General features: G+C 65.8%; 51 protein-coding genes. 13 read left to right on the forward strand and 38 right to left on the reverse strand.

All coding sequences use genetic code 11. From position 1 onward, the window contains the following. From Q0330_RS08530 to cysQ, 13 genes are all read right to left on the reverse strand, one after another. Positions 1-1,343 (reverse strand): ABC transporter ATP-binding protein (locus tag Q0330_RS08530; RefSeq protein ID WP_299477306.1); only part of this gene is annotated, 1,343 nt, incomplete at its 3' end. Next, positions 1,340-2,500, reverse strand: a complete 1,161-nt coding sequence (locus Q0330_RS08535) for a CCA tRNA nucleotidyltransferase (protein ID WP_299477309.1) — start codon at positions 2,498-2,500, stop codon at positions 1,340-1,342. The genes Q0330_RS08535 and Q0330_RS08530, both read right to left, overlap by 4 nt. After that, entirely contained in the window at positions 2,497-3,168 is a 672-nt protein-coding gene (locus Q0330_RS08540) for a CoA pyrophosphatase (RefSeq protein ID WP_299477312.1), read from the reverse strand. The genes Q0330_RS08535 and Q0330_RS08540 overlap by 4 nt, the downstream gene beginning before the upstream one ends. Continuing rightward, a complete protein-coding gene (locus tag Q0330_RS08545; RefSeq protein WP_299477315.1) occupies positions 3,165-4,181 on the reverse strand; it encodes an Hsp33 family molecular chaperone HslO in 1,017 nt (338 codons plus the stop codon). Before Q0330_RS08545 ends, Q0330_RS08540 begins: the two co-directional genes overlap by 4 nt. Positions 4,182-4,350: 169 nt before the next feature. Further along, positions 4,351-5,742, reverse strand: coding sequence for a hypothetical protein (locus tag Q0330_RS08550; RefSeq protein ID WP_299477318.1), 1,392 nt, complete (start codon positions 5,740-5,742; stop codon positions 4,351-4,353). Continuing rightward, positions 5,735-7,420 (reverse strand): beta-1,6-N-acetylglucosaminyltransferase, encoded by a 1,686-nt coding sequence (locus tag Q0330_RS08555; protein ID WP_299477321.1) that lies wholly within the window; start codon positions 7,418-7,420, stop codon positions 5,735-5,737. Before Q0330_RS08555 ends, Q0330_RS08550 begins: the two co-directional genes overlap by 8 nt. Beyond that, positions 7,417-8,403, reverse strand: a complete 987-nt coding sequence (locus tag Q0330_RS08560) for a glycosyltransferase family 2 protein (RefSeq protein WP_299477324.1) — start codon at positions 8,401-8,403, stop codon at positions 7,417-7,419. Before Q0330_RS08560 ends, Q0330_RS08555 begins: the two co-directional genes overlap by 4 nt. A 72-nt stretch (positions 8,404-8,475) precedes the next feature. Continuing rightward, a complete protein-coding gene (locus Q0330_RS08565) occupies positions 8,476-9,723 on the reverse strand; it encodes a glycosyltransferase family 1 protein (protein WP_299477327.1) in 1,248 nt (415 codons plus the stop codon). Next, complete coding sequence (gene galE / locus Q0330_RS08570) at positions 9,713-10,714, reverse strand: UDP-glucose 4-epimerase GalE (protein WP_299477331.1); 1,002 nt, start codon at positions 10,712-10,714, stop codon at positions 9,713-9,715. Before galE ends, Q0330_RS08565 begins: the two co-directional genes overlap by 11 nt. Continuing rightward, positions 10,714-11,607 carry a UTP--glucose-1-phosphate uridylyltransferase gene (locus tag Q0330_RS08575; protein ID WP_299477334.1) on the reverse strand — a complete coding sequence of 298 codons (894 nt, stop codon included), beginning with the start codon at positions 11,605-11,607 and terminating at the stop codon, positions 10,714-10,716. The genes galE and Q0330_RS08575 overlap by 1 nt, the downstream gene beginning before the upstream one ends. A gap of 61 nt (positions 11,608-11,668) precedes the next feature. Beyond that, positions 11,669-12,916, reverse strand: a complete 1,248-nt coding sequence (locus tag Q0330_RS08580; protein ID WP_299477337.1) for a glycosyltransferase family A protein — start codon at positions 12,914-12,916, stop codon at positions 11,669-11,671. Further along, positions 12,913-13,713 (reverse strand): manno-octulosonate cytidylyltransferase, encoded by an 801-nt coding sequence (locus tag Q0330_RS08585; RefSeq protein WP_299477340.1) that lies wholly within the window; start codon positions 13,711-13,713, stop codon positions 12,913-12,915. The genes Q0330_RS08580 and Q0330_RS08585 overlap by 4 nt, the downstream gene beginning before the upstream one ends. After that, the gene (gene cysQ, locus Q0330_RS08590) at positions 13,713-14,516 is read right to left on the reverse strand and encodes a 3'(2'),5'-bisphosphate nucleotidase CysQ (protein WP_299477343.1); all 804 of its coding nucleotides are present in this window, start codon (positions 14,514-14,516) and stop codon (positions 13,713-13,715) included. The genes Q0330_RS08585 and cysQ overlap by 1 nt, the downstream gene beginning before the upstream one ends. 70 nt (positions 14,517-14,586) lie before the next feature. On the opposite strand from cysQ, the gene Q0330_RS08595 reads away from it, so the two are divergent. From Q0330_RS08595 to dnaJ, 3 genes are all read left to right on the forward strand, one after another. Continuing rightward, entirely contained in the window at positions 14,587-15,465 is an 879-nt protein-coding gene (locus Q0330_RS08595; RefSeq protein WP_299477346.1) for an ABC transporter, read from the forward strand. Positions 15,466-15,647: 182 nt separating this feature from the next. Beyond that, positions 15,648-17,558, forward strand: a complete 1,911-nt coding sequence (dnaK, locus tag Q0330_RS08600; protein WP_299477349.1) for a molecular chaperone DnaK — start codon at positions 15,648-15,650, stop codon at positions 17,556-17,558. A 68-nt stretch (positions 17,559-17,626) separates the two neighbouring features. Next, a complete protein-coding gene (gene dnaJ / locus Q0330_RS08605; protein WP_299477352.1) occupies positions 17,627-18,787 on the forward strand; it encodes a molecular chaperone DnaJ in 1,161 nt (386 codons plus the stop codon). A 198-nt stretch (positions 18,788-18,985) separates the two neighbouring features. On the opposite strand, the gene Q0330_RS08610 is transcribed toward dnaJ, so the two are convergent. Both Q0330_RS08610 and Q0330_RS08615 read right to left on the reverse strand, forming a co-directional pair. Further along, complete coding sequence (locus Q0330_RS08610) at positions 18,986-19,900, reverse strand: SDR family oxidoreductase (protein ID WP_299477355.1); 915 nt, start codon at positions 19,898-19,900, stop codon at positions 18,986-18,988. A gap of 7 nt (positions 19,901-19,907) precedes the next feature. Continuing rightward, the gene (locus Q0330_RS08615; protein WP_299477358.1) at positions 19,908-20,903 is read right to left on the reverse strand and encodes an LLM class flavin-dependent oxidoreductase; all 996 of its coding nucleotides are present in this window, start codon (positions 20,901-20,903) and stop codon (positions 19,908-19,910) included. Between the two features lie 93 nt (positions 20,904-20,996). On the opposite strand from Q0330_RS08615, the gene Q0330_RS08620 reads away from it, so the two are divergent. The 3 genes from Q0330_RS08620 to Q0330_RS08630 all read left to right on the forward strand — a co-directional run bounded on the left by Q0330_RS08620 (position 20,997) and on the right by Q0330_RS08630 (position 24,041). After that, entirely contained in the window at positions 20,997-22,475 is a 1,479-nt protein-coding gene (locus Q0330_RS08620) for an AMP nucleosidase (RefSeq protein WP_299477361.1), read from the forward strand. Positions 22,476-22,663: 188 nt separating this feature from the next. Further along, the gene (locus Q0330_RS08625; RefSeq protein ID WP_299477364.1) at positions 22,664-22,960 is read left to right on the forward strand and encodes an HU family DNA-binding protein; all 297 of its coding nucleotides are present in this window, start codon (positions 22,664-22,666) and stop codon (positions 22,958-22,960) included. Positions 22,961-23,105: 145 nt separating this feature from the next. Further along, positions 23,106-24,041, forward strand: coding sequence for a DMT family transporter (locus Q0330_RS08630; protein ID WP_299477367.1), 936 nt, complete (start codon positions 23,106-23,108; stop codon positions 24,039-24,041). Here the strand turns inward: Q0330_RS08630 and Q0330_RS08635 are convergent. After that, positions 23,980-24,570, reverse strand: coding sequence for a glutathione S-transferase family protein (locus tag Q0330_RS08635; RefSeq protein WP_366518323.1), 591 nt, complete (start codon positions 24,568-24,570; stop codon positions 23,980-23,982). The two genes, Q0330_RS08630 and Q0330_RS08635, sit on opposite strands and share 62 nt — an antisense overlap. Before the next feature lie 59 nt (positions 24,571-24,629). Between Q0330_RS08635 and Q0330_RS08640 the strand changes: the two genes are divergently transcribed. Next, the gene (locus Q0330_RS08640) at positions 24,630-25,382 is read left to right on the forward strand and encodes a YafY family protein (RefSeq protein WP_299477370.1); all 753 of its coding nucleotides are present in this window, start codon (positions 24,630-24,632) and stop codon (positions 25,380-25,382) included. A gap of 6 nt (positions 25,383-25,388) precedes the next feature. Here Q0330_RS08640 and gyrB read toward each other — a convergent pair whose 3' ends face one another. Further along, positions 25,389-27,827 (reverse strand): DNA topoisomerase (ATP-hydrolyzing) subunit B, encoded by a 2,439-nt coding sequence (gene gyrB, locus Q0330_RS08645; protein ID WP_299477373.1) that lies wholly within the window; start codon positions 27,825-27,827, stop codon positions 25,389-25,391. Between the two features lie 163 nt (positions 27,828-27,990). Between gyrB and Q0330_RS08650 the strand changes: the two genes are divergently transcribed. Beyond that, positions 27,991-29,538, forward strand: a complete 1,548-nt coding sequence (locus tag Q0330_RS08650; protein WP_299477375.1) for a phospholipase D family protein — start codon at positions 27,991-27,993, stop codon at positions 29,536-29,538. Here Q0330_RS08650 and recF read toward each other — a convergent pair whose 3' ends face one another. From recF to mutM, 6 genes are all read right to left on the reverse strand, one after another. Further along, complete coding sequence (gene recF / locus Q0330_RS08655; protein ID WP_299477378.1) at positions 29,539-30,609, reverse strand: DNA replication/repair protein RecF; 1,071 nt, start codon at positions 30,607-30,609, stop codon at positions 29,539-29,541. Then, a complete protein-coding gene (dnaN, locus tag Q0330_RS08660; protein WP_299477381.1) occupies positions 30,606-31,724 on the reverse strand; it encodes a DNA polymerase III subunit beta in 1,119 nt (372 codons plus the stop codon). The genes recF and dnaN overlap by 4 nt, the downstream gene beginning before the upstream one ends. A 118-nt stretch (positions 31,725-31,842) precedes the next feature. Further along, positions 31,843-33,198 (reverse strand): chromosomal replication initiator protein DnaA, encoded by a 1,356-nt coding sequence (dnaA, locus tag Q0330_RS08665; RefSeq protein ID WP_299477386.1) that lies wholly within the window; start codon positions 33,196-33,198, stop codon positions 31,843-31,845. Between the two features lie 511 nt (positions 33,199-33,709). After that, positions 33,710-33,979, reverse strand: coding sequence for a 30S ribosomal protein S20 (rpsT, locus tag Q0330_RS08670; RefSeq protein WP_299477389.1), 270 nt, complete (start codon positions 33,977-33,979; stop codon positions 33,710-33,712). A 150-nt stretch (positions 33,980-34,129) separates the two neighbouring features. Then, positions 34,130-34,906, reverse strand: a complete 777-nt coding sequence (locus tag Q0330_RS08675) for an enoyl-CoA hydratase (protein WP_299477392.1) — start codon at positions 34,904-34,906, stop codon at positions 34,130-34,132. A 75-nt stretch (positions 34,907-34,981) separates the two neighbouring features. After that, positions 34,982-35,824 (reverse strand): bifunctional DNA-formamidopyrimidine glycosylase/DNA-(apurinic or apyrimidinic site) lyase, encoded by an 843-nt coding sequence (mutM, locus tag Q0330_RS08680; protein ID WP_299477621.1) that lies wholly within the window; start codon positions 35,822-35,824, stop codon positions 34,982-34,984. 76 nt (positions 35,825-35,900) lie between these two features. Here mutM and ubiE point away from each other — a divergent pair, with 76 nt between their 5' ends. Both ubiE and ubiB read left to right on the forward strand, forming a co-directional pair. Continuing rightward, a complete protein-coding gene (gene ubiE / locus Q0330_RS08685; protein ID WP_299477395.1) occupies positions 35,901-36,644 on the forward strand; it encodes a bifunctional demethylmenaquinone methyltransferase/2-methoxy-6-polyprenyl-1,4-benzoquinol methylase UbiE in 744 nt (247 codons plus the stop codon). A gap of 1 nt (position 36,645) precedes the next feature. Next, positions 36,646-38,181, forward strand: coding sequence for a 2-polyprenylphenol 6-hydroxylase (gene ubiB, locus Q0330_RS08690; protein ID WP_299477398.1), 1,536 nt, complete (start codon positions 36,646-36,648; stop codon positions 38,179-38,181). Here the strand turns inward: ubiB and Q0330_RS08695 are convergent. The 7 genes from Q0330_RS08695 to mutL form a co-directional block, all read right to left on the reverse strand. Next, positions 38,178-38,804, reverse strand: a complete 627-nt coding sequence (locus Q0330_RS08695; protein ID WP_299477401.1) for an SH3 domain-containing protein — start codon at positions 38,802-38,804, stop codon at positions 38,178-38,180. The two genes, ubiB and Q0330_RS08695, sit on opposite strands and share 4 nt — an antisense overlap. A 2-nt stretch (positions 38,805-38,806) precedes the next feature. Continuing rightward, on the reverse strand, positions 38,807-39,526 hold the full coding sequence (locus Q0330_RS08700; protein ID WP_299477404.1) for a VIT family protein: 720 nt from the start codon (positions 39,524-39,526) through the stop codon (positions 38,807-38,809). Positions 39,527-39,542: 16 nt separating this feature from the next. Then, a complete protein-coding gene (dxs, locus tag Q0330_RS08705; RefSeq protein ID WP_299477407.1) occupies positions 39,543-41,459 on the reverse strand; it encodes a 1-deoxy-D-xylulose-5-phosphate synthase in 1,917 nt (638 codons plus the stop codon). Between the two features lie 23 nt (positions 41,460-41,482). Next, the gene (locus Q0330_RS08710) at positions 41,483-42,346 is read right to left on the reverse strand and encodes a polyprenyl synthetase family protein (protein WP_299477410.1); all 864 of its coding nucleotides are present in this window, start codon (positions 42,344-42,346) and stop codon (positions 41,483-41,485) included. Next, a complete protein-coding gene (locus tag Q0330_RS08715) occupies positions 42,346-42,579 on the reverse strand; it encodes an exodeoxyribonuclease VII small subunit (RefSeq protein WP_299477413.1) in 234 nt (77 codons plus the stop codon). Before Q0330_RS08715 ends, Q0330_RS08710 begins: the two co-directional genes overlap by 1 nt. 130 nt (positions 42,580-42,709) lie before the next feature. Beyond that, positions 42,710-43,081, reverse strand: coding sequence for a DUF3775 domain-containing protein (locus Q0330_RS08720; RefSeq protein WP_299477416.1), 372 nt, complete (start codon positions 43,079-43,081; stop codon positions 42,710-42,712). A 44-nt stretch (positions 43,082-43,125) separates the two neighbouring features. Next, on the reverse strand, positions 43,126-44,940 hold the full coding sequence (gene mutL / locus Q0330_RS08725; protein WP_299477419.1) for a DNA mismatch repair endonuclease MutL: 1,815 nt from the start codon (positions 44,938-44,940) through the stop codon (positions 43,126-43,128). 133 nt (positions 44,941-45,073) lie between these two features. On the opposite strand from mutL, the gene Q0330_RS08730 reads away from it, so the two are divergent. Further along, positions 45,074-45,250: a hypothetical protein gene (locus Q0330_RS08730; RefSeq protein WP_299477422.1), complete on the forward strand. Its 177-nt coding sequence runs from the start codon at positions 45,074-45,076 to the stop codon at positions 45,248-45,250. Between the two features lie 59 nt (positions 45,251-45,309). Here the strand turns inward: Q0330_RS08730 and Q0330_RS08735 are convergent, their stop codons facing one another. From Q0330_RS08735 to Q0330_RS08765, 7 genes are all read right to left on the reverse strand, one after another. Continuing rightward, positions 45,310-46,617 (reverse strand): pitrilysin family protein, encoded by a 1,308-nt coding sequence (locus Q0330_RS08735; RefSeq protein ID WP_299477425.1) that lies wholly within the window; start codon positions 46,615-46,617, stop codon positions 45,310-45,312. Next, a complete protein-coding gene (locus Q0330_RS08740; RefSeq protein ID WP_299477428.1) occupies positions 46,614-48,050 on the reverse strand; it encodes a pitrilysin family protein in 1,437 nt (478 codons plus the stop codon). Before Q0330_RS08740 ends, Q0330_RS08735 begins: the two co-directional genes overlap by 4 nt. Before the next feature lie 152 nt (positions 48,051-48,202). Further along, a complete protein-coding gene (locus tag Q0330_RS08745) occupies positions 48,203-48,718 on the reverse strand; it encodes a DUF3035 domain-containing protein (RefSeq protein ID WP_299477431.1) in 516 nt (171 codons plus the stop codon). A 31-nt stretch (positions 48,719-48,749) separates the two neighbouring features. Further along, positions 48,750-49,388, reverse strand: a complete 639-nt coding sequence (lspA, locus tag Q0330_RS08750) for a signal peptidase II (protein ID WP_366518324.1) — start codon at positions 49,386-49,388, stop codon at positions 48,750-48,752. Then, a complete protein-coding gene (purH, locus tag Q0330_RS08755; protein ID WP_299477433.1) occupies positions 49,388-50,977 on the reverse strand; it encodes a bifunctional phosphoribosylaminoimidazolecarboxamide formyltransferase/IMP cyclohydrolase in 1,590 nt (529 codons plus the stop codon). Before purH ends, lspA begins: the two co-directional genes overlap by 1 nt. Before the next feature lie 35 nt (positions 50,978-51,012). Continuing rightward, positions 51,013-52,665 carry a heparinase II/III family protein gene (locus Q0330_RS08760; RefSeq protein WP_299477436.1) on the reverse strand — a complete coding sequence of 551 codons (1,653 nt, stop codon included), beginning with the start codon at positions 52,663-52,665 and terminating at the stop codon, positions 51,013-51,015. 9 nt (positions 52,666-52,674) lie between these two features. Next, positions 52,675-53,868 (reverse strand): RsmB/NOP family class I SAM-dependent RNA methyltransferase, encoded by a 1,194-nt coding sequence (locus Q0330_RS08765; RefSeq protein WP_299477626.1) that lies wholly within the window; start codon positions 53,866-53,868, stop codon positions 52,675-52,677. Positions 53,869-54,045: 177 nt separating this feature from the next. Here Q0330_RS08765 and Q0330_RS08770 point away from each other — a divergent pair, with 177 nt between their 5' ends. After that, positions 54,046-54,219, forward strand: coding sequence for a DUF1674 domain-containing protein (locus tag Q0330_RS08770; protein WP_299477439.1), 174 nt, complete (start codon positions 54,046-54,048; stop codon positions 54,217-54,219). 38 nt (positions 54,220-54,257) lie between these two features. On the opposite strand, the gene Q0330_RS08775 is transcribed toward Q0330_RS08770, so the two are convergent. Then, positions 54,258-55,037, reverse strand: coding sequence for a VOC family protein (locus Q0330_RS08775; RefSeq protein WP_299477442.1), 780 nt, complete (start codon positions 55,035-55,037; stop codon positions 54,258-54,260). A gap of 204 nt (positions 55,038-55,241) precedes the next feature. On the opposite strand from Q0330_RS08775, the gene Q0330_RS08780 reads away from it, so the two are divergent. Next, complete coding sequence (locus Q0330_RS08780) at positions 55,242-56,384, forward strand: type III PLP-dependent enzyme (RefSeq protein ID WP_299477444.1); 1,143 nt, start codon at positions 55,242-55,244, stop codon at positions 56,382-56,384. Positions 56,385-56,516 lie beyond the last annotated feature (132 nt).

Raw genomic sequence — 56,516 nt, forward strand, 5'->3', positions numbered from 1 at the left:
GCGGTTTCCTGCGTGACCATGCCGATCTGGCGGCGCAGGCTTTCCTGCGTGACCTTGCGGATATCCTGCCCGTCGATCCTGACCGCGCCCTGTTCGACATCGTAAAGCCGCAACAGCAGCGCCACCAAAGTCGACTTTCCCGCGCCCGAGGCGCCGACCAGACCGACCCTTTCACCGGGCCTGATGGTCAGGTCGATATCGTAAACACCGCCCCGGCCATCCGTGCGACCATAGGAGAAGCTGACATTGTCAAAGCGAATTTCGCCATTCACCTCATGCAGGGGCAAGGCATCCGGCGCGTCGATCAGCGACGGCGTGGGGGTGAGCGTCTCCATCCCGTCCTCGATCTCGCCGATGGATCCCCAGATGCCCATCAGCGCCATGCTCATCCAGCCTGTCATCTGCGAGAGACGCAGCGCGATTGCGCCGACGGCGGCAATATCGCCTGCGGTGGCGTTGCCCTGCTGCCATTGAAGGATCGCCATACCGATCAGAATGACCGGCAGCACGCCTGCCAGGGTCATCAGCGAAAACCGGAACCATGTCGAAACGACGCCGAAATCCACCGCACGCTCGCGAAAACCGGCCATGGCCGACAGGGCGGCGCGGTCCTCATGCTCGGCATGGGCGAAAAGCTTCACGGTCTTGATATTGGTGATCGTGTCGACGACCTGCCCCGTGACCGCCGCCCTGGCCGAGGCGCGCGCCGCCGAGCGGCTGCGGATCTTCGGCAGGAAATAGCGGATCAGCCCGCCATAACATGCCAGCCAGACGATCAGCAGCACCGCACCCCAGGCGTCGATGGACAGAAGGAACGCAGCAGAGCCGATGATCGCCGCCAGCCCGAAGGCGACGATGTTCACCATCTCGCCGGCGACATCGGTGATGGCGCGCGCGGTCTGCATCTGCTTTTGCGCCAGCCGCCCGGCGAAGTCGTTGTCGAAGAAGCTGACCGACTGGCCCATGGTCCAGCGATGCAGCCGCGACAGCACCAGAGGCAGGATATTCGGACCGATGATGACATTCGACGAGGCGGTCGAAAGCCCGAGGATCAGCGGCCTGATGACCAGAAAGAACAGAACGAAGCCAAGGATCACCGGCCAGCTGTCCTGCCAGATCGTGCCGGGACTGCCGCCGGTCACGGCGTCGATCACGGAACCCAGAAGCGTGGCCGAGACGACATCCGCCGCCCCGCTGCCCACCGAGGCAAGCGTCGCAATCGACAGGCCCCGGCCCGAGCCTTTCAGCGCCCAGCCGATGAAGCGCAGCAGCGTTTGCGGGGGTGGCCCCTCGGCCGGACGGAAGGCGTCGATCTGACGGGCGAAGACGGAATGAAGGCTCATCCTGTTGGTCCGCCTGCGTCTTTCGCGGCGGCGATCAGGACGTCACGCGAAGCCGAAAAGCCCGATCCGATCCAAAGCGCTTCCGCAGCCTTCAACCCGCGCCCGAGCGCCGGGCCTTCCAGATCGGGCATAAGGTCGGCAGCACCGACGGGCAGCGGGCTGTCTGCCCCCTTGTGAACCTGCATCGGCCAATCGGCGGGCAGGTCTTCGCCGCGCGCCAGCCGGATCAGCGCGGCGTCACGGCCGAGTTCGACCCCGTAGCGAAAGCCGGCCTCGGCCGGGGAAAGCGTGCTCGCCTTGGTCAGGGCGTCCAGATGCGTGGCCTCGGATCGCGACAGGCGCAGGGGTTTCGCGGCCCCTTCGGGCAGGATCAGCGACAGGCGGCGGCGCCAGTCCGGCGCGGCCTCGGACGCCCGTTCCGCCGCCACGAGCGCGGCGAGGTCCGCCGCATCCGCATCCGGCAGGATCAGCGCCAGCACCCCGGTTTCGGCCATCAAAGCCATGGCCGGCGAAGGGTCGGGCGCGGCCAGAAGCTTGCGCATCTCGGCCCCGATCCGCTCAGCCGAGACACGCGGCAGGCCGGATTTTTCCGCCGAGATCGCCTCGATGGTGCCGGGGGCGCTCGATTGGGCATACCAGGCGAGGAAGCGGAAGAAACGCAGGATGCGCAGGTAATCCTCGCGGATGCGGGCCGTGGGATCGCCGACGAAGCGCAGCACCCGGCGGCGCAGATCGGGCCAGCCCCCGACCGGGTCCAGCACCTCGCCCGAGGCGGTCGCGTAAAGTGCGTTCATGGTGAAATCGCGCCGCGCCGCGTCCTCCTCGATCCGGTCCGAGAAGGCGACGGTGGCATTGCGGCCATCGGTTTCGACATCGCGGCGAAAGGTGGTGATCTCGAAGGGGATGCCGCCCGAGACCACGGTGACGGTGCCATGCTCGATCCCGGTCGGGATGGATTTCAACCCCGCCGCCGCCGCCAGTTCGACGACGCGTTCGGGCCGGGCATCGGTCGCGATATCGATATCGCCGATGGGCTGGCCCAGCACCGCATTGCGCACCGCGCCACCGACGATCAGCGCCCGGTGACCGCCGCTGTCCAGCATGGCCAGAACCCGGCCCAATCCCGGATCGCCCGGAAATCCGCCCGGAATCCTCATGCCGACAGCCTTTCGGCCAGTCCCATCAGGATCCGCGCCGTGGCCCCCCAGAGGTAATAGGGTCCGTAAGGCGCGACGCGGTAGGCCCGCCAGCTGTCGCGCCAGATCCGGCCTTCCAGCCGGTAATGGGCCGGGTTGGCGACATGGGCGAAAGGCAGCGTGAAGACCTCGGCCACTTCGCCCGGCTCGGCCACCGGGGTGAAGGGGCCGCGAATGACGGCGATGACCGGGGTGACGCTGAATTGGGTGACGGTGCGATGCGGCGGCAGGGTGCCGATCAGCGTGACCTGGGCCGGATCCAGCGCGATCTCCTCGTGTGCCTCGCGCAGGGCGGCGGCGATGACATCGGCATCGGTCGGGTCGAGCTTGCCGCCGGGCAGCGCGATCTGGCCCGGATGATGGCGCATCGTCGCCGCCCGCTTGGTCAGGTAAAGCCGGCCATCATCCTCGTGAAAGGCCGCCAGAACGCCGGCATCGCGCAGCGGCAGGGCTGGCGGCACAATCTCGGGATTGGTATCGAAATCAGAGCTGGGGCCGGTTTGCGCCTGCACCGCCGCCGTCAGCCGGTCGATCAGGTTCTGACCGGACGCCCCGGCCACGCCCGAAGGGGCCGCGCGCAATGGCGGCCCCTCTGCCATGGCCGGGAAAGGTCCGGCGCGCCCTGTCATTCGGCTGCCCTGGCCTCGGTCAGCGGTGTGCCATCGGCATCATGCGTCGCCTCGAACCCCAGCGAGCGCGGGTCGAGCTCGTAATGCGCGCCGCAGAACTGGCAATCCGCCGTGACCTTGCCGTCCTCGGTGGTCATATGGCCGATATCCTTCTGCGAATAGATCGAGAGCGTGCCACGCACCTTCTCCTCGCTGCAGGAGCAGCCGAATTCGACGCGCTGCGGGTCGAAGACGCGCGGCTCTTCCTCGTGGAAAAGGCGGACCAGCAGATCGGTCGGGGCGACGCTGGGGCCGACAAGCTCCATCTGCTCGACCGTGGACAGCAGATGATTGGCGCGGGTCCAATCCTCGGATTCGACGCCTTGCAGGATATCGGCGGCCTCGACCAGCCCGGCCTCGCCGCTGCCGCCTTCGCCCTGCGCGGGTTGGGCCGGCAAGGTTTGCAGCATGATGCCGCCGGCGCGCCAGCCGGCTTTCTGGCCGGGCAGGATGGATTCGCCATAGGAGAGCGCGAAACTGCTGGGCAATTGTTCCGATTGGGCGAAATAGGTGCCGGCACAGGCCGAAAGCGAGCCGCCGGCCAGCGGGGTGATGCCCTGATAGGGCTGACTGCCCGGCCCCTGGTCGATCAGGATGGCGAAATAGCCTTCGCCGATCTGGTCGAAATGCGGGGCATCGTTCAGCCTTTCGGCATCGAAACTGGCCCAGGCGCGGATGCGGGCCGGTGCGCCCTCGGACTCGGGGGCATAGTAATCGGCGGCGACAGTGCGGATGGCACCCTTGCCGCGCACCTGCAGCGACAGCTTCCAGCGCAGCTTGATCGTCGGGCCGATCAGCGCGGTCAGCAGCGCCAGTTCGGCCACCGCAGCAGCGACCGGGGCGGGATAGTCGTGGCGGGACAGGATATGTTCCAACACGCCGTCCAGCCGCACGATCCGGCCACGAATGGCGGATCGGTCAAGCTGGAACGGCAGGACCGTATCGTCCCAGGCGATCTGGTTGATCTGGGTCATGCGTTACCTTCGGATGTTTCGGCGCCGGCTTGGCGCGTGTCAGGCACCAATATAGGGCAGTCGGCGGCGATCCCAAGGGGGCACGATTCCGGGCCGGATGAGTTGGAGTGCGAAGGCCGAGATCGGAACTGTGACCATGCGTCGTCGCGAAAGCAGACCGGCTTCGAGGTCAGGGCCGGTTGGGAAAGCCGAAATGCACATAGTCCCGCTGATAGGCGGCACGCGCGGCCTGCTGCAACTCTCGGTCATTCAGGAAATCCGGCATCGGTTCCGGTTCCGGCAATTGGGCCGGGGGCTGGCCCACCGCTGTCGCCAACCAGCCCAGATCGCGTTCCAACGTGTCTTCCCGCAGCACCATATCGGGCAACAGAAAGCGCGAGAACCCGGACAGAACCTCGGTCTGGCTGGCCCAGATCGGCAGGACCGGCAGGCTGACCTGACCATTCAGGCTGCGGCGCAGAAAATCCAGAAACTCGGCAAAAATCCTGGCTTGCTCGTCGGGACCAAGCGCGAAAAGCGCCTCGTCCGGGGGCAGCGCCACGCGATTCATGTCGCGCAATTGCTGGCGCAGCGCAGCCGGGGCACCGCCGAGCAGATGGGTGAAGGCGACCCAGGCCCGCCGCAACGGGTGACGAAGCACAGTGAAGCTGCGACGGTTCGGGTGCTTGCGCAGCCAGGCACGCAGGCTGTTCTGGGTGTGATTTCCGCCAGCCTCACCGCCCACTGCCGCAAGCCAGGCCTCTACCAGATCGCTCGGCCCTCCGCGCACGGGCATGAACAGCAGGCCGCCGCCCGCCTCGGTCGTGATGAAGCTGGGAACGGCCGGACCCCGGCGCGGCTCGAATGTCGGGATGCGCGAGAGCTGGAAAGGATCGAGCCGCGCCAGATCACCGCGCATCTCGTCGAAATTGCTGACCTTCTCCGTCATTTCGCGTGGGTTCTGAGGCACCTGATCGGAGGCGGTGCCGACCTCCTCCAGATCGGTTCTGCCCAGCCAGTGCAGCAGGCCGGTCATCACCTTGCTGTCGCGCAGATCGTCATAGTTCAGCCAGTAGGCCGCTTGCCCCGAAGTCTGAAGCTCGTGCAGCACCCGGCCCTGAAACGCCTGAATCTGCGCCAATGTCTCGCGAAACGCGGCACCATCATAGGTAATGGCAGCGGGAATCGGGGTCTCGGTCTCGTTCAGCTTCCACTGGTTGGTCTGCCAGGCAAGCTCGGTCGAGACATAGCTATCGACGGGGTTGCGGGTCAGGATGATCTTGGCGCAGCGCCGATTGGCCATGATGGCATCAAAGACGCGCGGGTCGTGATCGTGGAAATAGCGGAAGCCCGACAGGTGATCCGCGCGCGAGGTGATGGCGTCGAGAAGGCGCAGGGGATCGGCCTCTCGCTCGGCCATGGTGACGCCGCGGATCTGGTCGGTGCCGTGCCAGCCCAGCATATAGGGATTGAAGGCCTCGCCGAAGCAGGTGACACGCTTGATCGCGTTCAGCGTCGCTTCCAGCAGGTTCGAGCCGGTGCGCATTTCCGCGAAGATGACGAAGCTGTTGAAGTCAGACATTCCATTCCTGCTCAGAGCGGGTGGCCGGGAAATCCCCCATCAGGCGCGGTTTCAGCCCGGCATTGCGCAATCTTTGCAGGAAACGGCCGATCTGTTCCAGATCGCGTTGCGGTGGCGGCTCGTCATAAAGCGGCCACATGCCCGAGGCAGAGTTCAGGTCGCGGACCACGCGTTGCAGGATCGCACCGGGGCGGGCGGCGAAATCCGACAGCTCCCAGATCTCGACATTCGCCTTGACCCAGACCGAACGCAGGACGCGAAGTTGCACCAGTTCGATCCGCTGCAAGCGCGCTGCGATGCGGCGAATGTCATCGAATGGCATGTCGGAATGCATCAGCGGCACCACCCATGCGCCGGTAATCACGCGGATCCTGGCATTCGGATCGGTGACCATGAACCAGTTCAACTCCTGACTGTCGCGGGGGCTGAACTGGAAGACCTGCGGCCGCTCGGAGATGCGGATGAGACTGGTGAGAAAGCCGAAAGCATCGTAATCGCGGCTTTCGGGAAAGGGCGACAGACCGCCCGGCCCGATGGCGGGCCGGCCCGCAAATTCCGCGCCTTCGGGGGCGAAGAGATGGCCATGGACATCGGCATCCACCCGCGATTGGAGCCAGTTCTCGAAGGTTGGGAACAGGTCGGTGAAGCCTTGCAGGACGGCATAGGGTTCAGCTGTCTTGCCGTTTTCACGGTCCTTCAGCGGGAACCGGCTTTGCATATACAGCCCGGGCCGACCTAGACGGCGGCGCGCGACTGTCGCGCCGATGACCCGCTCGATCCGGGCGGGGTCGGGTTCATCGCGCCTGTGGCCTGGGCCGGCATCTTCGGGGAAGCGCGCGAACAGGTCCTTCGCGCCGGGCCAGACCTTGCGCGCGACGAAGCAACGCGAACCTGCCAGAATGTCGGCATGATCGCCATAAAGGTTATAGGGCTTCCCCTGATCGTCAAAGCTCGACAGCGTCAGCGAGCGGCTTTCGATCCGCATCGAGTGCTTGCGGCAGAGGGATTGGAAATAGCTCTCGTCAGGAATCCAGGTCCAGCGGAAGAAGCGATCGAGTTGTTCGCGCTGTGGATCATCGAAGATACGGGTCAGTGTCGCCCGCGTCAGGCACCACCATTGAGAGCCGAGATGCGGGCCGATCCCCTCGGGCATCTTGCGTTTCAAACCCAACTTCCGCTGGAGCGCGACGGTCCAATCGAACAGCCGACGGTTCTTTCGCCATGAGAACGGGAAATAGAACTGGAACCGCTCGATATTCAGGCCGCCCACGGTCCAACCCACGTCGCGGGCGCTGACGCTTTCGATGAAATCCACCTCGGGATGGCGGCCAAGATAGTCGCAAAGCTCCGGAATCGGGCGCAGCGGCAGACAACTGCCGGACGCAACGAAGACATGGCTGACATCATCGAAGCGGTCCAGCAGCGTGCGGGCCGCAGCCCGCGTCGCTTCGACCATCGAAAACATGCCCCAATCGCATTTTTGCCGGTCGACCCAAACGATATCGCCCAGATCGGCCAGCTTGTCGCGCATGGCCTGATAATCCGCTTCGGCGGTGCGCCGGTCGACATGGATCGCGACTGCGGCGCCGCCCTCGTGCCAGGTGCGCACCATGTCGGCAGCGACCTGCAATTCGTCGTGACAAAGGAAAGCGACGCCGATCCGGACCACGCCGCTCATGCCCAGTTCCCCTGCGAGATCAGGCCCAACTCCTGCAACTGCCGCCAATCCTCATAGCAGCGCGATTCTTCGGTCCAGAGGATCATGTCGTCCTCCATTCCGGCTGAATAGGCACGGTATTCCTGGCTGTCGGCGTAGTGCTCGCCCCGGACCATCTCTTCGCTCGATTTCTCGATGAAGGTGGACAGGAACTTGGCATGAAGCAGGACACCGGAAATCCTTTCGCCGCCCTCCTCGTCATAGACGATGTTCAAGGCACGCGGCAGCGCCATATGGGTCGAGGAGATATAGGCATAATGACGGCGCCACCGAACCAGCGGAATCTTGTTCAGCGCCGGCGCAAGCTTCGGATCGCGGGCAAAGAAGCTGCGCGCGCGCGGGCCGCCCTGTATCCACAGATTGCCATATTGGCCATTCTTGTGGATCATGTAATTCGCCGGATCGAACCAGCAGGCGATCTCCATCGGGTTCATGCCCGGACGATAGGGCTGATCGCCGATCCGACCTTCGGGATAGACATCCAGCAGCATCGCCGAAAACGATCTGATCCGCGAGGTATCCATCCATTGCGTCAGCGCCTTCAGGGGCCGCGTATCGCAATGCGGATAGACCAGGAATTCATCGGGATCCACCGTCAGGCACCAGTTGCCGGTGCCATAGCGGAACAGCAGCCAGTTCAGCCAATCCATGCCAAAGCGCGAGGCCTTGTAGCTGCCTTTCGCCTGCCAGAGCGACACATCCTCTTGCTGCAACAGGTATTCACGGCTGCCATCGTCCGAGCCGTTATCGACGATCAGGAAATGGTCGATGCCCATGTCGCGATAGTAACTGAGGAAAAACGGCAACCGGACCCGCTCATTCCTCAAGGTGACGAAACACAGATTCGCGTTCTTCGTGGGCTTTGCCAGCCGGACATTCACCGGCACGACCCCACGACGACGCCGGATCGCGCGGCCAAGATACCATTGCCGCGTCGCCCGCAATTTGAGGGCATTCCAACTTGACCGAATTCCCAAACGCACCAGTGACGATCAGACCTTTATTAAATCTGCATTCTATTCAGCCGCCCCGCCCCCAACCGGATGACCGAGCAACCGGATGATACGCTTGCAATGACTATCCCAGGTTGCAATCTTCGGACCAGTCATACGGATAGGTCGGCTCTGCGCAAGGGCTGCGATATGTGTGGCCCAATCTTCGACAGCCTCAGGCTGCAGATATGTCGCATAATCGCCCAGAATTTCGCGCGCGGCAGGCAGTGGCGTGCACAGAACCGGAACGCCGCGCCCCGCCGCCTCGGTCAGGGGCAGGCCGTAGCCTTCGGCATGGGAGGGCATGAGCAGGCCATGCGCACGCTCCATCAGCGCAGCGACGGCGGCATCTGGCAGGCCGGCGCGTTCGATCACCGGGCTGTCTTCGGGCAGGCGATCAAGGCGGGCGAAGACCTGTTCATTGTTCCAGCCGCGCCGGCCAAGGATGAAAAGCCGGGGCATACCGGCTTCGGGCAGTCGCCGGGCGAGGGCTTCCCACGCGTCCAGCAGCAGGGCGTGGTTCTTGCGCGGCTCGATGGTGCCGAGGCTCAGGAAGAACGGGCGAGACAGGTCGAAGTCCGTAGGGATTGCGCCGGGATCGGCGGGGGTCAGCACGGTGCCGATATGGGCGGTGACGATGGGCGCGCGATGGGTCACGCCAAGCCGCCCGCGCCAAAGCTCGATCTGCGCCGCCGTCGCGTCAGAGATGGCGACGACCTGATCGGCCAGCGACATCGCGGTCATGAAGCGGGTGCGGAACCTCTCGGACTGGCCGTCGCGGGTGTATTCGGGGTGATCGAGCGGGATGGTGTCATGGATCATCACCACCCGTCGAAATCCTTTGAGGCCGGCCAGAAGCCGGCGATCCAGATTGGCATGGCCGACATTCAGATAGGCGGCGCCTTCGGGCAGGTGTCGACGCGCGACCTCGGCCAGACCGGTGCCAGAGCGCCCGGCACTGGCGATGGCCATGCGGCGCAAGTCGGTCATGGCGCAGGCGACCGGACCGGATCGGCGGGCCAGCCTTTCGCGCCAGCCGGGCCTGGCCGGCAGACCGGCCATGTCGCCCTCGATCCAGCGCAGGATGGCAGGGCCGGCTTCGGGCGGCAGCAGAAGCTGGCCACGGCTGACCCGGCAGAGAAGCAGGTGTTCGCGGGGCGCGAGATGGGACAGCCAGGCCGCCTCGACCCGATCGATTCCGGTCAGCGGGCCGGTGCCGATGCGCGACACCAGTCGCGAGACATCGAGGAGGATCGCGGGATCAGCGCTCATACCCGCCGTTCTGATGCCAGCGCCAGGCGTCGCGGATCATCTGCGGCATGGTGGAACGTGCCGGAGTCCAGCCCAGCACAGCGCCTGCCCGGGCGCTGCCCGAGACCAGCTTGACCGCATCCCCCGCCCGGCGCGGCCCGTCCTGCATGGGCACGGCGCGGTTGGTCACACTGCCAGCAGCGGCCACGACCTCGCGCACCGAAAAGCCGGTGCCGGTGCCAAGGCAGAAGACTTCCGCCCCGCCCGTGGTCGGACCTTTCCCGGCCAAGAGCCAGTCCAGCCCCTGCACATGGGCGTCAGCCAGGTCCATGACATGAACATAGTCGCGGATGCAGGTGCCGTCTTCGGTCGGGTAATCGGTGCCGTGGATGGTCAGCGCCGCGCGCTTGCCGTCGATGGCGTCGAGGATCAGCGGCACCAGATGCGTCTCGGGCTGGTGGAATTCGCCCACCTCGCCATCGGGATCGGCGCCGGCAACGTTGAAATAGCGGAAGATCACGCTGTTCAGCCCGTCCGAGGCACCGAAATCCTTCAGCATGTCCTCGATGGCGCGCTTACTGGCGCCATAAGCGTTGAGCGGCATCTGATCGCTGTCTTCGTCCAGCACCACCCCGTCCTGATCGCCATAAGTGGCACAGGTCGAGGAGAAGACGAAATCGCGCACGCCCGCCGCCAGCGTCGCCTCGATCAGCTCCAGCGAGGCACCGACATTGCCGCGCCAGTATTTGCCGGGCTGCGACATCGCCTCGCCGACCTGGCTGAGGGCGGCGAAATGCATCACCGCCACCGGCTTGTAGCGGGCGAAGACCTGATCCAGCCGCGCGCGGTCGGTCAGGCAGCCTTCTTCGAGCGGGCCGAATTTCACCGCATCGCGCCAGCCGGTGATCAGGCTGTCATAGGTGACCGGCAGATAGCCGGCCAGTTTCAGCGCCTTGCAGGCATGTGAGCCGATATAACCGGCGCCACCAGTCACCAGAACTGCCCGGGTCATTACTCAGCCGCGCGCTGCAACGAGAGGATCTCTTGCAGATATTCCAGAAACTCATCGCGCAGCTCATCACGTTCCAGCCCGAAGGCGACGGTGGCCTGCAGGAAGCCGGCCTTGGAACCGCAATCGTAACGCTGGCCCCGGAAACGCAATCCGAAGACATCGCGACCCTCGACGATCTCGTCGGCGATGGCATCGGTCAGCTGGATTTCGCCGCCAGCACCCTCGCGCAGCTTGTTGAGGTTGTTCAGCACCGTCGGCGCCAGGATATAGCGCCCGATCACCGCGAGGTTCGATGGCGGGTTTTCCTTCGGCTTCTCGACCAGGCCCTTGGCCTTGACGATGGCGCCCATATCCTCGGCCACGTCGAGCACACCGTAGGATTTCGTCTTTTCCATCGGCACCTCCATGGTCGCAACCATGGTGCCGCCGGTTTCGGCATGGGCTTCGATCATCTGCTGAAGGCAGGGCGGCTCGCCCATGATGACGTCATCGGTCAGAATGACGGCGACGGGTTCGTCATTGGGCACCAGCCGGCGCGCGCACCAGACCGCGTGGCCGAGGCCCATGGCCTTGTGCTGGCGCACATAGGCGATGGCGCCGGAATCCATGTTGGTGGCCCGCAGGATGTCCAGCAGATCGGACTTGCCGCCGCGCTTGAGATTGGCCTCCAACTCATGCGCGTGATCGAAGTAATCTTCCAGCGCACCCTTGCCGCGAGAGGTCACGAAGATGAATTCTTCGATACCAGCCGCGCGTGCCTCGTCGATGGCGTATTGAATCAGTGGCCGGTCAACAAGGGTCATGATCTCTTTCGGGATCGACTTGGTGGCGGGCAGAAAACGGGTGCCAAGCCCGGCAACCGGGAATATGGCTTTCGTTACTTTGCGGCTCATATTGTGAGTCCTTGTCTAGCGGTTCACCGCTAATAGTTTCTTCTTACGCCAGTTCCACCTGTCAGAGCAAGCGTTGGGCGCCAACGCAGGACAACGCGCTTCGGTTCCGACGGGCCTTCGCCAACCCCGTTTCCCGGGCGAATCTGTCACCTGCGCGCCACGATTTCACGGGCGGATCGCCGGGCTCCGAAGGTCCCCAAAGCCCGCCTGTCTGTTCGAACCAGCCACCGGGGTGATAGCATATCCGGTGCGGCAGGATGCTGGGCGTAAGAAGGATGATCGTGACCATCCGCCCGCCTCGGATCGCGTCGCGCGCCGTCTCGCGAAGGGCCGCACCCTGCCAGTGCCATCCGGTCAGGACGATGTGCTCTGCCGGGGCGGTTGGCAGCGGCAGGAAATCCGGCGGGTGATCGCGGCGGATGTCCGGCACTGACGGCAGCACAGCGGCCCTGCCCTCTGACAGACCGGCCTGCAATGTCGACATCACCCCTCCGATGTGCATCGGGTCCATCTCTCCATCCAGCATGTGCCTGATCAGCCGCCGCCTGGTCCGACGGGCAAGCGCATCCGCCGGCGCAGCACCCCCATGCCGACGCGCAAAAAGGACAGCGGAACGACCGATGGCCGCAAGGTCCTGCGGCACCGAACCGGCATCGCGTTGCAGGCTGCCGGCGCGGGCATGGATCACCTGTGCCTTAGGGACGATGGCGGTCAGCGCCTCCGGCCAAGCGCGAGCCATGCGCATGTTCACATCCGATTCGTCCAGATGATAGGCGAAGATCGGGTCAAAGCCGCCGATGTCGCGCAGGGCATCGGCGCGAAAGGCGCAATTGGTGCCGAGCGTGCTGACCGGCGCGCCGCCTTCGGGGGGAAGCAGGACGGTATCTTCGGCACTCATGTCGATGCCGACGGGCAGGCCGGCGGCAGTCATGCGCGCGGCACGACTTTGCCAGCGAAACCCGTCGCGGTCGCGGGTCCAGCCGGTCGCGGCAATGACCTTCGGGTTCGAGAAAGGTTCGGTCAGGCGCGACAGCCAGGTCGGTTCGGCAATGGAATCGTCGTCGATGAAGGCGATGATCTCGCCCGCCGCCTGGGCGATGCCGAGATTGCGCGCCTCGGAAATATTGGCGCTTTCGAAACGGACAGGCTTGATCGGCATGTCTGCCGCTTGCGCAAGGCCGGCACCATCTGCGACCAGAACCATCTCCATCTCTGGGTGGTCCTGCCGCATCAGCGCCGAGAGGCAAAGCTTCAGGTGCTCGGGCCGCCCGCGCGAGACGATGATCACGCTGGTGGCCGGCGTGCTCACGCCTCGCCCATCTCCGCCAGCATGGATTCGATGCGCGGGATGTCCTCGGGGTTGTTCAACTCCCAGAACTGGCGGCCACGGGCCTCGACCTCGACGCAGAGGATGCGGCGGCCATTTTCGAGGAAGCGCAACTGCTCCAGCCCTTCGAGCTTTTCAAGGGTGCCCTCGGGCCAGGTCGGATAAGCGGCAAGGACTGCCGGGCGATAGGCATAGACGCCGACATGGTGAAAGACCGGGGTGATCTCGTCGGGGCCGAAATCGCGCCCGGCAAAGGGGATCACTTCCTTGGAGAAATAGAGCCCCTGTCGCGCGGCCCCGAAGACCGCCGTGGTGCCGCCGACACGTCCGGCGGCGCGGTCGGCCAGCAGGTCGGCGCGCATCCGGCCCGAGGTCTGCAGGACCGGCGTGGCCAGATCGGCGTCGCGGTCGGCGCGCAGCCCGGCAACCAGATCCTCGATGAACCAGGCTGGGGTCAACGGCGCGTCGCCCTGCAGGTTCACCACGATCTCGGGCGAGATGCCCATATTGGCGATGGCCTCGGCACAGCGTTCGGTGCCGTTGCGACAGGCGGGCGAGGTCATCACCACCTCGGCCCCGAAGCCTTCGGCGGCCTCGCGGATGCGGTCGTCATCGGTGGCGACGACGACCCGGTCGATGCCGGCCACGCCCTGGGCGGCACGCCAGCTGCGTTCGATCAGCGAGGCGGATTTGCCGGTCGCGCCCCTCAGCATGGCCAGCGGCTTGCCGGGATAGCGGGTTGAGGCAAAGCGTGCAGGGATGACGATAACGACCGACATCAATCGGCATCTCGTGCCAGCAGGACACCGGGCGCAAAGGCGATGAAGAACGGGTTCTCGAAACCGGGCTTGCCATAGCCGAGCGGGCTGTGATCGTCGAAGCGCACCACCTCGCCGCCGGCACCGCGCAGCACCGCGTCGCCTGCCGCCGTGTCCCATTCCATGGTCCGGCCAAGGCGCGGATAAAGATCCGCCTCGCCGGTCGCCACCAGGCAGAATTTCAGCGAGGACCCCGCCGAGGTCATGTCGCGGGTCTTGTAGCGCCCGATATATTCGTCGGTCGCCGCGTCACGATGCGATTTTGATGCCACCACCATCAGCCCGCGATTGTCGGGCATCGGGTTGACGCCGATTGGATGGATCTCGCCGGGATCGGCACCGAAGGGGCCGGTCTCCTCGACCGAGCGGCCATCGGCGGTGGTATAGAACAGCCGCCCCTTGGCCGGGGCATAGACGACACCGCGCAGCGGCACGCCGTCCTCGACATAGGCGATATTGACGGTGAAATCGCCGCGTCGCTGGACGAATTCCTTGGTCCCGTCCAGCGGATCGACGATCAGGAAGGTGCGGACATTCTGGCCGTGAGTCTCGGCCTGTTCCTCGGTCACAAGCGCCATCTCCGGGAAGGCCGCGCGCAGGCCGGCCGAGATCAGCGCATCGGCGGCCTCGTCAGCCTCGGTCACCGGCGAGGCGTCGGATTTCGAACGGACCTCGAAATCTTCGGCGCCATAGACCTCCATGATCCTGTCGCCGGCATCCAGTGCCAGTAGTCGCATGACGGTGGTGAGCTTGTCGAAATCCATGTTGTCACCTTACGTATCTGTTCACCATAAATCGCCTGCTTTGTTGTGCCGGCGGGTTTCGCCATTTATGATGCGGGCGTGTGATCAGGGCAAGTCGCGCTGGCAACGGAAAGATACGGTCAAGGGCATGTTCCAACAGCGGCATACCACGAACATTTTTTTCGCCGGGCTGACCACGGTTGCACTGATCTATCACATGACGGTCTACAGGCTGCGCAAGGGCGATCGCAACGCCATCATCGGGCTGCTGATGACAATTCTGCGCGGGATGCTTCTGGTGGCGATGTTCTTCCTGTTTTTCTACGTGCTGAAGGTCCGCAGCTCGCCGATCCGGGGGAACTTCATCGTCTATATCATGACCGGCGTGTTCATGTTCATGACCCATAACAAGGGTATACAGGCGGTGCTGTCTTCCGAAAGCGCGGTTTCGGCCTTGATGAAGCACACGCCCATGAACACCGCCATCGCAATGAGCGCTTCGGCACTGGCAGCGCTTTATCAACAGTTTCTGGCCTGTATCGTGCTGCTGATCTTCGCCAATACCTTCATCGAACCGTTGAACATCGAACATATCTATCCCTGCATCGGTCTTTTCGTGCTGGCCTGGTTCTCGGGTTGCAGCATCGGGCTGGTCTTCCGCGCCGTCGAACCCTGGGCGCCGAAGGCGGTGCGCATGATCAGCCAGATCTACATGCGGCTGAACATGTTCACCTCGGGCAAGATGTTCGTGGCCAATGCGCTGCCCACGGCAATGCTGACGATGTTCAGCTGGAACCCGCTGTTTCACATCATCGACCAGACCCGCGGCTTCGCCTTCGTGAACTACACGCCGCATAATTCCAGCCTGATGTATCCGATCTATTTCTCGCTCGCATTCGTCATGATCGGGCTGATGGGTGAGTTCGTGACTCGTAACCGCATGTCGCTCAGCTGGAATGCGGGACGCTAGGGCAGAGGTTGCGAGAATGGCGCGCGACGCCGCGCAGCAGTTCTTGCAGCCCGAAAAACGCCTTCCTATATAGCGACACAGGGTCGGCCATGGGGCCGACAGCTCAGACAATTGGGATCAGGTCTTCGGGAGCCGGAACCGGGCCCGTAGACCGCTGAAATCGCCGGAAGAGAGGTTTGAACATGTCAAAAGTTATCGGGATCGACCTGGGCACGACCAATAGCTGTATCGCGATCATGGACGGCAGCCAGCCGAAAGTGGTCGAGAACAGCGAAGGTGCGCGCACCACGCCGTCGATCGTCGCGTTCAAGGATAATGAACGTCTTGTCGGGCAGGCAGCCAAGCGCCAGGCCGTGACCAACCCGTCCAACACCATTTTCGCGGTCAAGCGGCTGATCGGGCGCCGCCTCACCGACCCCGAGGTCGAGAAGGACCGCAAGCTCGTTCCCTATGACATTGTCGATGGCGGCAATGGCGATGCCTGGGTCGAGGCGCAGGGCGAGAATTATTCGCCGTCGCAGATCAGCGCCATGATCCTCGGCAAGATGAAGGAAACCGCCGAGAGCTATCTGGGCGAGGAAGTGACGCAGGCCGTCATCACCGTCCCGGCCTATTTCAACGACGCGCAGCGTCAGGCCACCAAGGATGCCGGCAAGATCGCCGGTCTCGAAGTCCTGCGCATCATCAACGAGCCGACCGCGGCTGCCCTGGCTTACGGCCTGGACAAGAAGGACACCAAGACCATCGCGGTCTATGACCTCGGCGGCGGTACCTTCGATATCACCATCCTGGAAATCGACGACGGGCTGTTCGAGGTGAAATCGACCAACGGGGACACGTTCCTCGGCGGCGAGGATTTCGACATGCGCATCGTGAACTACCTCGCCGAGGAGTTCAAAAAGGAACATGGTGTCGACCTGACCAAGGACAAGATGGCCCTTCAGCGCCTGAAAGAGGCGGCGGAAAAGGCCAAGATCGAGCTCAGCTCGGCCAGCCAGACCGAGATCAACCAGCCGTTCATCTCGATGGACAAGGATACCGGCACGCCGCTGCACATGGTCGTCAAGCTGACCCGCGCCAAGCTGGACAGCCTGGTCGGCGAGCTGGTCAAGCGGACCATGAAGCCCTGTCAGGACGCGCTGAAGGATGCCGGTGTCTCCAAATCGGATATCGACGAGGTGATTCTGGTCGGCGGCCAGACCCGGATGCCGCTGGTGATCGAGGAAGTGACCAAGTTCTTCGGCAAGGAACCGCACAAGGGCGTGAACCCCGACGAGGTCGTGGCGCTTGGCGCGGCGATTCAGGGCGGCGTGCTGCAGGGCGACGTCAAGGACGTGGTGCTGCTCGACGTGACGCCGCTGTCGCTGGGGATTGAAACCCTCGGCGGTGTCTTCACCCGCCTGATCGACCGCAACACCACCATCCCGACCAAGAAAAGCCAGGTCTTCTCGACCGCCGAGGACAACCAGAACGCGGTGACGATCCGGGTCTTCCAGGGCGAACGCGAGATGGCAGCCGACAACAAGATGCTGGGCCAGTTCAACCTGGAGAACATCCCGCCCGCCCCGCGCGGCATGCCCCAGATCGAGGTGACCTTCGACATCGACGCCAATGGCATCGTCAATGTCAGTGCCAAGGACAAGGGCACCGGCAAGGAGCAGAAGATCACCATCCAGGCCTCGGGCGGTCTCTCGGACGAGGATATCGAGCGCATGGTCAAGGACGCCGAGGCGAATGCCGACGCCGACAAGACCCGCCGCGAGTTGGTCGAGGTGCGGAACCAGGCCGAAAGCCTGATCCATACCACCAGGAAGTCGCTGGAAGAACATGGCGACAAGGTCGACGGCTCGACCGTGGAAGCGATCGAACTGGCCATTGGCGCGCTGGAAGAGGCGCTGAAGTCGGAAGATGCCGGCAAGATCAAGGGCGGCATCCAGAACGTCATGGACGCCTCGATGAAGCTGGGCGAGGCGATCTACAAGGCGCAATCCGACGAGGGCGAGGCCGCTGCAGCCGCCGATGCGCCTCGTGACGTGGATGACGATATCGTCGATGCCGATTTCGAAGATCTCGGCGATGACAAGCGCAAGTAAGCGCAACTGACTGGCGGGGCCGGTCCGGGTGAGATCAACCGGGCCGGCCCTTGCGTGAGAGGCACCAGATGGCGAAACCCTGTTATTACGAGACGCTCGGCCTGGCCAAGGGGGCCAATGGTGACGAGATCAAGAAGGCCTACCGGCAGAAGGCCAAGGAACTGCACCCCGACAGGAACGGCTCCGACCCGACCTCCGAGGCGAGGTTCAAGGAAGTCAACGAAGCCTATGAATGCCTGAAGGACCCGCAGAAGAAGGCGGCCTATGACCGCTTTGGTCATGGTGCCTTTGAAAACGGCGGCGGCGGCGGCTTCGGGCGCGGTGGAAATGGCGATTTCGGTGCAGCCTTCGCCGATGTGTTCGAAGACCTGTTCGGCGATTTCATGGGCGGTCGCGGGGCCGCCGGCGCCGGGCGCAGCCGTGCCGCGCGCGGCCAGGACCTGCGCTATAACCTCTCGGTGACGCTGGAAGAGGCCTTTCTTGGCGTCCAGAAGACGATCAACGTGCCGAGTTCCGTCACCTGCAAGGAATGCGAAGGCACCGGCGCAGAAGGTGCTGTCGAACCGGTGACCTGCCCGACCTGTTCGGGCATGGGCAAGGTCCGTGCCAGCCAGGGCTTCTTCACCGTCGAACGCACCTGTCCGACCTGCAACGGCGCCGGCCAGATGGTCAAGAACCCCTGCACCGCCTGCCACGGTCAGGGCCGCGTCGAGACCCGGCGCGCGCTGCAGGTGAACATCCCCGCAGGCGTCGAGACCGGCACCCGCATCCGCCTTGCGGGCGAGGGCGAGGCCGGCTTGCGCGGCGGCCCGGCGGGCGATCTCTATATCTTCGTGAATGTCAGCGAGCATTCGATCTTCCTGCGCGACGGCAAGACGCTGGCCTGTCAGGTGCCGGTCGGCATGACCATCGCCGCGCTCGGCGGCGAGGTCGAGGTGCCGACCATCGACGGCGGCCGCTCGCGGGTGAAGGTGCCGGCGGGCAGTCAGACCGGCCGCCAGATGCGCCTGCGCGGCAAGGGGATGCCACCCCTGCGGCACGGCAATGGCATGGGTGCCGATACCGGCGACATGCTGATCGAGCTGGTCGTGGAGACCCCGGTGAACCTCACCCCGCACCAGAAGGAACTGCTGCGCGAATTCAGTGAGATCAAGGCAAACAACTCGCCGCAATCGGCGGGGTTCTTCGACAAGGTGAAGAATTTCTGGGACGGGATGACCGGGACCTAAACGCCCGCAGGTCAGTTTTTTCAGCGCCGGCACGCCCTTTGTGCGACCGTCTTGCCTGTCTGTGACCTGAGCTCCGTTGAAATCCCGGACCCTTTTGCATCGTGGGGGAATCCGGTTGCGGCGGGCGCTGGATCACCTGCAAGAACGCGCCGCGAAGCGGACACCACCTGCGCTATGTCGCCCAGACGATCCAGGGAATCAGCCCTCTGCCCTCAAGATCGCGGCAAGCCCGCTTCGATAGTCGGGATAGCGCAGCCGATAACCCAGCACCTGCTTCATGCGCGCATTGCCGACGCGCTTGGAACCGGAATAGAAGCTGCGCGCCATCGGCGTCATCTCGGCTGTGGCGAAATCCTCGGCCTCGGGCGGGGGCAGGCCGAGCATCCCGGCGGCGGCGGCGATGACCTCCTCGGGCGGGGCCGGATCGTCGTCGCAGAGGTTGTAAAGATGCGGGCCGGCGGTGGCGGGCAGATCGGCGGCCAGCGAGGCCAGCACGGCACCGGCAATATCCTCGACATGGATACGCGAGAAGACCTGTCCGGGTTTCACGATCCGGCGCGCGGTGCCGTTGCGCAGCTTGGCGAAGGGACCGCGACCCGGCCCGTAGATCCCGGCCAGCCGGAAGATCGAGAGCGGCCAGCCGGCGCGGGCCGACAGGTCCGCCCAGGCTTCCTCGGCCCGCAGCCGCGCGCGGGCACGGGCCATGCCGGGATCGGGCGGCGTGCATTCATCGACCCAGCCGCCGCCGTGATCGCCATAGACATTGGTCGACGAAAGATAGCCGACCCAGCGAGGGCGCGCCTGCAGAAGCGCCGGGCCGAAACGGGCGATGACCGGATCGGCGGGGCCCTCGGCCAAGGGGCCGGCACAGTCGGGGGCGATGCTGACAAGGATGGCATCGGCGCGGGCGATGGCTTCGGTGATGCGGTCCTCGTCGCCGTTATCGTCACCGGACCAGATCAGCGGCGCGGCGCCGGCTGCGACCAGCCGGTCCGGGTCGCTGCGGGTGGTGCCGGTGACCTGCCAGCCCTCGGCCAGCAGCCGGGGCGTCAGGGCGGCGGCGCTATAGCCATGGCCGAAGATCAGCATCTGCCTGGGTGTCGCTGTCGTCATCAAGCGGTCAGCCTTTCATCTCGTCCAGCACCTCGGCGGCGATGCGGAAGGAATTGCGCCGCGCCTCGGGGTCGTGGATCTGGCCGGTCAGGATCAGTTCGTCCGGCCGATAGCGTGCGATCAGTTGCGACAACCCTTCGCGAACCGTGGCCGGGCTGCCGACGGCGCTGATGCGCAAGGCTTCGCCGACCATGCGTTGCAGCGGCGGGGTAATCTCGGCCAGATCGCGCGTGGGTTTCGGCAGCTTGCCGGGCTTGCCGCTGCGCAGCCGGGCGAAGGCAAGCTGCTGGCTGGATTGCAGAAACCGCGCTTCGTCATCGGTTTCCGCCGCGATTACGTTCACGGCCAGCATGAAATGCGGCCCGCTTTCGGCATCGGCGCGACCGGCAGGCTGGAAACGCTCGCGGTAAAGCGGCAGCGCCTCATCCAGCGCCCCCGGCGCGAAATGCGAGGCGAAGGCGTAAGGCAAGCCCAGCATCGCCGCCAGTTGCGCCCCGTAAAGCGAGGATCCCAGCATCCAGACCGGCACATGCGTCCCCTGCCCCGGATGGGCGATCACCGGCGCATCGGGTGCGGCCTCGCCGAGATAGGAGATCAACTCCAGCACGTCATGGGGGAAATTCTCGGCCATGTCGGGCGATTTGCGCAGCGCCCGGAACACCGCGCCATCGCCGCCCGGCGCGCGGCCCAGACCGAGGTCGATGCGCGCGCCATGGATGGTGGCCAGCGTCCCGAACTGCTCGGCAATCGAAAGCGGCGAATGGTTGGGCAGCATGACACCGCCCGCGCCAACCCTGATGCGGCTGGTATGGGCGGCGATATGGCCAATCATGACCGAGGTCGCGGCGGATGCGATGCCGATCATGTTGTGATGCTCGGCCAGCCAATAGCGGTGATAATTCAGCCCGTCGGCCATCTGCGCCAGCGCCACGCTGGCGGAAATCGCCTGCTCCGTGGTGCTGCCTTCGGGGACAGGGGCAAGATCGAGGATGGAATAGCGCATGACAATTTCCTTTCGGCCATGATCTAGGCATTCGGCGGCCGTCTTGCCAGTGTCGCGCGCGGCTGGCACTCTCGCTCAAACAAGAGGCCATTCATGAACGACAAGATCCTGCCGCTCGAAACCCCCGCACCGGTCGAGCGCGAATATTTCACCGATCCCGCCGCCGCCGTGGACCGGTTGTGCGCGCTATACGACCGCGCGGCGGCGTTTCTGACCGAGCATTTCCTGGCGACACTGGGCGGAGAGGCACCCGCCGCCCGCTATCGCGCCTTCTATCCCGAGGTGCGGCTGACCACCACCAGCCACAGCAAGACCGATTCGCGCCTGTCCTTCGGCCATGTCACCACCCCCGGCAGCTATGTCGCGACGATCACCCGGCCCGACCTGTTCCGCAACTACCTGACCGAGCAGCTTGGCCTGCTGATCCGGAACCACGATACGCCCGTCGCCGTCGGCTACAGCGAGACGCCTATGCCGGTGCATTTCGCCGTCGCAACCCGCACCGATCTGAACGTGCCGCAGGAAGGCGTGCTGAATTTCAGCCTGCGCGATGTCTTCGACGTGCCGGACCTGAACACCGTCAACGACGATATCGTCAATGGCGTGGCCGTCCCCCATGCCGACGGGGCCGAGGATCTGGCCCCCTTCACCGCGCAGCGCGTCGATTACTCGCTGGCGCGGCTGGCGCATTACACCGCGACCGATCCGAAGCATTTCCAGAATTTCGTGCTGTTCACGAACTACCAGTTCTATGTCGATGAGTTCGAGGCCTTTGCCCGCGTGGCGCTTGGCGATCCGGCTTCGGGCTATACGGAATTCGTGGCCCCCGGCAATCAGGTCATCGACAACCCGGATGGCGAGATCGTGCCACTGGCCAAGCTGCCGCAGATGCCGACCTATCACCTGAAGCGTCCCGGCAATCAGGGCGTCACGCTGGTGAATATCGGTGTCGGCCCCTCCAACGCCAAGACCGCGACCGACCATATCGCGGTGCTGCGCCCCCATGCCTGGCTGATGGTCGGCCATTGCGCGGGGCTGCGCAATTCGCAGTCGCTCGGCGACTTCGTGCTGGCTCATGCCTATCTGCGCGAGGATCATGTGCTGGACGACGACCTGCCGGTCTGGGTGCCGATCCCGGCTTTGGCCGAGGTGCAGGTGGCGCTACAGGAAGCCGTGGCCGAGGTCACCAAGCTGGAAGGCTACGAGCTGAAGCGCATCATGCGCACCGGCACCGTCGCCACCATCGACAACCGCAACTGGGAGCTGCGCGACCAGTCCGGCCCGATCCACCGCCTGTCGCTGTCGCGCGCCATCGCGCTCGACATGGAAAGCGCCACCATCGCCGCCAACGGGTTCCGCTTCCGGGTGCCCTATGGCACGCTGCTTTGTGTCTCGGACAAGCCGCTGCACGGGGAATTGAAGCTGCCCGGCATGGCCACCGATTTCTATCGCACCCAGGTCGCCAGCCACCTGCTGATCGGCGTTCGCGCGATGGAGAAGCTGCGCGACATGCCGCTGGAACGCATCCATTCGCGCAAGCTGCGCTCCTTCAGCGAGACCGCATTCCTTTAGGCAAAATACCGCAAGTTGACGCTGCGTTACACGTTAAGAATTGGCGAAAAACGCCGTTTCTTGGCCCTTGCCGCCCGAGGATTGAGAAAAACGGTTGAAATATCCCGCGAAACCTTGTGTAGCAGATGGCATGCCGCGACCAGCGGCACTGAACTTTCCCCAATTTCGGGGCAACGAGGAGACAGATAATGGCTCAAGCCGCAAAGCCCATGACCAAGACCCAACTCGTCGCCACTCTGGCCGACGAAATGGGCAGCGACAAGAAAACCGCTGCTGCCGCTCTGGACGCGATCGCCGCCGTGGTGACCCGCGAAGTTGCCAGCGGTGGTGCGGTCACGCTGCCGGGCATTGGCAAGGTTGCCTGCCGTGCACGCCCCGAGCGTATGGTCCGCAATCCGCAGACCCAGGAAATGATGTCCAAGCCCGCCGACAAGCAGGTCAAGGTGACCGTTGCCAAGGCGCTGAAAGACAGCGTTAACGCCTGATCCGAAGCCCGACAGGGGGGCCAAGGACACAAGAACGAACTGGCCGCCTTCGGGGCGGCCTTTTTCATGCGCGGGCCGAGGCCGGCAGGGGCTGGCGCTGCCCCGGTCGCCGGCCTAAGCTCGGCCGGTTCGGACAGGGTGCGGCATGGATCTCAAATCAATCGGCATGGGGCTGGCCTTCGCCTTCATGTGGGCCTCGGCCTTCACTTCGACGCGGGTCATCGTGGTCGCAGCACCGCCCCTGACCGCGCTTGTCATCCGCTTCACGCTGTCGGCCATGATCGGGGTGCTGCTGGCGCGCGCCATGGGCCAGACATGGAAGCTCAGCCGCAACGAATGGCGGGTGCTGATCATCTTCGGCGTGATGCAGAACGCGCTTTACCTTGGGCTGAACTGGATCGCCATGCGCACCATCGAGGCCTCGGCCGCTGCCATCATCGCCTCGATGATGCCGCTCTTGGTGGCCTTTCTGGGCTGGGTCTGGCTGGGCGAGAGGCTGAGGCCGATGGCCATCGCGGGGCTGATCCTCGGGGTGCTCGGCGTGGCCATGGTCATGGGGGTGCGGCTGCAACACGGGCTGGACCCTTACGGTGCGATACTGGCGCTGATCGGCGTCGTTGCGCTGACGCTGGCGACGCTGGTGGCGCGCGGCGCGGGCGGCAGCCGCAACATGATGATGATCGTCGCGCTGCAAATGGCCGTGGGCGCCGTCGTGCTGGCCGTGCCCGCGGCGCTGACCGAATGGGGCCAGCCCATCGACTGGAGCTGGCGCCTGGGTATAGCCTTTCTCTATACCGTGCTGGCGCCGGGCATCGCCGCGACCTTCATCTGGTTCCTGCTGGTCGGGCGCATCGGCGCCATTCGCGCCGCCACGTTCCACTTCCTGTCGCCGATCTTCGGCGTCACCATCGCCGCGATCTTTCTGGGCGAGCGCTTCGGTTTCAGCGACGTGATCGGCGCCGGCATCGTGGCGGCGGGCATCCTGATGGTGCAGATGGCCCGCCTGCCGGTCGATGGAATCAGCGTTCGGCCACCAGCCGCACCGCATCGCGATCCTGACAGCGCGCGACCCAATCCTTGATCGCCGGGGTCGCCGGAAGCTGATCGCCGAACCAGGCGAAGGGGCCGGCGCAGAGCAGATCGGCGGCGCTGAATTCGTCGCCCAGCAGATAGGGCTGCTTCGACAGCACCCCGTCCAGCGTCTGCATCGCGGTGTCGTAATCGCGGAACGAGGCCATGATCGCCGGATGGCTGAGACCGGTCCAGCTGAGGATCGCCACCGGCTCGAACACGCCCTGATACCAGGTCAGCCAGGACAGATAGCGCCCGCGCTGCGGATCGCCGACCGAACGACCCAACCCGGCCTTGGGAAAGCGGTCGGTCAGATAGAGCATGATCGCCGCGCGCTCGCGCACGAAATCATCGCCATCGGTCAGATAGGGAACCTTGCCCTCGGGATGCGGGTTCTTCGGGTCGCGCCCGCCCGATCCGTCCTGCCGGGGAATGGTCACGATCTCCGTCTTCACCTGATCGGCCACACCCAGTTCATGCAGCAATTGCATGACCGAGGTCGAGCGGGAATTCGGGGCGTGATAGAAGGTCAGCATCATGGACTCCTGTTTGTCGATGAGGCAGTTATGGGCCAGGGCTCCTGACAGAATGTGACAGCATGGCACGCACCGACCGGCTGATGAGATTGATGGACGCGCTGCGCCGCCTGCCGCCGCCGGTCACAGCCACCCGGCTGGCCGCGGAAACCGGCGTCAGCCCGCGCCAGCTTTACCGCGACATCGCCACATTGCGCGCCGGCGGTGCCCTGATCGACGGCGAGGCCGGGCTGGGTTACCGCCTGACCGAGGACCCCGCGCTTCCCCCGCAAAGCTTCTCGCGATTGGAGATCGAGGCGCTCAGGCTGGCCGTCGACGCCCTGCCCCGCGTCGGCGATCCGGACCTGATCGCGGCGGCGCGCAATGCGCTGGCACGGATCGTCGCCACCCTGCCCGAGCGTCAGGCGATGCAGGCCACCCATGTCGCGCTGCGCAGCTTCACCCCGCCGACCGCCCGCCCCCTGCCGACGGTGGACATGGAGATGATCCGCAATGCCTGCTGGGACGAGGACGAGATCCGCCTGACCTATCGCGACCTGAACGAGCGCATCACCGAACGCGAGATCCGCCCGCTCGGCATGTCCTATTCGGAGAACGCGCTGCTGCTTCTGGGCTGGTGCAAGCTGCGCGAAGGTTTCCGCATGTTCCACTGCAACCGCATCATCAGCGCCGAACTGACCGGGCAGAGCTTCCGCCCCCGGCGCGTGGCGCTGCTGCGCGACTATGTCGAGCAGATGCGCAACCGACCCGAGATCTGCGACGAATCGCGCCATGCCCTGACCGTGCTGACCGGCACCGACCAAATGCGGCGATGAGCCGGATCAGATGTCCAGATTCTCCACGCTCAGCGCGTTCTGCTGGATGAATTCGCGGCGCGGCTCGACCAGATCGCCCATCAGCTTGGTGAAGATGTCCTCGGCCTCGGACAGGTCCTCGACCCTGACCTGCAGCATGGTGCGCGCCTGCGGGTCCAGTGTGGTTTCCCACAGCTGTTCGGGGTTCATCTCTCCCAGACCCTTGTAGCGTTGCAGCGACAGCCCCTTCTCGCCCTCCAGGAAGATCGCCGCCAGCAGGCCGAGCGGTCCCCAGATCGGCACCTCGCGATCCTTGCGGACCAGCGTGGCGGGCTGGGCATAGACCTCCTGCAAAGGTTCGGTCATCGCCCCCAGACGGCGCGATTCAGCCGAGCGCAGCATGGTGCCGTCCAGCGTCCGCGCCTCCTCGACGCCGCGCAGCAGGCGCGACAGGCGGATGCCGCCATCCTGGGTCGGCCTGCCGGTCCAGCCGCGCTCGTATTCCTCGGCCACCATGTCCAGCCGGGCGGCCACGGCGGCAGCGACGCCCGCCGCGTCCTGATCGACCCGGCCCTGAACCAGCGCGCCGGCAATCGCCGCCTGCTCGGTGATATGGGGCGGGTAATGCGTCGGATAGGCGCGCAGGATGCGCCGCGCGGTGCGGGCCTCCTCGATCACGCGCAGAAGATCGTTGCCGGAAATCGTCTCGCCCGAACCCAGCCGCAGCGAGGCGCCCTCGACGCCCTGCTGGATCAGGTAATCTTCCAGCGCCGCCTCGTTCTTCAGATAGACCTCGGACCGGCCGCGCCCGACCTTATAAAGCGGCGGCTGCGCGATATAGAGATGCCCGGCCTCGATCAGTTCCGGCATCTGCCGGAAGAAGAAGGTCAGAAGCAGCGTGCGGATATGGGCGCCATCGACATCGGCATCGGTCATGATGACGATCTTGTGGTAGCGCAGCTTGTCCAGATTGAACTCGTCCCGCCCGATCCCGGTGCCGAGCGCGGTAATCAGCGTGCCGATCATGTCCGAACTCAGCATCCGGTCGAAGCGCGCGCGCTCGACGTTCAGGATCTTGCCGCGCAGGGGCAGCACCGCCTGATTCTGGCGCGAACGGCCCTGCTTGGCGGAACCACCAGCCGAGTCGCCCTCGACGATGAACAGTTCCGACAGCGCCGGGTCCTTTTCCTGACAATCTGCCAGCTTGCCGGGCAGGCTGGCCACATCCATGGCCGATTTGCGCCGGGTCAGTTCGCGCGCCTTGCGGGCGGCTTCGCGCGCCAAGGCGGCCTCGATGATCTTGCCGACGATCTGCCGGGCCTCGCCGGGGTTTTCCTCGAACCATTCGGACAGTTTCTCGCCCACCAGCCCCTCGACCGCCGGACGCACTTCCGAGGAAACCAGCTTGTCCTTGGTCTGGCTGGAGAATTTCGGGTCCGGCACCTTGACCGACAGCACACAGGTCAGACCTTCGCGGGCATCGTCGCCGGTGAAATCCACCTTCTCCTTCTTCGCGATCCCGCTGTCCTGCGCATATTTCTGGATGACGCGGGTCAGCGCGCCACGGAAACCGGCCAGATGGGTGCCGCCGTCGCGCTGCGGGATGTTGTTGGTAAAGGGCAGAACCGTCTCGTGATAGCTGTCATTCCACCACATCGCCACTTCGACGCCGATGCCGCCCTTCTCGCCTTCGATGAAGATCGGCTCGGGCATGACCGGGGTCTTGGAACGGTCGATGAATTTCACGAATTCGCGCACGCCGCCTTCATAGAAAAGCTCGGCCCGCAGCGGTTCCGCCGGACGTTCGTCTTCCAGAATGATGCGGACGCCGGAGTTCAGGAAGGCCAGCTCGCGCAGCCGGTTTTCCAGCGTCTTGAAGACAAAGTCGCGGTTCGAGAAGGTGCCGTCGGGCCGATCTTCCTTGGACGAGGCGAGAAAGCGCACCTCGGTCCCCTTCTCGCCCGGGGCGGCATCGCCGACGACGCGCAGATGTTCGGCCGTGTCGCCATTCTCGAAACGGGCGACATGTTCCTTGCCATTGCGCCAGATGCGCAGCTCCAGCCAGTCCGAAAGCGCGTTGACCACCGAAACCCCGACCCCGTGCAAGCCGCCCGAGACCTTGTAGCTGTTCTGGTCGAACTTCCCGCCGGCATGAAGCTGGGTCATGATGACCTCGGCGGCGCTGACGCCTTCCGTGGGGTGCATGTCGACCGGGATCCCGCGCCCGTTGTCGCGGACCGAGACGCTGCCATCGGCATGAATCTTCACCCGCACGAAATCGGCATGACCGGCCAGGGCCTCGTCGATGCCGTTATCGACGACCTCATAGACCATGTGATGCAGCCCGCTGCCATCGTCGGTATCGCCGATATACATGCCGGGGCGTTTGCGGACCGCTTCCAGACCCTTGAGAACCTTGATGGAATCTGCGCCGTATTCTGCCGGCTGCGGGGCGGTATCTGTCATGCGTGGTTCTTCCTGTTCATCTGCGCATGATATAGTCACTTGCAAAGGCAAAGTCACGGCAAAGCCACTGTATTTCGTGGTTTTCCACCGCTTTGCCGCGAGTTGTTGCGGATGTTGTTCTGGTCCGGTGGTTTCGGGCAGACTGGAAGGAAGGAATACGGCAATGCGGTGGCTTCGAATGCTGGGCTGGACCGTCCTTGTATTGGGAATTTTCTGGGTCGCGGGCCGGCTGATCTTCGCCGTGCCCCCGACCGCAGGCCGCCCGCTGGAAACGGCGCTGCCCTTCGACGGCACCACCACGCTCGGTCCGCGCGCGGCCGAGGCGCTTGCCGCCCATCCCGGCCAGTCCGGGGTCGTGGCCCTGCCGGACGGGCGCGGCGCGCTGATCGGCCGGCTGGAACTGGCGGCCGGGGCCGAACGCTCGATCGATGCGATGTATTACATCTGGCACGATGACGAATCCGGGCTGCTGCTGCTCGACACGCTGCGCGACGCCGCAGAACGCGGGGTCAGGGTGCGGCTGCTTCTGGACGATAACGGCATCGCCGGAATGGACGACACGCTGGCGGCGCTGAACGCGATGGAGAATTTTTCCATCCGGCTGTTCAACCCCTCGACCGTGCGCAATCCGAAGATGCTGGGCTATGCGCTTTATCCGCTGCGCATGAACCGGCGGATGCATAACAAGGCCTTCATCGTCGATGGTGCCGTGGCCATCGTCGGCGGGCGCAATATCGGCAACGAGTATTTCGCCTTCGGGGAAGAACCCTCCTATCTCGATCTCGACGTGCTGGGCGTGGGCGCGGTGGTCACCGATACCGAGGCGATCTTCGACGAATACTGGAACAGCGCCCCGGTGCTGGCACTGGAGCAGGTGATCGAGGGCACGGGCGATCTTACCGATTTCGAGGCGGCTGTCGCTGCCGCCAAGGACAGCGACGGCGCGGTGGAACTGGATGCCGGCAATGCCCGTGGACCGGCCGGACGGATGGTGCGCGGTGGCGCGCCGCCGATGGAATGGACCGATGTCAGCGTCGTTGCCGACAATCCCGACAAGGGCATCGGCAAGGTCGACCGCGACCAGTTGATGATCGCGCGTCTGGGCAAGATTCTCGGCGAGGTCGAGGCCCGGCTGGAACTGGTCTCGGCCTATTTCGTGCCCGGTCCGCGCGGCAGTGCGTTTTTCGCCGATCTGGCGCGCGCGGGTGTCGAGGTCAGCATCCTGACCAATTCCTGGGAAGCGACCGATGTGCCCATGGTCCATGCCGGTTACGTCAAATACCGCCGCGACCTGCTGGAAGCGGGGGTCCGGCTTTACGAATTGAAGCCGGTGGCCGGGATGCCGCAGGGCCATGACGTGCTCGGGCCGATGGGATCGTCCGGGGCCAGCCTGCACGCCAAGACCTTCGCCGCCGACGATGCCCGGGTCTTCATCGGCTCGTTCAATTTCGACCCGCGCTCGGCGGCGCTGAATTGCGAGATGGGCTTTCTGATCGACAGCCCGACCATTGCCGGCGCGATGTCGAACACCCTGCTGAACGGCATGGCCAGGCGCAGCTTCCAGCCGGTGCTGCAAGGGCATGACATGGTCTGGCAGGACCCGCAGCCCGATGGTTCGGTCAAGGAAATCGACCACGAGCCGAGCCTGGGCTTCGGCGACCGCATCGCCGTCTATGTGCTGAACCTGCTGCCGATCGAGTGGCTGCTCTAGTTACGCCAGCCGCCGCGACCCCTCAACGCCGCGCGCGATTTCCAGCATCTGCGCGCGCGGCGCGATGGCCTCGAACAGCTCCGCCCCGGTGCCGGTCAGCAGGGATTGCGCCGACAGACGCGTGATCTCGGCATAAAGCGCGGCGCGCCGGTCGCTGTCCAGATGCGCCGCGACCTCGTCCAGCAGCAGCAGCACCGGCAGGTCGGGCAGCGCCCGCGCATTGGCAAGGATCACCGACAGAAGCAGCGCCTTCTGCTCCCCGGTCGAGGAGAGCGCGGCGGGCATATCCTGCGGCCCCCAGACGGCACCCAGATCGGCGCGATGCGGCCCGGTCAGGCTGCGGCCCGCCGCCAGATCGCGCGGCCGCATCGCCGCCAGCCGACCGGCGATATCCGCCGCATTCGGATCGTCGGCAAAGCCCTCGCCCGGCATGAGGGTCAGGGTCGCCGCCGGGAAGTCGGCCGATGCCGCCTGCGCCGCCATGATCCGCTCCAGCGCCGAAAGCCGGTTCGTCGTCAGCTGCGCGCCGGCCTCGGCCATCTGGGTTTCCAGCGCCCGATACCAGCCCGGATCGGTGACCTGATCGCGCAGCAGCCGGTTACGCTCTCGCATGGCCTTGTCATAGCTCAGCGCCGCCTCGGCATGGCCGGGATGGAAGGACAGCGTCACCCGGTCGAGGAACCGCCTGCGCCCCTCGGGCGCATCGGTCCAGAGCCGGTCCATCGCCGGGGTCAGCCAGATCACCCGGATCAGCGCGCCAAGCGCGGTCTGCGGGCTGGGCTTGTCGTCGATGCGCACCTCGCGCCCCGATCCGGGCGGGGCAATGGTCTCGACCTGCCTGTCACCTATCCGGGCCCTGATGCGCCAGCCCGCGCCGACGCCCTGCCGGGCCTGATCGCCGGGTGCCGCACCACGCATCCCGCGCCCCGGCGCCAGCATCGACACCGCTTCCAGAACATTGGTCTTGCCGGAACCGTTCGGCCCGTAAAGCGCCACTGGCCGCGCATCGAGTTCAAGCTCGAATCGCGGCCAGGACCGGAACTGGGCAAGCGTCAGGCGATGAAGCGTCACACGCGCATCGGCATGACGACATAGACCGCCGACGGGTCGGTGCCCTCGCGGATCAGCGCCGCATCGCCCGAGCCGTTGAACATGAAGACGGCATTCTCGCGGTCGATCTGGGCGGCAATTTCCTGAAGGTATTTGGCGTTGAAGCCGATCTCCAGCGGGTCGTCGCCGTAAGCCACGGCCAGTTCCTCATCCGCCGTGCCGGCATCGGGCGCGTTCACCGACAGGACCAGCCGGTCGAGTTCCAGCGCCAGCTTCACGGCGCGCGAACGCTCGCTGCTGACGGTGGCGACGCGGTCGACGGCGCGGGCGAAATCCTTGGCATCGACTTCCAGCTTGCGGGAATTGCCGGCGGGAATGACGCGGGTGTAATCGGGGAAGGTTCCGTCGATCACCTTCGAGGTCAGCGTGATCGTCGGCGTGGCGAAACGCACCTTGGTCTCGCTGACCGACACCGCGATCTGGGCCTCGTCATCCTCCAGCAGCTTGCGCAGCTCGGCCACGGTCTTTCGGGGCACGATCACGCCGGGCATCTCGGCCGCGCCTTCGGGCAGGGTGGCGTCGATCCGCGCCAGCCGATGGCCATCGGTGGCCACGCAGCGCAGCGCCCGGCCCTCCTCGGAATCGGCCACATGCATATAGACGCCGTTCAGGTAATAGCGCGTCTCCTCGTTGGAGATGGCGAATTTCGACTTGTCGAACAACCGGCGCAGCACCGGCGCGGGTGCGGCGAAATTGGCGGTATATTCGGCATTGGCCATGACCGGGAAATCCTCGGTCGGCAGCGTCGCCAGGGTGAAGTTCGACCGCCCCGCCTGCACCGTCAGCCGGTCATTGGCACCGTCGACGGCAATCGTCACCAGCGAACCGTCGGGCAGCTTTCGCGCGATCTCGTTCAGCATCTGGGCCGAGACGGTCGTCGCGCCCGGGCGCTCGACATGGGCTGCGGTCTTGTCCACCACCTCGGTATCGAGATCGGTGGCGCGGAAGCTGACGCCGTCGGGCGTGGCCTCGATCTGCACATTGGCGAGGATCGGAATGGTGTGGCGGCGTTCGACCACCGACCCCGCTTGCGCCACGGCTTTCACCAGATCGGCCCGTTCGATCGAGAATTTCATAACCAGTCCCCTGTCATGCGCGCGTCGGTCTTGCGCACGTTACGGCGCATCGAAACCGGCCCGTCGGGCCGGTTTGCCGAATGTCATTAAAAACGCCGCCGGAATCAAGCCTTGGCGATCAGGCTTCCAGCGCGCGGCGCAGAAGCTGCACGTCTTCGGCCAGACCGTGATCGTCGGCGCAAAGCTCCTCGATCTTGCGGACGCCGTGCATGATGGTGGTGTGATCGCGCCCGCCGAAGCGCCGGCCGATTTCCGGCAGGCTGCGCGTGGTCATCTGCTTGGCCAGATACATCGCCACCTGACGCGGCCGGGCAATGGTGCGCACCCGCTTCTGCCCGACCAGATCCGCCAGCTTGATGTTGTAATGCTCGGCCACGCGGCGCTGGATATCCTCGATGGACAGTTTCCGGTCCGAGGCGCGCAGGATATCGGCCAGACAATCCTGCGTCAGCTCCATGTCGATCTTGCGCCCGACCAGGCTGGCAAAGGCGAACAGCCGCTGCAGCGCGCCTTCCAGCACCCGCACGTTCGAGGTGATCCGATGGGCGAGGAATTCCAGCACGCCCGGCTCGATGCAGAGGCCGGCATATTGGGCGCGGAAGGCATCGGTCTTGGTCTGCAGGATACCCAGACGCAATTCGTAATCGGTCGGATGCAGGTCGACGACCAGACCGCATTGCAGGCGCGACTTGATGCGGTCTTCCAGATCCTTGATCTCGCCCGGGGCGCGGTCGGCGGAAATGACGATCTGCTTGCCCTGATCGACAAGCGCGTTGAAGGTGTGGAAAAATTCCTCCTGCGTCGATTCCTTGCCGGCGATGAACTGCACGTCATCGACCATCAGCACCTCGACAGTGCGGAACATTTCCTTGAAATCCATCACCGTGCGCTCGCGCAGCGCCTGCACGAAGCGATACATGAACTGCTCGGCCGAAAGATAGAGCACGCGCGCCTCGGGGCGGCGGGCGCGCATGTCGCTGGCGATGGCATGCATCAGGTGCGTCTTGCCGAGGCCGACGCCGCCGTAAAGGAACAGCGGGTTGAAGGTCACCGGGCCGCCTTCGGCGACGCGGCGGGCGGCGGCATGGGCCAACTCATTCGGCTTGCCGACAACGAAATTGTCGAAGGTGAAACGCGCATCCAGCGGCGCCGACATGTCCTGCTCGGCCGGGCTGCGGGCCGCGGCGGGCTGTGCCGCAGCTGCGGGCTTGCGCGCGGTGGTGGCGGCGCGGCGCGGCGCGGCGACCTGAAAGCTGAGCCGCCCGATGCTGGCGCCGGCCTCGATCAGGGCGTCACGAATCGCCTCGGCGTAATGACGCTGCACCCAGTCCGAGATGAAACGCGTCGGCGTGGTGATCAGTGCCTCGCCCGATTCGATGCCGGTCAGCGCCAGAGGCGCGATCCAGGCGGTGTGGTTGTTGCTGCCGATCCTGTCCCGAAGTGCGTCACTGGCCCGATCCCAAAGGTCTTTCATTCTTGTTATCTCTTCGTCTTGTCCCCAATTCCGGCCGCTGGGCGGCACGGGCAAGTCACGACGCAAAAGGGGCCGACCTCCGACAGGCCTGGCAGCATGATGCCACCTCGCCTGTCAGGCCGGGACGCGTTTTGCCAATGATGCAGAAGGATGGCAGCCCCTGCATTATCAGCCACAGACCGTTGTTCGGTCATTTTTGAATTGCTGTCCTCGGACCGGTGGCAGAACCGATCCGGGTGCAACTTCCCCCAAGGCGACGTGAATCGCAGGGACGAAGTTAGCCGCGATCACGAGCCTGTCGCAACTGATCTTCGCGCTTGACAGAAACTTCGTCGGAACGAATCCGGGACGCCTGTCTGCCGGCCGTCACAAAGCCGTCGCAAATCCAGTGGCTTGTCCGAACTTATTGAAAATTCATGGCATTGGAGACATAAAAATGCGCAAGGGCGCATCCTCGGATGCGCCCTTGCGTCAACTTGCAGCCTGAGATTGAACTTCGTTCAGACCAGCATCACTTGGAGGCGACGGCCTTCACGCGCGAGGCCAGGCGCGAGATTTTCCGCGAGGCGGTGTTCTTGTGATAGACGCCCTTGGTGACGCCGCGCATCAGTTCGGGCTGGGCAGCCTGAAGGGCGGCCTTGGCGGCATCGGCATCGCCCGAGGCAATGGCTTCCTCGACCTTGCGCAGATAGGTGCGAATGCGCGAGCGGCGGGCCTTGTTGACTTCGGTGCGGCGCTCGATCTGGCGGGCGCGTTTCTTGGATTGGGGCGTATTGGCCATGGGTGCGGTCCTGTCTGTTCTTCGAATGTCGATTACGCAAAAGCCCCATGGCACCGTCCGGGTCGGACGGTCATGATTCTTGCCTTAAGCGGGCCCACGCGCATGTAAGCCCGGGCCTATACAGGCGCCGGGCCGGAAAGCCAAGCGGAATCAGCGATCGCGGAACTGCGGCTCGCGCTTTTCCAGGAAGGCGGCCATGCCTTCCTTCTGATCCTCGGTCGCGAAAAGCGAATGGAACAGCCGACGCTCGAACTGCAGGCCTTCGCGCAGCGTCGTTTCATAGCTGCGGTTGACGGCCTCTTTCGCGGCCTTGACGGCGACCTGCGATTTCTCGGCGATCTTGCGGGCGATGGCCATGGTCTCGGGCAGCAGTTTCGCCGCTGGCACGACACGGCTGACAAGGCCCGAACGCTCGGCCTCCTCGGCATCCATGAAGCGGCCGGTCAGGTTCATGTCCATGGCCTTGGACTTGCCGACGAAGCGGGTCAGGCGTTGCGTGCCGCCAATGCCGGGAATGACGCCCAGATTGATCTCGGGCTGGCCGAATTTTGCATTATCGGCGCAGATGATGAAATCGCAGGCCATGGCCAGTTCGGCCCCGCCGCCAAGCGCATAGCCCGAAACCGCCGCGATGATCGGCTTGCGGATCGCCAGGATCGCCTCGGTCGGTGCGGTGAACAGGTCTTCCTCGAAAACGGTCGCGAAGGTCTTCTGCGACATCTCCTTGATATCGGCACCGGCGGCAAAGGCCTTCTCGCTGCCGGTGACGACGATGCAGCGCACCTTGTCATTGTGATCGGCATCGGCAAGCGCAGCCGTCAACTCGGCCAGCAACCCGGTATTCAGCGCATTCAGCGCGTCGGGTCGGTTCAGCCGGATCAGCGCAACGTAATCGGTGATCTCGACGGTGATGTTCTGGTAACCCATGGGGCATCCCTTCACGGTTGCGGATCGCCATGTCCTAACAAAGCCGTGAGCGGCTGGCCAGACTCCGTTGCCGCACTAGTGCTGGCAGGTCGGACAGAAGAAGCTTGAACGTCCCGATTGCACGATGCGCCGCACCGTGCCGGCGCAACCCGGGCGCGGACAGGGCGCGCCCTCGCGGTCATAGACGCGGAAACTGTGCTGGAAATAGCCCAGTTCCCCCGTCGCCTGCCGGTGATCGCGCAGGGAAGAGCCGCCGGCGGCAATGGCCTCGGTCAGCACATCCTTGATCTGGCGGGCCAGATCGTCCAGCCGCGCCCGCCCGATTCGCCCGGCAGTCCGGCGCGGGTCGATGCCGGCGCGGTGCAGCGCCTCCGAGACATAGATATTGCCCAGACCCGCCACATTGCGCTGATCCAGCAGCGCCGCCTTGACCGGCGCCCGCCGCCCCTCGAAGGCGCGGGCCAGTGTCTCGCCCGAAAATGCCGCCTCCAGCGGTTCCGGCCCGAGCCCGTCCAGCAGGGGCGAGCTGTCGTCGCGGATCAGGTCCACCATGCCGAATCGCCTTGCATCGTTCAGCGTGATCCTTGTGCCGGCCTCGGTTTCCCAGATCACATGGTCATGCTGCGGCAGGATCGCGGGGTCGCGGTGGAAATCGCCCACACCCTGCCCCTCGATCACGATCCGCCCCGACATGCCCAGATGGATCAGGATCGAGGCCTCGCGGTCCAGATCCAGCAGCACATATTTCGACCGACGGCGCAGCCCGGTCACCGTGGCCCCGGTCGCCACCTGCACCAGATCGGCCGGGAATTTCCAGCGCAGCCCGTCGCGGTTCAGCACCAGCCGGGCGATGCGCTGCCCCTGCAGATGCGGCTCCAGACCACGGCGGACCGTCTCGACTTCGGGCAGTTCTGGCATCTTCGTCGCTTTCGTCGCATTGTGGCCGCGCGGGATCACCCTTAACTGTGCCCCGGGATTCAGAACGGCAAGTAGAATGAGCGACAGGCAGACCCATTTCGGCTTTCAGACTGTGGACGAGGACGCGAAAGCGGGCATGGTCCATGGCGTGTTTTCGCGCGTGGCCTCGCGTTATGACGTGATGAACGACCTGATGAGCGCGGGCATCCACCGGATCTGGAAGAACGCGATGATGGACTGGCTGGCGCCGCGCGACGGCCAGCAGCTTCTGGATGTCGCGGGCGGCACCGGCGATATCGCCTTCCGCTTTCTGGACCGCGCGCCAAAGGCCCGCGTCACCGTCTGCGACATGACCGAATCGATGCTGATCGAGGGTCGCAAGCGGGCCGAGGCCGAGGCCCTAGCCCAACGCCTGTCATGGGTCACGGGCGATGCCATGGCCCTGCCCTTCGCCGATGACAGCTTCGACCGCTATACGATCAGCTTCGGCATCCGCAATGTCACCCGCATCCCCGATGCCTTGGCCGAGGCCTTCCGCGTCCTGCGCCCCGGCGGGCGGCTGATGGTGCTGGAATTTTCGCAGTTGCCGGTACCGGCGATGCAATGGGCCTATGACCGCTACAGCTTCAACGTCATCCCGGCGCTTGGCCAGATGGTCGCCAATGACCGCGACAGCTATCAGTATCTGGTCGAATCGATCCGCCGCTTCCCCGATCAGGACACCTTCGCCGGCCTGATCCGCGATGCCGGGTTCGAACGCGTGCAATATCGCAACCTCTCCATGGGCATCGCCGCGCTGCATTCGGGCTGGAAGCTGTAACATGCGCGGCCCGCACAATATCTGGCGCCTGATCCGCACCGGCGCCACCTTCGAGCGCACCGGCGCCATGGGCGTGGCGCTCGACGCCATGCAGGCGCCGCGCAATGTCCGTATCGCCGCCCGGGTGCTGGGCTGGCCGTTCCGCTGGCTGGGTTACAAGGGCGATCCCTCGCTGCCGCCGGTGACGCGCGCCATCACCGCGCTCGGCCCCGCCTATATCAAGTTCGGCCAGATCCTCTCGACCCGGCCCGATGTGGTCGGCGTCGAGCTGGCCGACCAGCTTTCCTATCTTCAGGACAAGCTGCCGCCCTTCCCGACCGATCAGGCCAAGGCGATGATCGAGGCCGATCTGGGTCAGCCGCTGGACGACATGTTCAGCGAGTTTTCCGAACCCGTCGCCGCCGCCTCCATCGCGCAGGTCCATCGCGCGCGCCGCGCCGCGACCGGCCACGAGGTCGCGGTGAAGGTGCTGCGCCCCAATATCGCCAGCGCCTTCAGCCGCGACATCGACGCCTTCCATTTCGGCGCCGACATGATCGAGGCGATCTCGCCCGCCACCCGCCGCTTGCGCCCGAAGGACGTGGTCAGCCATTTCGAGGGCGTCGTGAATGGCGAGCTGGACCTGCGGCTTGAGGCCGCCTCGGCCTCGCTTTTCGCCGAGAACACCCGCGACGATGCGCATTTCCAGGTCCCCGCCCCGCATTGGGAACAGACCTCGCGCCGGGTGCTGACCTCTGACTGGGCCGAGGGCATCCCGCTTGGCGATGTGGCGGCGATCAGGGCGGCGGGGCATGACACCTCGGCGCTTGCGGAACGTATCCTCCAGCTTTTCCTCGCACACGCGCTGCGCGACGGTTTCTTCCACGGCGACATGCATCAGGGCAACCTGAAGGTGGCCGCGAATGGCGACCTGATCGCCTATGATTTCGGCATCATGGGCGAGATCGACGAATATACCCGCCGCGTCTATGCCGAGATCCTGATGGGCTTCATCCGCCGCGATTACGACGCCCTCGCCCGCGTCCATTTCGAGGCCGGATACGTCCCCCGCGACCGCGACCCCGCCGCCTTCGCCCGTGCGCTCCGCGCCGTGGGCGAGCCGATCTTCGGCGCCGATGCAACGAAAATCTCGATGGCCAATCTTCTCGGTTACCTTTTCGAGGTGACCGAGCGTTTCGGGATGCAGACGCGCACGGAACTGATCCTGCTGCAGCGCACCATGGTCGTGGTCGAAGGCGTCGCCCGCTCTCTCGATCCGAACCTGAACATCTGGAACACGGCGAAGCCTGTGGTCGAACAGTATATCAAGGACAATCTCGGACCGCGGGCGATGATGTCGGACAGCAAGCAGATCCTGATGACCCTGCAACGCGCCATGCCGCTGATGCCGGCGCTGATCGAAGATGCACTCTGGCGCGCGCGCCAGCAGGCCGAGACCCCGAAGCGCCCGCCCGCGCACAAGTTCAACTGGCAATCCGCCGCCGCCGGGGCCGGCGTGACCGCCGCCATCGCCCTGATCGCGGCGGCGCTCTCCTAGCGCGGCGGCGCGATCCGGCAGCAGCCGCGATACATGCGCGCCGGCTGGTCGCGGCTTTGCAGGATGACCGTGGCCTCCAGCCCGTAAGCCATGTCCGACATCCCGTCCGAGCATTGCTTCGGCGTCACGCTGGCCATCAGCAGGTCGTGGTCATCCTCGACCAGAATCGCGCGGCTGGGGTCGCGGAAGACGCCGCTGTCCAGAATTTGCGCGCCCGACAGGGTGATGCGATGGTCCGGTTCTTCCCAGACCAGCCCGCCCTGGACCAACCGAAAGCCCCAGAACGGCTCGGTCCCGGCGCAGGAAAAGCCCTCGGGCACGGTGCCGGCCTGCCAGACATCGCTGCGATAATTCAGGAAGCGCATCGCGACCCAGCCCGCGCGCTCGCCCGCATTCACCTGCCCCCAACGGCCCGATGCATCCTGCGCCGTCACCTCCACCCCCGTCGCATCGGATGCCAGTACCCCGATAACAGGGGCCGAAACCGAGGGCGCCGCGCGGATATTCAGGATGTCGTCGGCGGCAACGCCCGCCACGTCGAACAGCGTCGGCAGAATATATTCCTGCGTCGCCGCTGCCGGGCCGGCGATCAGCAGCGCAATCAGGACCAGCGGTTTCAACATGCTCAGCCGACCGAGACGCCGAATATCTTCCCGATCAACGCCGTGGCTGCCATGGCGATGGCACTCCAGAACAGGATGCGCAGGATCGGTCGCGTGGCCGGCGCACCGCCGGCCCGCGCGCCGATGGCGCCCAGCACGGTCAGCGCCAGCAGGGTGGCCACGAAGACCACCGGAATGATCAGGTTCTGCGGTGCCAGGATCGCCCCCGCAACCGGCAGCGCCGCGCCCGCCGCGAAGGCCGCCGCCGATGCCAGCGCCGCCTGCACCGGATTGGCGGTGTGGATCTCGCTCAGCCCCAACTCGTCGCGGACATGGGCGCCAAGCGCGTCATGTTCGGTCAACTCCTTCGCGACCAGCATGGCGGTGTCCTTCGACAGCCCGCGCTCCTCATAGATCTCGGCCAGTTCGGCCAGTTCGGTCTCGGGGTCATCCCGCAGCGCGACCCTTTCGCGCTCGATATCGGCCCGCTCGATATCCGACTGGCTGGAGACCGAGACATATTCCCCCGCCGCCATCGACAGCGCCCCCGCCGTCATCCCCGCCAGCCCCGCCAGCAGGATCGCCGGTCGGTCCGAGCTTGCCGCCGCGATCCCCACCAGCAGCGAGGCGGTCGAGACAATCCCGTCATTCGCCCCCAGCACCGCCGCCCGAAGCCAGCCGGAACGCGAGACGAAATGCGGCTCATCGGGATGGGCGGATGCGGCGTGGTCTTGGGAAGACATGGGTATTCCTTTCCGGTCAGGCGCGGGCGGTTATTCTGGCGACGCCCAGCACATCCAGCACCTTGGCCTCGATATCCTTCGCGTTCATGGCGGCGTCGGCATACATGGCGGCGGGGCTGTCATGGTCGATGAAGGTGTCGGGCAGCACCATGGAGCGGAATTTCAACCCGTGATCGAAGACGCCCTCATCGGCCAGAAGCTGGGCGACATGGCTGCCGAAGCCGCCGATGGCGCCCTCTTCGATGGTGATCAGTGCCTCGTGATCCGCCGCGAGCCGCAGGATCAGGTCGCGGTCGAGCGGCTTGGCGAAGCGGGCATCGGCGACCGTGGGCGTGATGCCGCGCGCCGTCAACGCTTCGCGGGCGGCCATGACCTCGGACAGGCGGGTGCCGAAGGACAGGATGGCGACGCGCTTGCCCTCGGCGATCATGCGACCCTTGCCGATTTCCAGCGGCGTGCCGCGTTCGGGCATCTCGACCCCGGTGCCCTCGCCACGCGGGAAGCGGAAGGCGATGGGGCCCGCGTCATGGGCGCTCGCGGTGGCGACCATATGGACCAGTTCGGCCTCGTCGGCGGCGGCCATGACCACCATGCCGGGCAGGTTGGCCAAGAACCCCACATCGAAGGCGCCGGCATGGGTGGCACCATCGGCGCCGACCAGACCGGCGCGGTCGATGGCGAAGCGGACCGGCAGGCGCTGGATCGCCACGTCATGGACGATCTGATCATAGCCGCGCTGCAGGAAGGTGGAATAAAGCGCGCAGAAGGGTTTCAGCCCGCCCGCCGCGAGGCCGGCGCTGAACGTCACCGCATGCTGTTCGGCAATGCCCACGTCGAAGCAGCGGCGCGGAAAACGCTCGGCGAACAGGTTCAGCCCGGTCCCGTCCGGCATGGCGGCGGTGACGGCGACGATCCTGTCGTCGGCCTCGGCCTCGGCGATCAGGGTCTTGGCGAAGACGCTGGTATAGCTTGGCGCGTTGGATTTGGCCTTGGCCTGTTCGCCCGTCACCACGTCGAACTTGCCGCGCGCATGGCCCCGATCCGCAGCACCCTCGGCCGGGGCATAGCCCTTGCCCTTGCGGGTAATGGCGTGGATCAGCACCGGACCGTCGGCGCGCGCCTTCACCGTGCGCAGAAGCGGCAGAAGCTGGTCCAGATCGTGCCCGTCCACCGGGCCGATATAGGAAAAGCCCAGCTCCTCGAACAGGGTGCCGCCGACGGTCATGCCCTTCAGCATTTCCTTGGCCCGGCGCGCGCCTTCCTGGAACGGCTCGGGCAGGAAGCCGACGGCGCCCTTGGCCATCGCCTTCAGCTCCTGAAACGGGCCTTCGGTATAGAGCTTGGTCAGATAGCTCGACAGCGCCCCGGTCGGCGGCGCGATGGACATCTCGTTATCGTTCAGGATCACGAACAGCCGCTTGCCCAGATGGCCGGCATTGTTCAGCGCCTCGAAGGCCATGCCCGCCGACATGGCGCCATCGCCGATCACCGCGATCGCATCGCCCGGATCGCCGCCCAATTCGCGCGCCATGGCAAAGCCAAGCGCCGCCGAAATCGAGGTCGAGCTGTGCCCGGCCCCGAACGGGTCATAGGGACTTTCCGAACGCTTGGTGAAACCCGACAGCCCGCCGCCGGTCCTCAGCGTCCGAATACGATCCCGCCGGCCGGTCAGGATCTTGTGCGGATAGCATTGATGCCCGACATCCCAGATGATCTTGTCGCGCGGCGCATCGAAAACGGCATGCAGCGCCACGGTCAGTTCGACCACGCCCAGCCCCGCCCCCAGATGCCCGCCGGTGACCGAGACCGCGCTGACCGTCTCGGCCCGCAACTCGTCGGCCAGTTGGCGCAACTCGCGGTCGGACAGCGCCTTCAGGTCGGAAGGCAGGCTGACCCGGTCGAGAACGGGGGTTTGCGGTCGATCTTGGTTCATGGCGCGGCCCTTTCCGAGGGCGTTCAGCTTTGGCGGTCGATAACGAAACGTGCCAGGTCCCGCAAGTTATCCGCCGCTTCACCATAAGGTGAAAGCGCGGCGGTGGCCTTGTCGATCAGCTCGGTCTCGCGCGCGCGGGCGCCTTCGAGACCGAGAAGCGAGACGAAGGTCGCCTTGCCGGCCTCGGCATCCTTGCCGACCCGCTTGCCGGTGGTTTCCTGATCGCCGGTCACGTCGAGGATATCGTCATGGATCTGGAACGCGAGGCCGAGCTTCGCGGCATAGATCCTGAGCGCCTCGGTCTCGGCCCCCGCGATCAGCGCGCCAGAGGTCGCAGCGAAGGCGATCAGCGCGCCGGTCTTGGCGGCCTGCATCCGCGAAATCCCGGCAAGGTCCAGCGGCGTCGCGGCTTCCTCGGCGGCGATATCCATCATCTGACCGTACACCATGCCCGCCGCGCCGACGGCATGGGCGAAGGCCTTGATCAGCCGCAGCCGGGCGGCTTCGTCGCCGATGGCCGGGTCGGTCAGCAATTCGAAAGCCAAGGTCTGGAGCGCATCGCCCGCAAGAATCGCGGTTGCCGGCGACCATTGCACGTGCACCGTGGGCATCCCCCGGCGCAGGTCGTCGTCATCCATGTCGGGCAGGTCGTCATGCACGAGGCTATAGGCGTGCAACACCTCGACCGCCGCCGCGACCGGCAGCGCCGCCTCGGGCGCGATGCCGTGAAGCCGCGCCGATTCCATCACCAGAAAGGCGCGCACCTTCTTGCCGCCGACACAGGCGTAATGCATCGCGTCGGTCAACTCGCCCTTCGGCAGTTTCGCGGTCACTTCGCCCAGAAAGGCCTCGACCTGGGCCTTCACCTCCTCCATGCGGGCGTCCATCAGAGATCCTCGGCCTTGGTGGTGCCGGTGGGCTGGCCCTGCGCGAGGGTGATCTTCTCGACCCGCTCCTCGGCGGCGCGCAGCCGCGCCTCGCAATGGGCGCGCAAGCCGGCCCCGCGCTCATAGAGCTTGATCGAATCCTCAAGCGAGGCATTGCCGCTTTCCAGGCGCGAGACCACGCCCTCCAGCTCTTTCATCGCGTCCTCGAAGGACAGGGTTGCGATATCACTCATCCCGCAGGCCTTTTTGCGTTGATCTTGTCACCCGGCGCAAAGCGCCCGGCATCGCCGGGTTGTAGCCCCCTTCGCGCCAAGAAACCACCGAAACGTAAGGATGCCGGCGGCAAGGGGCAAAACGGGCCGGTCACACCGGGCTTTGCACCTCGTCCTCGCTGTCCTCGGGCGAAATCCCGAGCGCGTCCAGACCGGCTTCCAGCAGATCGGCCAGGCGCGGCTCTCCCATCAGGTAATCCTCGGTCGGGACGGTCTTTTCGGCGCGGGCGGTGGCCACGGCCTCCTCCAGATCCTCGGCGTCGAAACTGTCGCGGCCGATCCACATGACCGCGGTCAGCGCGGCCTGCTCGTCCTCGTTCAGCGAGGCGATGAAATCGTGCAGTTCGGTGCGCACGCCATGGCCGGTGCGATGCCCGCTATGCGCCCAGGCATTGACGCCGCTTTCATATTCGCGGGCCCGGATGATGATATGGGCGATCTTGTCAGGGGTGATGTCCAGCATGTCGATGCTCCTTTCGGCGATTGTCGGCCCCGGCCCGGCGCGCGTCAATCCCTGCGACCGAACAGCCGTTCGATATCCGCAAGCGACAGTTTGACCCATGTCGGCCGGCCGTGATTGCACTGGCCGGAACGCGGGGTGCGCTCCATCTCGCGCAGCAGGGCATTCATCTCCTCGGCACTCATGCGCCGGCCCGAACGCACCGAGCCGTGGCAGGCCATCGAGGACAGCACCGAATCGACCCGCGCCTTCAGGCGGTCCGAGGCGCCCTGATCGGCCAGATCGTCGGCGATGTCGCGAATAAGCGCCGCCGCATCCAGCTTGCCCAGAAGGGCCGGCACCTCGCGCACCGCGACGGCACCGCCGCCAAACGCCTCGACATGCAGCCCCAGCCCGGCAAGGTCTTCGGCGACCGAAAGGATGCGGCTGGCATCCTCCTCGGGCAGTTCGACGATCTCGGGGATCAGCAGGGCCTGACTGGCAATGCCCTTCGCCTCGGCCTGGGCCTTCAGGCGTTCATAGACCAGCCTCTCATGGGCGGCGTGCTGATCGACGATGACCATGCCGTCGCCGGTCTGGGCGATGATGTAATTCTCGTGCACCTGCGCCCGGGCGGCGCCAAGCGGCGCGTCCTCGGGCACCTCCGCGACCGGCTCGAACCGGGCCGAGGGCGCTTCGCTGAAACCGTCGAAAGCCGGGGCCTGCCCCTCATAGGCGGCGCGGATCGCAGCTTGCGAGGGGCGATAGTCCATCTGATAGCGCGGCGGGCTGGCCGGGGTGGCCAGCGGTTCCGACTGGAAAGCCGCCAGCGTCGCCGCCCCCACCGTGTCCGAGGCCCGGCGCGAGGCCCCAGCCAGACTGTGGCGCAGGGTCGAGACCACCAGCCCGCGCACGGTATCGGGCTCGCGGAAGCGGACCTCGGCCTTGGCGGGATGCACGTTCACATCGACGAAATGCGGATCGCAATCGACGAACAGCACCGCCGCCGGATACCGGCCCGAGGGCAGGACATCGAAATAGCCCGCCCTCAGCGCCCCGGTCAGCAGCTTGTCGCGCACCGGCCTTGTATTGACGAAGACATGCTGCGCCACCGCCGCCCCGCGCGAATAGGTCGGCAGCGCCGCGAAGCCGGTCAGCCGCACCCCGTCGCGCTCGGCGTCAATGGCAATGGCATTGTCGATGAAATCGCGACCCATCACCCGCATCAGACGGGCATGAAGCGCGTCGAACAGATCGCCCTGCTCGGCATCGGCGCGAAAGATCAGCCGGTCACCGTCCTGCAGCGTGAACCCGACCGAGGGTTCGGCCATGGCCAGCCGCCGCACGACCTCGGCCACCGCCTGGGTTTCCGCGCGCTCGCTGCGCAGGAATTTCAGCCGCGCCGGGGTGGCGAAGAACAGGTCGCGCAACTCGACCACGGTGCCGCGATTGGCCGAGGCCGGGCGCACCGGCTCGGCCCGGCCAGCGGTCACGCGGATCTCGGCCCCCTCGGCCTCGGCGCGCGAGGTAATACTCAGCCGACCGACCGCGCCGAGGCTGGGCAGCGCCTCGCCCCGGAAACCGAAGCTGTGGATGTCCAGCAGATCGGTCCCGTCTATCTTCGAGGTCGCATGACGCGACAGCGCCAGCGGCAGATCCTCGGCGCTCATGCCGCAGCCGTCATCGACCACCCGGATCAGCGCCTTGCCGCCCTGCGAGATGGTCACGTCGATCCGCCGCGCCCCGGCATCGAGCGCGTTTTCCACCAGTTCCTTCACCGCCGAGGCCGGACGCTCGACCACCTCGCCCGCCGCGATGCGGTTGGCGATGCTGTCGTCCAACTGGCGGATAACCGGGCGTATCTGGGGGTTGTGACTGTTCATGGCCCCATATCTAGCAGTTCACCGAAGATGTGAAAATGATTCGGACGATCATTCACCAGCCGGCGCAACTTTGCGCCGCGCCGGATCGTTATCCCGCAGATCCAAACATTCCTTCAGATCAGGAACCGTCCCCATGACCAGACTTGCCGCCCTTCTCTTTTGCGGCGCCGCCCTGACGCTGGCGGCCTGCGGTCCCAACGTCACCACCCGCGCCACCACCGGCGCCGCGACCGGGGCGGTGATCGCCGGTCCCGTCGGCGCGGTCGCGGGCGCGGCACTCGGCAGTTCCGGCGTGGTCCGCGTCCCGTAAGACATGAGAGGACCGCGCAACTGCGGCTGCGCGGTCCTGTCATCGGTCCATGTCGCCGGTCAGGGCGTGAAATGCTCGGGCCGGCCGACCAGCACCAGATGCAGGTGCTCGTCCGTCAGCCGTTCGGCGGAAACGCGGGCCACATCCTCGGCGGTGACCGCCTCGATCATGGCGCTGCGCTTCTCGGGATAGTCGATCGGCAGACCGATCAGCTGCATCCCGGCCAGAATCCCGGCGATCTTGCCGTTCCCGTCCCAACGCAGCGGATATTCCCCGGTCAGATAGGTCTTGGCATCGGCCAGTTCCTTATCGCTCACCCCATCGGCCATGCGCGCCAGTTCACCGCGCAGAAGCGTCACCGCCTCGGCCACCGAGGCGTTGGAGCTGGACATGCCGCCCATCCAGCTTGGCCCGTAAACCCCGTTCACGAGGGCGGTATAGACGCCGTAAGTCAGCCCGCGCTTCTCTCGGATCTCCTCCATCAGGCGGGACGAAAAACCGCCGCCGCCAAAGATCCGGTTGGCCACGAAAGCGGCGAAATAGTCGGGATCGTCCATCTCCGGCCCCGGCAGGGCAAAGGCCACCACGGTCTGCGGGCTGTCCCAGTCGATCACCTCGGTCGCCGCATCCGGGCTGAAGCTGGCCTGATCCGGCAAGGGCACGGTGCCGGTCTCGGGCAGGCCCGACAGGATCTCGTCGATCAGCAGGCCCAGTTCCTCGGGCGTGATGTCGCCCGCCGCGCCGACGATGACCCGGTCGCGGGCAATGACGCGGTTCTTCGCCTCGACCATGTCCTGCGGCCCGAGCGGCGTCAGCGTGTCCACGGTGCCGTTGATCGAACTGCCATAGGGATGCGCGCCCCAGATGGATTTCGCCAGAGCCGTGCGGGCGATGGCGTTCGGATCGTTCTCTTCCGAGCGGACCAGCGACATGACCTGCCCCTTGACCCGCGCCACCGCATCCTCGGCGAACAGCGGATCGCTCAGCGCCGCACCAATCAGGGCGGCGGCCTGATCGCGATTCTCGGTCAGAAGCTGGCTCGACACCACCAGCGCATCGTCGCTGACATCGAAGGTGATCCGCGCGCCCAGATCCTCGGTCGCGGCGGCGAATGCGGTCGCGTCCATCTCGCCCGCGCCTTCTTCCAGCGTGTGTGTCATCAGGTTGATGGCCCCGCGCTTGCCCGGCGCATCGAGGCTGGCGCCCCCCCGGAAGGCCAGATTGAGCGCGGTGAAGGGAATGGAATGATCCTCGACCAGCCAGGCCTTGATCCCCGAGGGCGAGGTGACCTCCTGAATCTCGGTCGCGGCGGCAGGATCGGCGATCAGGCTGGCGAGGATGAAGGGAATGGCGCGAAGGAAGCTCATTGGGTGATCTCCGGGGTCTCGGCCTGCGGTTCGGATGCGGCGGGTTCGGTCGCGGCCTCGGGGGGTGATGCGGGCATGACCCCGGCCTCTGCCGTCGCGCCGGGTTCTTCCGCCGGCAGCAGCCAGCCGGTCACCGTCGCGGTGCTGTTCAGAACCAGATCGGCGGCGGCCATGACATCCTCGGCGGTCACCTCGGACAGGATCTGCGGCCAGTCGCTCACATCCTCGACCGTCAACCCGGTGGCAAGGCCCTGACCATAGTCATAGGCCCGGCCATGGGCCGAATCCTGTTCATAGATCTGCGAGGCCCGGATCTGGGTCTTGATCCGCTCAAGCTGCGCCGCATCCGGTCCCTCGGCCAGAAAATCGGCCAGAACCTGATCCAGCGCCGCTTCCGCCGCCTCGGGCGTCTCGCCATCGGCGGGGATCAGCGACAGATAGAAATTCGTCGGATCGACCGCATAGCCCTCATAGCCCGCCCCCGCGAACAGCGCCTTGCCGCTCATCACCAGCTTCTGCCCCAGAACCGAGGTCTGGGGCGAGCCGCCCAGCAATTCGGCCAGCACGCTCAGCGCGGCGGCGGTCTTCTGATCGCCGGGATTGCGTTCGGGCACCAGCACGGTGCGGGTCATCCGGGGTTGCGGCACGCGCGGATCGTGCATGGTGATGCGGCGCGGCGCGCGCTGCGTCGGTTCCTGCGGGCGGGCGGCACGGCTCACCCCCTCTTTCGCCGGGATCGGGCCGTAATAGGTCTCGGCCAGTTCGCGCGCCTTTTCCGGGGTCACGTCGCCGGCGAGGATCAGGATGGCGTTGTTCGGCGCGTAATGGTCGTCATACCATTTCACCGCGTCGCTGCGCGTCAGCCCCATCATCTCGTCGCGCCAGCCGATCACCGGGCGACCGTAGGGATGGTTCAGATATTGGGCGGCGCTGCGCTCCTCGGCGAACAAGGCGCCGGGATCGCTGTCGGTGCGCTGCGCGCGCTCCTCCAGCACGACCTGGCGTTCGGCCTGCCAGTCTTCCTCGCCGATGTTCAGATTGGCCATGCGGTCGGCCTCCATCTCCATGATCAGCGGCAGCCGGTCGCTGGCGATGCGCTGGAAATAGGCGGTGAAGTCATAGCTGGTGAAGGCATTGTCCATGCCGCCATTGGCCGAAACCGTCTTCGACAACTCGCCCGCTTCCAGCTTGTCGGTGCCCTTGAACATCAGATGTTCGAGATAATGGGCCAGCCCGGTCTTCCCGGCCACCTCATCAGCGGAACCGATCCTGTACCAGACCATCTGGACGACGACGGGGGCGCGGTGATCCTCGATCACCACCGCTTCCATGCCGTTATCCAGCGTGAAGCTGGTCACACCCGCAGGAATCTCGGCAACGGCTGGCAAGCCGGCAGAGGCGGCAAGAACGGCACCCAGGCAAAGCATACGCATCGGCGATCCTTTCACAGCTATCTGTCAGAACGGCGGAGGCCGCGCGCAACATGCTGGCTGAACCGCCCCCCGGCAAATCACGACCGGGTGAAGCTGCCGGATACCCGGCAAACCAGACCCGTCGAGACGATACAGCCCCTAACCGGCGGGCGTCACTCGACGATCTCGACCGGCGGCGGGGTCGACACCTTCGCCCCGGCACGCTGCCAGCGCGTCTGCTCGGCCCAGCTGTCCAGCGTCATGGATTCGTAGGCGCGGTAATAGACATCCGTCCGCGCCCATGTCTCCAGCAGCCGACGCGAGTGGTTCGAGCGCCATTCGACATCTTCCTGCGCAAGCTGCTGGCGGATGCCGGCATTCACGCCAAGCCGCGAGGCATAGTTGACCAAGGCCCCATCGGCCGTGCCGATTCCGGTCGGCTGCAGGCGCGACGGATCGCCGCCAAGGGCCGCCACCGCATCGCCCTTGGGATTGGGATCGGTGATATTGGCCCCGCCCGGCGTCGGCTGCGGCAGCTGGTTCAGGTCCTGAGGCATGGACAAGGGCCGCGTCGGCAGAATCGCGAACTCATCCGGCGTGGTCTGCCCGGACGAGATATTGTGCAGCTGCGGATCATTCGAACAACCGGCCAGAGCCGCCACACCGATCAACACCCAGATAGCCCGCATATGGGTCCCCCGTAACACGTTGCTGCCCGTTCTAGCCCGATTTCGCAGGCGCGTCACGGGTCTTGTCCGCATCGGCCTCGCCACGATGCGGCGGCATCAGGATCAGCCCGATGGCCCCGGCGAAAATCGCGATATCCGCGACGTTGAAACTGTAAGGATTGCGCCAGTTCGGCAGCGACATATTCAGGAAATCCGCCACCGCGCCGTAAAACACCCGGTCGATCACATTGCCCAGCGCGCCGCCGATCAACAGCCCCGCCGCCAATTGCGTCCGCCAACCGGGCCGCACCCGCCGGATCCAGACGTAAAGCCACAGGCAGACCGCCAGCGCCACGCCGATCAGCACCCAGCGCATCATGTCCTGCGACGAGGAGAAGAGGCCGAAATTCACCCCCTGATTCCAGGCCATGCGCAGGTTCAGCCAGGGCGGCAGCAGATCGTATTCGCGGATACGATCCAGCCGCAGCACATGGACGACATAATACTTGCTGATCTGGTCGATCAGCAGCACCGCCAGCGTCACCCAACCCAGCATCCGCAGCCGGATCGGCGCGGGCGCCGGTTCAGGCACAGCCGCCTTCTTCGCCCGCGACCGGGCCGGCGGCTTCGGGGCCTGTTCGGCCTTGGCCGGCTTGCCTGCCGCCGGCTTTCTGCTCGCCTCTTTCGCCATCAGTGACGGAAATGCCGCTGCCCGGTGAAGACCATGGCAAGGCCGCGCGCATCGGCCGCCGCGATCACCTCGGCATCGCGCATCGAGCCGCCGGGCTGGATCACCGCCACCGCGCCCGCATCCGCCAGCGCCTCAACCCCGTCGGCAAAGGGGAAGAACGCATCGGATGCCACCGCCGACCCGCTGGTCAACGGCTGCGAGAGGCCAAGCGCCTCGGCCATGTCCTGCGCCTTGCGCTGACCGATCCGGGTCGAATCGACGCGGCTCATCTGACCGGCGCCGATGCCGACCGTCGCCATATCCCTGGCATAGACGATGGCATTCGATTTCACATGCTTGGCGACCTGCCAGGCGAACAGCAGATCGGCCAGTTCCGCCTGCGTCGGCTGGCGCTTCGTGACCACCTTCAACTCGGGCAGCATCACCCGGCCATTGTCGCGCGACTGCACCAGAAGCCCGCCCGCCACCTGCCGGAATGCGGTGCCGGGGGCGGAGGCATTGGGCAGCCCGCCCGTGGTCAAAAGGCGCAGGTTCTTGCGGCCCGCGAAAACCTCGCGCGCCTCGTCGGTGGCATCGGGGGCGATCACCACCTCGGTGAAGATCTCGGTGATCGCCTGCGCGGTCTCGCCATCGAGGGTCTGGTTCAGCGCGATGATCCCGCCAAAGGCCGAAGTCCGGTCACAGTCGAAGGCGCGACGATAGGCCTCGGCGGCGGTATCGGCACGGGCCACGCCGCAGGGATTGGCGTGCTTGATGATCGCACAGGCCGGGCCTTCCGCCGGGTCGAATTCTGCGACCAGTTCAAACGCTGCATCGGTATCGTTGATATTGTTATAGGACAGTTCCTTGCCCTGCCATTGCTTCGCCGTCGAAACGCCGGGCCGGGCCTCGCCGGTCACATAGAAGGCGGCGCGCTGATGCGGGTTCTCGCCATAGCGCAACCCCTGCGCCAAAGTGCCCGCAAAAGCGCGACGGCGCGGGGTTTCCACGCCGACCGCGCCGGCCATCCAGTTCGACACCGCCGCATCATAGGCCGCCGTGCGCGCATAAGCCGTCTGCGCCAGCCGCTTGCGGGTCGCCAGATCGGTGCCGCCCTGCGCGTCCAGCTGCTTCAGCACCTCGGCATAATCCTCGACATCCACGACCACGCCGACAAAGGCATGGTTCTTGGCCCCGGCGCGGATCATCGCCGGGCCGCCAATGTCGATATTCTCGACGCAATCGGCATAATCGCCGCCCTTGGCGACGGTTTCCTCGAACGGATAGAGGTTCACGACCAGCAGGTCGATCATCCCGATCCCGTGCTCACTGGCTGATGCCTGATGCGCCGCATCGTCGCGCAGCGCCAGCAGCCCGCCATGAACGACCGGATGCAGCGTCTTGACGCGACCATCCATCATCTCGGGAAAGCCGGTCACCTCGGAGACATCCTTGACCGCAATCCCCGCCTCGCGCAGCGCCTTGGCGGTGCCGCCGGTCGACAGGATCTCGACCCCCTTGGCCTCCAGCCCCCTTGCGAAGTCGATCAGCCCGGTCTTGTCCGAGACGGAAATGAGGGCGCGTTTCAGCGGGACGATATCTTGCGGCATGGGGGTTCCTGCGGCTGCGGGCTTTTGGATGGCGCCTAGCTAGCGCCTGCCCGCATGAAGGTCCAGCCAATCTGCACCGCCTCGGCCTCCAGCCGATGGGCCAGCACGATCTGGACCGAAGCGCGCGGCTGCGGCTGTCCCTGCTCCAGATAGGCCGAAGGCTCCAGCCGCAGGGTCGAGACGAGGTCATGGCTGAAATACCACGCCTCCGCCCCCGGCAATTGCAGGTGAACATCATCGCCTTCCGCAATCGCCTCGATCTCGGGATGCAGATGAAAGCGGATCTCGAAGCCGATCCCCTCGGGCGCATTGGTCAGCGCCTGCGCCAGCCGGCCCTGCCCGTCGATATCCAGCGCCGCCAGCGTATCGGTGCCGCTGAACTGATCGCCATCGGCAGAGAGCTGCAACTCGCGCAGATGGGTCAGCCCATGCGTGCCCTGCCAGGCATCATGGCCCGACAGGATCGTCTCCGGCAGGCGCGGATTGGCGGGCGAGGTCTCGGCGGGCAGCAGGTTGCCCTCGGCATCGCAGCGCCCGGCCCAGACCTTCTGCGGCAGCAGCGTCAGGCGCTCATGCCCCTGCCCGTCCGGCGGCAGCAGCTTGGCCGAGCTCAAGCCCGACAGGCACAGCGTCGAATGGCAGGCGGTGGCGCGGCTGGCCCGCGCCCAGGCCGGGCCGAACATCCGGCCAGAGCCGCAATTGACCACGATCGGATGCCGGGCCGAGGTGAACTCGATCCCCAGGGTCGAGGCATGGGCATGGGCCGCCGCCGGTCCCGCCGGCGGCTGGCCCGCATCCATGACCACCGTCGCCCGCGCCCGCGACAGGCGCGCGAAACCCATGGCATGACCCGGCGCCGCGACCGCCGGCCCCGAGGCCGCGCGCAGGCTGTGATCCAGCCGCCCCGCGACCCCGCGCCCGCCACCGTGATAGCGCGGCAGGCCGCCATCGGCATGGCGCAGCGCCCGCAGCTGTGGCGCGATGTCTTCGATGACGGCGGAAATTTCACCCGGCAGCGCAAGCCCGCCATCGGCGGCACTGGCCTTCACCCAGCCGAGAAGCGACAGGCAGGCCAAAAGCGATTCGGGGCAGCGCCCGCGCATGACCCCCTGCCGGATCGAAGGCTCGACCGCCGCGCCAAGCGCCGCAAGCGCGGGCTCTGCCCGATCCTCGGCCCCGGTCAGCAGCATGGCAGCCATGGCCGCCCCCGCCAGCGCCTCGATCCCGGGCAATCCGGCGGGCGCCTCGGCCCGGCTCAGATGATCGAGCTGCGCGTGAAGGCTGTCAAAGACCGGCTGCGCCGCCGCCCGGTCCAGCCCCGGCAGGATCTGGCCGGAATGAAAGATCCAGCGCAGCACCCGCCGCCCGGTCACATCGGCGCGCCAGACGGGATCGCTGCCACCCGCTTCGGGCGGCACCGGATGGGCAGCGATCCAGCCCAGCACCCGCGCCTGCGCCATGTCGCGCGCCCTGGCATTGCCGAGCGAGGCGAGATCGTCGAGCCAGCCGAAACCATGCAGTTCCGCTGCCTGTTCGGGATCGCCCACCGCCCCGGCAAAGGGATCGCCGGTCAGGGCCAGCCCGGTCAGCGGCAGCACGCCCTCGACCATCTCCTGCCCGCGCAGGCTCGACCCCAGGCTGTGCGGCTCGGGTCGGCGGGTGAATCCATGGGGGCGGGGCTCGGTCATGCCCGGAATCTACCGGCTCGCTTCCGGCTTCTGCAAGCACGCGATGAAGAACCCATCCATGCCGCCGCGATCCGGCCAGTAATCCGGCCTCAGCCGCAACCCGCCCTGTTCGGTGATCCAGCCCGGCTCGATCCCCGGCAGCGCCGGCCGGATCACATGCAGCCCCGGATGGCGCGCAATGGCACCGGCCAGTTGATCCTCGCCCTCGGCCCGCAGCAGGGAACAGGTGGCGAAAACCAGCCGACCGCCCGGCTTCAACATATCGAGAGCACGGTCGATCAGCGCCGATTGCAGCAAGGCCAGCCCCTCGATGGCGCTGTCATCGCGAATCAGCGGCAGGTCGGGATGGCGGCGAATGGTGCCCGTGGCCGAACAGGGCGCATCGAGCAGGATCGCGTCGGGCGCCACCGCCGGCTGCCATTCCAGCGCATCGCCCTCGACCACCTCGGCCTGCAAGCCGCAGCGTTCAAGGTTCTCGGCCAGACGCGCCAGACGCGGCCCGGAAATATCCACCGCCGTCACCCGCGCCCCGGCGGCGGCGAGTTGCAGCGTCTTGCCCCCCGGCGCCGCGCAAAGATCGACGACATATTCGCCGGGCTTCGGGTCCAGCAGCCGCGCCGCCATGGCCGCAGCCGCGTCCTGCACCCACCAGTCGCCCACGGCAAAACCCGGCAAGGCGCTGATCTGCGCCGAATCGTGCAATCGATAAGACCCGCTCGGCAGCGCCACGCCGGGTGCCTCCTTGCCGGGCCTGGCGCTGAAATCGACCGGCGCGCCGGCCTGATGCGCGGCCTCGATGGCCAGCACCACATCCTGCCCCCAGGCAGCGGCAATGGGGTCGCGCAGCCAGTCCGGCATCTCCTCGGGCGGCAGGCTGGTCCATTCCGCGCCTTGCCCAGCGATCTTGCGCAACACCGCATTGACCATGCCCGAGGCCGCCCGCCCCTTCGGCCCCATCCCCTGCACCAGACCGACAGCGGCATTCACCGCCCCATGCGGGGCCTCGCCCATCTCCAGCAGTTCCACTGTCCCAAGGCGCAGCGCATCCAGCACATCGGGGCGCGGCTTCTTCGACAGGTGCCGCACCAGCAGCGTATCGGCACGGTCGATATTGCGCAGCACCGCCAGCGCCAGCCGTTGCGCCCGCGCCCGCTCAGCCGGTGCCAGCCCGGCAATCGCGCCCGACTGATCCGACAGCGCCATGCCGTCGCGGACCCCGGCCAGAAGCCGCAGCGCCCCCTTGCGCGCCCCATCCTGCGGAGGCCTGCCCGACGAACGATCCCGTTGCGGTTTTCCTGTCTGCTTTCCTGTCTGCGGCTTGCCCAAACCCGGCCCTTTCCCTAGATCAGGTCCTGTTACCGCAATGAAAGGCCGCCCGCCATGACCGAGCAACGCGATTTGCCGCCCGAGGCCCAACGCGCCCTGGCCGAGGCCGAGGAACGCCGCAAGGCCACAAAGCCGCAGGACCTGCCCCCCGAACTCGGCGGCCGCGACGGGCCAGAGCCGGTGCGCTTCGGCGATTACGAGAAAAAAGGCATCTGCGTCGATTTCTGAGCGCCGCGCGGCCCGGACCGCGACAGCGCCCGCCTCTCTCAGCCCTTCGGGCCGACCACCGCGAACCAGGCCCCCTGCGGGTCCTCGGCAATGGCGATGAAGGCACCGCCGGGGACCTCGACCGGGCCATGATGGACCTTGCCGCCATTATCCGTGATGCGGGCAATGGCGGCCTCTGTCCCCTCGGTGCCGAAATAGGGCAGCCAGCACGAGACCGGCGAATTGCCGAGGCCCATCATCCCGCCGATATCCTTCCCGTCATGGGAAAACAGCTGGTATGTGCCCATCTCGCCCATATCCATGGCATCGGATTTCTGCCAGCCGAGCAGCTTGGCATAGAAGGCAAACCCGGCTTCGGGATCGCTCGACATCAGCTCGTGCCAATTGCCGTGACCGGTTTTCGACTGATCGAAAGCCCCGCCCTGACTGCCCTGGCAATCCTCGTCCATCGCCAGCGGTTGCAGGATGCCGAACACCGCACCCTGCGGGTCGGCGGCAACGGCAAAGCGCCCGGTGCCGGGAATGTCGTCGGGGCCCAGCAGAACCTTGCCGCCAGCCGCCCCGATATCCGCCGCCGCCTTGTCGCAATCCTCGACCGCGAAATAGATGTTCCAGTTCGGCGGCGGCGCGCCCTGCTGATCCAGCAGCGGCATCATGCCCGCGACCATCGCATCCCCCATCCGCGCAAGGCGATAATCGAACCCCTCCATCCCCGAATCGACGACCGTCCAGCCAAGGACCTTGCCGTAAAACGCCTGCGCCGCGTCCAGATCGCCGGTGCCCAGTTCATACCAGCAGGGGCTTCCGTGAAATTTCATCGCGCCTCTCCGTCCTTTGTCATCCCTGCACGCATCATGCGCGTTGCGGTGATCGCCGGCAATGCCCTGACCTGCCCCCGCTGCGGCCCCGTGCCGCTGCCCCGGACGATTGCCCGGGTGCCATCAGATAACCCCTTCCCAAGCGGGTTGCGTCACACTATGCGACATGTTTCTGTTGCTCCGATTGAAGGGGGAAGCGCGCCTATGGGAATGTCGAAGACCGTCTGGCAGAATCCGGCTGAAATCATCCGTGAAACCCGGCCCGAAAACCCGGTCATGGTCTTTGCGCCGACCGTGCTTCAGGACACCGCGCGGCGTTTCCTCAAGGGCTTTCCGGGTCTGGTCACCTATGCGGTGAAGTCGAACCCCGACGAAGCCGTGATCGAGAACCTCGTCGGCGCCGGCATCAAGGGTTTCGACGTGGCCTCCCCCGCCGAGATCGCGCTGATCGGTCGCCTCGCCCCGGATGCCGCGCGCCATTACCACAACCCGGTCCGCGCCCGGGCCGAGATCGCCGAGGCCGTGAAGGCCGGCATCAAGGCCTGGTCCGTGGACAGCGAGACCGAGCTTGCCAAGCTGATCGAGATGGTCCCGCCCGAGGGCTGCGAAATCTCGCCCCGCTTCAAGCTGCCGGTGACCGGGGCGATCTACGATTTCGGCTCCAAGTTCGGGGCGACGCCGGAACTGGCGGCAGATCTGCTGAAACGCGTGGCCGAGGCCGGCTTCACGCCGTCGCTTACCTTCCACCCCGGCACCCAATGCACCGATCCCGGTGCCTGGGAACAGTATATCCGCACCGCGCTGGACATCTGCGACATGGCCGGCGTCCGGGCGAAGCGTTTGAATGTCGGCGGCGGCTTCCCCTCGCATCGCGTCAACGGGGTCGAGCCCGATCTGGAAGCCATTTTCGATCTGATCGGCCAGACCGCCGCCGAGGTCTTCGGCACCGACGCCCCCGCCCTTGTCTGCGAGCCGGGGCGCGGTCTTTGCGCCGATGCCTTCTCGCTCATCACCCGGGTCAAGGCGGTGCGCGACGGGCAGGCGATCTTCCTCAATGACGGCGTCTATGGCGGGCTGGCGGAACTGCCCATCGTCGGCAATCTCGACCGCGTGCAGGTCTTCACCCCGGAAGGCGAATTGCGCGACGGAGAGGAGGCCGGCCGCGTCATCTTCGGCCCGACCTGCGATTCGGTGGACCGCCTGCCGGGCGAACTGCTGATGTCCGCCGATGTGCAGGAGGGCGACTATATCGTCTTCGCCGGCGCCGGTGCCTATTCGGTCGTCACCAATACCCGCTTCAACGGTTTTGGCGAGATGACCCGCGCCACCGCGCTTCGCCTCGACTGACAGGATGGGGGCGGCTTGCCCCCCGTTTTGCGCCCGAAACCGCCGGACGCGCGCCGTATGCACGGCATATGGACGCGGTATGCCCGCGATATGGACGCATTATGTAGCCTCATTTTGGCCCTATGGCGGTTG

This window comes from uncultured Paracoccus sp. (assembly GCF_937873615.1).
Classification (GTDB): Bacteria; Pseudomonadota; Alphaproteobacteria; order Rhodobacterales; family Rhodobacteraceae; genus Paracoccus.

What these genes read in the sequence shown, in the direction of transcription:
- Q0330_RS08535 (WP_299477309.1), bottom strand. Translation starts at nt 2,500, where the DNA reads ATGAGGATTCCGGGCGGATTTCCGGGCGATCCGGGATTGGGCCGGGTT.
- Q0330_RS08540 (WP_299477312.1), bottom strand. Translation starts at nt 3,168, where the DNA reads ATGACAGGGCGCGCCGGACCTTTCCCGGCCATGGCAGAGGGGCCGCCA.
- Q0330_RS08545 (WP_299477315.1), bottom strand. Translation starts at nt 4,181, where the DNA reads ATGACCCAGATCAACCAGATCGCCTGGGACGATACGGTCCTGCCGTTC.
- Q0330_RS08550 (WP_299477318.1), bottom strand. Translation starts at nt 5,742, where the DNA reads ATGTCTGACTTCAACAGCTTCGTCATCTTCGCGGAAATGCGCACCGGC.
- Q0330_RS08555 (WP_299477321.1), bottom strand. Translation starts at nt 7,420, where the DNA reads ATGAGCGGCGTGGTCCGGATCGGCGTCGCTTTCCTTTGTCACGACGAA.
- Q0330_RS08565 (WP_299477327.1), bottom strand. Translation starts at nt 9,723, where the DNA reads ATGAGCGCTGATCCCGCGATCCTCCTCGATGTCTCGCGACTGGTGTCG.
- galE (WP_299477331.1), bottom strand. Translation starts at nt 10,714, where the DNA reads ATGACCCGGGCAGTTCTGGTGACTGGTGGCGCCGGTTATATCGGCTCA.
- Q0330_RS08575 (WP_299477334.1), bottom strand. Translation starts at nt 11,607, where the DNA reads ATGAGCCGCAAAGTAACGAAAGCCATATTCCCGGTTGCCGGGCTTGGC.
- Q0330_RS08585 (WP_299477340.1), bottom strand. Translation starts at nt 13,713, where the DNA reads ATGTCGGTCGTTATCGTCATCCCTGCACGCTTTGCCTCAACCCGCTAT.
- cysQ (WP_299477343.1), bottom strand. Translation starts at nt 14,516, where the DNA reads ATGGATTTCGACAAGCTCACCACCGTCATGCGACTACTGGCACTGGAT.
- Q0330_RS08595 (WP_299477346.1), top strand. Translation starts at nt 14,587, where the DNA reads ATGCGGGCGTGTGATCAGGGCAAGTCGCGCTGGCAACGGAAAGATACG.
- dnaK (WP_299477349.1), top strand. Translation starts at nt 15,648, where the DNA reads ATGTCAAAAGTTATCGGGATCGACCTGGGCACGACCAATAGCTGTATC.
- dnaJ (WP_299477352.1), top strand. Translation starts at nt 17,627, where the DNA reads ATGGCGAAACCCTGTTATTACGAGACGCTCGGCCTGGCCAAGGGGGCC.
- Q0330_RS08610 (WP_299477355.1), bottom strand. Translation starts at nt 19,900, where the DNA reads ATGACGACAGCGACACCCAGGCAGATGCTGATCTTCGGCCATGGCTAT.
- Q0330_RS08615 (WP_299477358.1), bottom strand. Translation starts at nt 20,903, where the DNA reads ATGCGCTATTCCATCCTCGATCTTGCCCCTGTCCCCGAAGGCAGCACC.
- Q0330_RS08620 (WP_299477361.1), top strand. Translation starts at nt 20,997, where the DNA reads ATGAACGACAAGATCCTGCCGCTCGAAACCCCCGCACCGGTCGAGCGC.
- Q0330_RS08625 (WP_299477364.1), top strand. Translation starts at nt 22,664, where the DNA reads ATGGCTCAAGCCGCAAAGCCCATGACCAAGACCCAACTCGTCGCCACT.
- Q0330_RS08630 (WP_299477367.1), top strand. Translation starts at nt 23,106, where the DNA reads ATGGATCTCAAATCAATCGGCATGGGGCTGGCCTTCGCCTTCATGTGG.
- Q0330_RS08635 (WP_366518323.1), bottom strand. Translation starts at nt 24,570, where the DNA reads ATGATGCTGACCTTCTATCACGCCCCGAATTCCCGCTCGACCTCGGTC.
- Q0330_RS08640 (WP_299477370.1), top strand. Translation starts at nt 24,630, where the DNA reads ATGGCACGCACCGACCGGCTGATGAGATTGATGGACGCGCTGCGCCGC.
- gyrB (WP_299477373.1), bottom strand. Translation starts at nt 27,827, where the DNA reads ATGACAGATACCGCCCCGCAGCCGGCAGAATACGGCGCAGATTCCATC.
- Q0330_RS08650 (WP_299477375.1), top strand. Translation starts at nt 27,991, where the DNA reads ATGCGGTGGCTTCGAATGCTGGGCTGGACCGTCCTTGTATTGGGAATT.
- dnaN (WP_299477381.1), bottom strand. Translation starts at nt 31,724, where the DNA reads ATGAAATTCTCGATCGAACGGGCCGATCTGGTGAAAGCCGTGGCGCAA.
- dnaA (WP_299477386.1), bottom strand. Translation starts at nt 33,198, where the DNA reads ATGAAAGACCTTTGGGATCGGGCCAGTGACGCACTTCGGGACAGGATC.
- rpsT (WP_299477389.1), bottom strand. Translation starts at nt 33,979, where the DNA reads ATGGCCAATACGCCCCAATCCAAGAAACGCGCCCGCCAGATCGAGCGC.
- Q0330_RS08675 (WP_299477392.1), bottom strand. Translation starts at nt 34,906, where the DNA reads ATGGGTTACCAGAACATCACCGTCGAGATCACCGATTACGTTGCGCTG.
- mutM (WP_299477621.1), bottom strand. Translation starts at nt 35,824, where the DNA reads ATGCCAGAACTGCCCGAAGTCGAGACGGTCCGCCGTGGTCTGGAGCCG.
- ubiE (WP_299477395.1), top strand. Translation starts at nt 35,901, where the DNA reads ATGAGCGACAGGCAGACCCATTTCGGCTTTCAGACTGTGGACGAGGAC.
- ubiB (WP_299477398.1), top strand. Translation starts at nt 36,646, where the DNA reads ATGCGCGGCCCGCACAATATCTGGCGCCTGATCCGCACCGGCGCCACC.
- Q0330_RS08695 (WP_299477401.1), bottom strand. Translation starts at nt 38,804, where the DNA reads ATGTTGAAACCGCTGGTCCTGATTGCGCTGCTGATCGCCGGCCCGGCA.
- Q0330_RS08700 (WP_299477404.1), bottom strand. Translation starts at nt 39,526, where the DNA reads ATGTCTTCCCAAGACCACGCCGCATCCGCCCATCCCGATGAGCCGCAT.
- dxs (WP_299477407.1), bottom strand. Translation starts at nt 41,459, where the DNA reads ATGAACCAAGATCGACCGCAAACCCCCGTTCTCGACCGGGTCAGCCTG.
- Q0330_RS08710 (WP_299477410.1), bottom strand. Translation starts at nt 42,346, where the DNA reads ATGGACGCCCGCATGGAGGAGGTGAAGGCCCAGGTCGAGGCCTTTCTG.
- Q0330_RS08715 (WP_299477413.1), bottom strand. Translation starts at nt 42,579, where the DNA reads ATGAGTGATATCGCAACCCTGTCCTTCGAGGACGCGATGAAAGAGCTG.
- Q0330_RS08720 (WP_299477416.1), bottom strand. Translation starts at nt 43,081, where the DNA reads ATGCTGGACATCACCCCTGACAAGATCGCCCATATCATCATCCGGGCC.
- mutL (WP_299477419.1), bottom strand. Translation starts at nt 44,940, where the DNA reads ATGAACAGTCACAACCCCCAGATACGCCCGGTTATCCGCCAGTTGGAC.
- Q0330_RS08730 (WP_299477422.1), top strand. Translation starts at nt 45,074, where the DNA reads ATGACCAGACTTGCCGCCCTTCTCTTTTGCGGCGCCGCCCTGACGCTG.
- Q0330_RS08735 (WP_299477425.1), bottom strand. Translation starts at nt 46,617, where the DNA reads ATGAGCTTCCTTCGCGCCATTCCCTTCATCCTCGCCAGCCTGATCGCC.
- Q0330_RS08740 (WP_299477428.1), bottom strand. Translation starts at nt 48,050, where the DNA reads ATGCGTATGCTTTGCCTGGGTGCCGTTCTTGCCGCCTCTGCCGGCTTG.
- Q0330_RS08745 (WP_299477431.1), bottom strand. Translation starts at nt 48,718, where the DNA reads ATGCGGGCTATCTGGGTGTTGATCGGTGTGGCGGCTCTGGCCGGTTGT.
- lspA (WP_366518324.1), bottom strand. Translation starts at nt 49,388, where the DNA reads ATGGCGAAAGAGGCGAGCAGAAAGCCGGCGGCAGGCAAGCCGGCCAAG.
- purH (WP_299477433.1), bottom strand. Translation starts at nt 50,977, where the DNA reads ATGCCGCAAGATATCGTCCCGCTGAAACGCGCCCTCATTTCCGTCTCG.
- Q0330_RS08760 (WP_299477436.1), bottom strand. Translation starts at nt 52,665, where the DNA reads ATGACCGAGCCCCGCCCCCATGGATTCACCCGCCGACCCGAGCCGCAC.
- Q0330_RS08765 (WP_299477626.1), bottom strand. Translation starts at nt 53,868, where the DNA reads ATGGCGCTGTCGGATCAGTCGGGCGCGATTGCCGGGCTGGCACCGGCT.
- Q0330_RS08770 (WP_299477439.1), top strand. Translation starts at nt 54,046, where the DNA reads ATGACCGAGCAACGCGATTTGCCGCCCGAGGCCCAACGCGCCCTGGCC.
- Q0330_RS08775 (WP_299477442.1), bottom strand. Translation starts at nt 55,037, where the DNA reads ATGAAATTTCACGGAAGCCCCTGCTGGTATGAACTGGGCACCGGCGAT.
- Q0330_RS08780 (WP_299477444.1), top strand. Translation starts at nt 55,242, where the DNA reads ATGGGAATGTCGAAGACCGTCTGGCAGAATCCGGCTGAAATCATCCGT.